Source organism: Ectopseudomonas guguanensis (assembly GCF_900104265.1).
Taxonomy (GTDB): Bacteria; Pseudomonadota; Gammaproteobacteria; order Pseudomonadales; family Pseudomonadaceae; genus Aquipseudomonas; species Aquipseudomonas guguanensis.
Map to the genome: position 1 here is coordinate 56,787 of NZ_FNJJ01000016.1, position 53,632 is coordinate 110,418.

Annotated in this window: 58 protein-coding genes (2 of these 58 only partly in view); 31 read left to right on the top strand and 27 right to left on the bottom strand. The window is 65.4% G+C overall.

The annotated features are described in order from the left end of the window. From glnT to BLS61_RS20865, 9 genes are all read left to right on the top strand, one after another. A protein-coding gene (glnT, locus tag BLS61_RS20825; RefSeq protein WP_090434134.1) for a type III glutamate--ammonia ligase crosses the window boundary here: on the top strand, positions 1-1,004 show its 3' portion. Its footprint begins 331 nt before the window's first position; the window shows 1,004 of its 1,335 coding nt (coding positions 332-1,335); the start codon falls outside the window, past its left edge; it ends in the stop codon at positions 1,002-1,004. Positions 1,005-1,101: 97 nt separating this feature from the next. After that, on the top strand, positions 1,102-2,004 hold the full coding sequence (locus BLS61_RS20830) for a class II glutamine amidotransferase (protein WP_090434136.1): 903 nt from the start codon (positions 1,102-1,104) through the stop codon (positions 2,002-2,004). Between the two features lie 160 nt (positions 2,005-2,164). Beyond that, positions 2,165-2,848, top strand: coding sequence for a GltB/FmdC/FwdC-like GXGXG domain-containing protein (locus tag BLS61_RS20835; protein WP_090434138.1), 684 nt, complete (start codon positions 2,165-2,167; stop codon positions 2,846-2,848). 91 nt (positions 2,849-2,939) lie between these two features. Beyond that, positions 2,940-4,265 (top strand): FMN-binding glutamate synthase family protein, encoded by a 1,326-nt coding sequence (locus tag BLS61_RS20840; protein WP_090434140.1) that lies wholly within the window; start codon positions 2,940-2,942, stop codon positions 4,263-4,265. 496 nt (positions 4,266-4,761) lie between these two features. Then, complete coding sequence (locus BLS61_RS20845; protein WP_090434142.1) at positions 4,762-5,307, top strand: dimethylamine monooxygenase subunit DmmA family protein; 546 nt, start codon at positions 4,762-4,764, stop codon at positions 5,305-5,307. Next, on the top strand, positions 5,304-6,248 hold the full coding sequence (locus tag BLS61_RS20850) for a PDR/VanB family oxidoreductase (protein WP_090434144.1): 945 nt from the start codon (positions 5,304-5,306) through the stop codon (positions 6,246-6,248). Before BLS61_RS20845 ends, BLS61_RS20850 begins: the two co-directional genes overlap by 4 nt. A 64-nt stretch (positions 6,249-6,312) precedes the next feature. Further along, entirely contained in the window at positions 6,313-7,341 is a 1,029-nt protein-coding gene (locus BLS61_RS20855; RefSeq protein WP_090434146.1) for a heme-dependent oxidative N-demethylase family protein, read from the top strand. Between the two features lie 107 nt (positions 7,342-7,448). Further along, on the top strand, positions 7,449-8,579 hold the full coding sequence (locus tag BLS61_RS20860) for an aminomethyl transferase family protein (RefSeq protein ID WP_090434148.1): 1,131 nt from the start codon (positions 7,449-7,451) through the stop codon (positions 8,577-8,579). A 99-nt stretch (positions 8,580-8,678) separates the two neighbouring features. Beyond that, positions 8,679-9,017: a DMT family transporter gene (locus tag BLS61_RS20865; RefSeq protein WP_090434150.1), complete on the top strand. Its 339-nt coding sequence runs from the start codon at positions 8,679-8,681 to the stop codon at positions 9,015-9,017. Between the two features lie 107 nt (positions 9,018-9,124). On the opposite strand, the gene BLS61_RS20870 is transcribed toward BLS61_RS20865, so the two are convergent. The 6 genes from BLS61_RS20870 to BLS61_RS20895 all read right to left on the bottom strand — a co-directional run bounded on the left by BLS61_RS20870 (position 9,125) and on the right by BLS61_RS20895 (position 18,108). Continuing rightward, the gene (locus tag BLS61_RS20870) at positions 9,125-10,777 is read right to left on the bottom strand and encodes a methyl-accepting chemotaxis protein (protein WP_090434153.1); all 1,653 of its coding nucleotides are present in this window, start codon (positions 10,775-10,777) and stop codon (positions 9,125-9,127) included. 443 nt (positions 10,778-11,220) lie between these two features. Next, complete coding sequence (locus BLS61_RS20875; RefSeq protein ID WP_024309124.1) at positions 11,221-11,400, bottom strand: hypothetical protein; 180 nt, start codon at positions 11,398-11,400, stop codon at positions 11,221-11,223. Positions 11,401-11,451: 51 nt separating this feature from the next. Next, entirely contained in the window at positions 11,452-12,822 is a 1,371-nt protein-coding gene (locus tag BLS61_RS20880; protein WP_090434156.1) for an ammonium transporter, read from the bottom strand. A gap of 243 nt (positions 12,823-13,065) precedes the next feature. Continuing rightward, the gene (locus tag BLS61_RS24075; protein ID WP_090434158.1) at positions 13,066-14,052 is read right to left on the bottom strand and encodes a methyl-accepting chemotaxis protein; all 987 of its coding nucleotides are present in this window, start codon (positions 14,050-14,052) and stop codon (positions 13,066-13,068) included. Between the two features lie 229 nt (positions 14,053-14,281). Further along, positions 14,282-16,627 carry a trimethylamine N-oxide demethylase gene (locus tag BLS61_RS20890; protein WP_090434160.1) on the bottom strand — a complete coding sequence of 782 codons (2,346 nt, stop codon included), beginning with the start codon at positions 16,625-16,627 and terminating at the stop codon, positions 14,282-14,284. 110 nt (positions 16,628-16,737) lie between these two features. Further along, positions 16,738-18,108 carry an NAD(P)-binding domain-containing protein gene (locus BLS61_RS20895; protein ID WP_090434162.1) on the bottom strand — a complete coding sequence of 457 codons (1,371 nt, stop codon included), beginning with the start codon at positions 18,106-18,108 and terminating at the stop codon, positions 16,738-16,740. 297 nt (positions 18,109-18,405) lie between these two features. On the opposite strand from BLS61_RS20895, the gene BLS61_RS20900 reads away from it, so the two are divergent. The 5 genes from BLS61_RS20900 (at position 18,406) to BLS61_RS20920 (ending at position 22,042) form a co-directional block, all read left to right on the top strand. Further along, entirely contained in the window at positions 18,406-19,494 is a 1,089-nt protein-coding gene (locus BLS61_RS20900; RefSeq protein ID WP_090434164.1) for an ATP-binding protein, read from the top strand. Further along, entirely contained in the window at positions 19,491-20,150 is a 660-nt protein-coding gene (locus BLS61_RS20905; RefSeq protein ID WP_090434167.1) for a response regulator, read from the top strand. The genes BLS61_RS20900 and BLS61_RS20905 overlap by 4 nt, the downstream gene beginning before the upstream one ends. Then, positions 20,147-20,941 (top strand): PAS domain-containing protein, encoded by a 795-nt coding sequence (locus BLS61_RS20910; RefSeq protein ID WP_090434170.1) that lies wholly within the window; start codon positions 20,147-20,149, stop codon positions 20,939-20,941. Before BLS61_RS20905 ends, BLS61_RS20910 begins: the two co-directional genes overlap by 4 nt. 61 nt (positions 20,942-21,002) lie before the next feature. Then, positions 21,003-21,713 carry an AzlC family ABC transporter permease gene (locus BLS61_RS20915; protein WP_090434174.1) on the top strand — a complete coding sequence of 237 codons (711 nt, stop codon included), beginning with the start codon at positions 21,003-21,005 and terminating at the stop codon, positions 21,711-21,713. After that, a complete protein-coding gene (locus BLS61_RS20920) occupies positions 21,713-22,042 on the top strand; it encodes an AzlD domain-containing protein (RefSeq protein ID WP_090434178.1) in 330 nt (109 codons plus the stop codon). The genes BLS61_RS20915 and BLS61_RS20920 overlap by 1 nt, the downstream gene beginning before the upstream one ends. A 106-nt stretch (positions 22,043-22,148) precedes the next feature. Here BLS61_RS20920 and BLS61_RS20925 read toward each other — a convergent pair whose 3' ends face one another. From BLS61_RS20925 to BLS61_RS20960, 8 genes are all read right to left on the bottom strand, one after another. Further along, on the bottom strand, positions 22,149-22,736 hold the full coding sequence (locus tag BLS61_RS20925) for a putative glycolipid-binding domain-containing protein (protein ID WP_090434181.1): 588 nt from the start codon (positions 22,734-22,736) through the stop codon (positions 22,149-22,151). A gap of 165 nt (positions 22,737-22,901) precedes the next feature. After that, the gene (locus BLS61_RS20930) at positions 22,902-23,243 is read right to left on the bottom strand and encodes a HopJ type III effector protein (RefSeq protein WP_090434184.1); all 342 of its coding nucleotides are present in this window, start codon (positions 23,241-23,243) and stop codon (positions 22,902-22,904) included. Then, positions 23,240-23,533 (bottom strand): DUF1244 domain-containing protein, encoded by a 294-nt coding sequence (locus BLS61_RS20935; RefSeq protein WP_090434188.1) that lies wholly within the window; start codon positions 23,531-23,533, stop codon positions 23,240-23,242. Before BLS61_RS20935 ends, BLS61_RS20930 begins: the two co-directional genes overlap by 4 nt. A gap of 75 nt (positions 23,534-23,608) precedes the next feature. Beyond that, positions 23,609-23,980 (bottom strand): dihydroneopterin triphosphate 2'-epimerase, encoded by a 372-nt coding sequence (gene folX / locus BLS61_RS20940; protein ID WP_037003250.1) that lies wholly within the window; start codon positions 23,978-23,980, stop codon positions 23,609-23,611. Beyond that, complete coding sequence (gene folE, locus BLS61_RS20945; protein ID WP_090434192.1) at positions 23,980-24,540, bottom strand: GTP cyclohydrolase I FolE; 561 nt, start codon at positions 24,538-24,540, stop codon at positions 23,980-23,982. Before folE ends, folX begins: the two co-directional genes overlap by 1 nt. Positions 24,541-24,562: 22 nt before the next feature. Further along, positions 24,563-25,273 carry a dihydromonapterin reductase gene (gene folM / locus BLS61_RS20950; protein WP_090434195.1) on the bottom strand — a complete coding sequence of 237 codons (711 nt, stop codon included), beginning with the start codon at positions 25,271-25,273 and terminating at the stop codon, positions 24,563-24,565. 321 nt (positions 25,274-25,594) lie between these two features. Next, positions 25,595-26,161, bottom strand: a complete 567-nt coding sequence (locus tag BLS61_RS20955; protein ID WP_090434198.1) for an antibiotic biosynthesis monooxygenase — start codon at positions 26,159-26,161, stop codon at positions 25,595-25,597. Between the two features lie 113 nt (positions 26,162-26,274). Next, positions 26,275-26,712, bottom strand: coding sequence for a thiol-disulfide oxidoreductase DCC family protein (locus BLS61_RS20960; protein ID WP_090434201.1), 438 nt, complete (start codon positions 26,710-26,712; stop codon positions 26,275-26,277). Between the two features lie 90 nt (positions 26,713-26,802). Between BLS61_RS20960 and BLS61_RS20965 the strand changes: the two genes are divergently transcribed. Next, positions 26,803-27,756 (top strand): MerR family transcriptional regulator, encoded by a 954-nt coding sequence (locus tag BLS61_RS20965; protein ID WP_244157987.1) that lies wholly within the window; start codon positions 26,803-26,805, stop codon positions 27,754-27,756. An 18-nt stretch (positions 27,757-27,774) separates the two neighbouring features. Here BLS61_RS20965 and BLS61_RS20970 read toward each other — a convergent pair whose 3' ends face one another. Together BLS61_RS20970 and BLS61_RS20975 are read right to left on the bottom strand one after the other, a co-directional pair. After that, positions 27,775-28,383, bottom strand: coding sequence for a PilZ domain-containing protein (locus BLS61_RS20970; RefSeq protein ID WP_090434207.1), 609 nt, complete (start codon positions 28,381-28,383; stop codon positions 27,775-27,777). Between the two features lie 55 nt (positions 28,384-28,438). After that, positions 28,439-28,894: a PAS domain-containing protein gene (locus BLS61_RS20975; RefSeq protein ID WP_090434210.1), complete on the bottom strand. Its 456-nt coding sequence runs from the start codon at positions 28,892-28,894 to the stop codon at positions 28,439-28,441. Positions 28,895-28,996: 102 nt separating this feature from the next. Between BLS61_RS20975 and BLS61_RS20980 the strand changes: the two genes are divergently transcribed. From BLS61_RS20980 to BLS61_RS21020, 9 genes are all read left to right on the top strand, one after another. After that, positions 28,997-29,446, top strand: a complete 450-nt coding sequence (locus BLS61_RS20980) for a flavodoxin (RefSeq protein WP_090434213.1) — start codon at positions 28,997-28,999, stop codon at positions 29,444-29,446. A 194-nt stretch (positions 29,447-29,640) separates the two neighbouring features. After that, complete coding sequence (locus BLS61_RS20985; RefSeq protein WP_090434216.1) at positions 29,641-30,417, top strand: class II aldolase/adducin family protein; 777 nt, start codon at positions 29,641-29,643, stop codon at positions 30,415-30,417. Beyond that, the gene (locus tag BLS61_RS20990) at positions 30,414-31,307 is read left to right on the top strand and encodes an alpha/beta fold hydrolase (RefSeq protein WP_090434220.1); all 894 of its coding nucleotides are present in this window, start codon (positions 30,414-30,416) and stop codon (positions 31,305-31,307) included. Before BLS61_RS20985 ends, BLS61_RS20990 begins: the two co-directional genes overlap by 4 nt. Next, positions 31,300-31,830, top strand: coding sequence for a DUF1569 domain-containing protein (locus BLS61_RS20995; protein ID WP_090434223.1), 531 nt, complete (start codon positions 31,300-31,302; stop codon positions 31,828-31,830). The genes BLS61_RS20990 and BLS61_RS20995 overlap by 8 nt, the downstream gene beginning before the upstream one ends. Positions 31,831-31,923: 93 nt before the next feature. Beyond that, positions 31,924-32,253 carry a hypothetical protein gene (locus tag BLS61_RS21000; RefSeq protein WP_090434226.1) on the top strand — a complete coding sequence of 110 codons (330 nt, stop codon included), beginning with the start codon at positions 31,924-31,926 and terminating at the stop codon, positions 32,251-32,253. A 112-nt stretch (positions 32,254-32,365) separates the two neighbouring features. Then, entirely contained in the window at positions 32,366-33,277 is a 912-nt protein-coding gene (locus BLS61_RS21005; RefSeq protein ID WP_090434229.1) for an SDR family oxidoreductase, read from the top strand. Between the two features lie 135 nt (positions 33,278-33,412). After that, entirely contained in the window at positions 33,413-34,021 is a 609-nt protein-coding gene (locus BLS61_RS21010; protein ID WP_090434232.1) for a DUF2846 domain-containing protein, read from the top strand. Between the two features lie 88 nt (positions 34,022-34,109). After that, positions 34,110-34,691 (top strand): DJ-1/PfpI family protein, encoded by a 582-nt coding sequence (locus BLS61_RS21015; RefSeq protein ID WP_090434234.1) that lies wholly within the window; start codon positions 34,110-34,112, stop codon positions 34,689-34,691. A gap of 152 nt (positions 34,692-34,843) precedes the next feature. Then, the gene (locus tag BLS61_RS21020; RefSeq protein ID WP_013716665.1) at positions 34,844-35,146 is read left to right on the top strand and encodes a ribbon-helix-helix domain-containing protein; all 303 of its coding nucleotides are present in this window, start codon (positions 34,844-34,846) and stop codon (positions 35,144-35,146) included. Positions 35,147-35,346: 200 nt separating this feature from the next. Here BLS61_RS21020 and BLS61_RS21025 read toward each other — a convergent pair whose 3' ends face one another. The 7 genes from BLS61_RS21025 to BLS61_RS21055 are packed head-to-tail and all read right to left on the bottom strand — an operon-like array spanning position 35,347 to position 41,759. Then, positions 35,347-36,843 carry an ATP-binding protein gene (locus BLS61_RS21025; protein WP_090434236.1) on the bottom strand — a complete coding sequence of 499 codons (1,497 nt, stop codon included), beginning with the start codon at positions 36,841-36,843 and terminating at the stop codon, positions 35,347-35,349. Next, the gene (locus BLS61_RS21030) at positions 36,840-37,496 is read right to left on the bottom strand and encodes a response regulator (protein ID WP_024309093.1); all 657 of its coding nucleotides are present in this window, start codon (positions 37,494-37,496) and stop codon (positions 36,840-36,842) included. The genes BLS61_RS21025 and BLS61_RS21030 overlap by 4 nt, the downstream gene beginning before the upstream one ends. 27 nt (positions 37,497-37,523) lie before the next feature. Further along, complete coding sequence (locus BLS61_RS21035; RefSeq protein WP_090434239.1) at positions 37,524-38,174, bottom strand: tetratricopeptide repeat protein; 651 nt, start codon at positions 38,172-38,174, stop codon at positions 37,524-37,526. A gap of 11 nt (positions 38,175-38,185) precedes the next feature. Then, complete coding sequence (locus tag BLS61_RS21040; protein WP_090434242.1) at positions 38,186-38,977, bottom strand: SDR family oxidoreductase; 792 nt, start codon at positions 38,975-38,977, stop codon at positions 38,186-38,188. A gap of 4 nt (positions 38,978-38,981) precedes the next feature. After that, positions 38,982-39,641 (bottom strand): iron-containing redox enzyme family protein, encoded by a 660-nt coding sequence (locus BLS61_RS21045; protein ID WP_090434245.1) that lies wholly within the window; start codon positions 39,639-39,641, stop codon positions 38,982-38,984. Further along, complete coding sequence (locus tag BLS61_RS21050; RefSeq protein ID WP_090434248.1) at positions 39,638-41,086, bottom strand: AMP-binding protein; 1,449 nt, start codon at positions 41,084-41,086, stop codon at positions 39,638-39,640. The genes BLS61_RS21045 and BLS61_RS21050 overlap by 4 nt, the downstream gene beginning before the upstream one ends. Continuing rightward, positions 41,070-41,759, bottom strand: a complete 690-nt coding sequence (locus BLS61_RS21055) for a thermostable hemolysin (RefSeq protein WP_090434251.1) — start codon at positions 41,757-41,759, stop codon at positions 41,070-41,072. The genes BLS61_RS21050 and BLS61_RS21055 overlap by 17 nt, the downstream gene beginning before the upstream one ends. 223 nt (positions 41,760-41,982) lie before the next feature. Between BLS61_RS21055 and BLS61_RS21060 the strand changes: the two genes are divergently transcribed. Continuing rightward, the gene (locus BLS61_RS21060) at positions 41,983-43,029 is read left to right on the top strand and encodes a PDDEXK nuclease domain-containing protein (protein WP_090434254.1); all 1,047 of its coding nucleotides are present in this window, start codon (positions 41,983-41,985) and stop codon (positions 43,027-43,029) included. A 66-nt stretch (positions 43,030-43,095) separates the two neighbouring features. On the opposite strand, the gene BLS61_RS21065 is transcribed toward BLS61_RS21060, so the two are convergent. Next, on the bottom strand, positions 43,096-43,494 hold the full coding sequence (locus BLS61_RS21065; protein ID WP_090434257.1) for a nuclear transport factor 2 family protein: 399 nt from the start codon (positions 43,492-43,494) through the stop codon (positions 43,096-43,098). A 112-nt stretch (positions 43,495-43,606) separates the two neighbouring features. Between BLS61_RS21065 and BLS61_RS21070 the strand changes: the two genes are divergently transcribed. The 3 genes from BLS61_RS21070 to zapE are packed head-to-tail and all read left to right on the top strand — an operon-like array spanning position 43,607 to position 46,190. Next, positions 43,607-44,194 (top strand): GNAT family N-acetyltransferase, encoded by a 588-nt coding sequence (locus BLS61_RS21070; RefSeq protein ID WP_090434260.1) that lies wholly within the window; start codon positions 43,607-43,609, stop codon positions 44,192-44,194. Beyond that, positions 44,194-45,078 carry a carbon-nitrogen hydrolase family protein gene (locus BLS61_RS21075; RefSeq protein ID WP_090434262.1) on the top strand — a complete coding sequence of 295 codons (885 nt, stop codon included), beginning with the start codon at positions 44,194-44,196 and terminating at the stop codon, positions 45,076-45,078. Before BLS61_RS21070 ends, BLS61_RS21075 begins: the two co-directional genes overlap by 1 nt. Beyond that, entirely contained in the window at positions 45,075-46,190 is a 1,116-nt protein-coding gene (gene zapE, locus BLS61_RS21080; RefSeq protein ID WP_090434264.1) for a cell division protein ZapE, read from the top strand. Before BLS61_RS21075 ends, zapE begins: the two co-directional genes overlap by 4 nt. Here zapE and BLS61_RS21085 read toward each other — a convergent pair. Both BLS61_RS21085 and BLS61_RS21090 read right to left on the bottom strand, forming a co-directional pair. Further along, positions 46,185-47,519, bottom strand: coding sequence for a beta-galactosidase (locus BLS61_RS21085; protein WP_090434266.1), 1,335 nt, complete (start codon positions 47,517-47,519; stop codon positions 46,185-46,187). The genes zapE and BLS61_RS21085 overlap by 6 nt on opposite strands. Before the next feature lie 226 nt (positions 47,520-47,745). Beyond that, positions 47,746-48,420 carry a DUF1028 domain-containing protein gene (locus BLS61_RS21090; RefSeq protein WP_090434268.1) on the bottom strand — a complete coding sequence of 225 codons (675 nt, stop codon included), beginning with the start codon at positions 48,418-48,420 and terminating at the stop codon, positions 47,746-47,748. A 141-nt stretch (positions 48,421-48,561) separates the two neighbouring features. On the opposite strand from BLS61_RS21090, the gene dsdA reads away from it, so the two are divergent. Beyond that, entirely contained in the window at positions 48,562-49,920 is a 1,359-nt protein-coding gene (gene dsdA / locus BLS61_RS21095; RefSeq protein WP_090434270.1) for a D-serine ammonia-lyase, read from the top strand. Between the two features lie 174 nt (positions 49,921-50,094). Here the strand turns inward: dsdA and BLS61_RS21100 are convergent, their stop codons facing one another. Further along, a complete protein-coding gene (locus tag BLS61_RS21100; RefSeq protein ID WP_090434273.1) occupies positions 50,095-51,618 on the bottom strand; it encodes a fumarate hydratase in 1,524 nt (507 codons plus the stop codon). A 299-nt stretch (positions 51,619-51,917) separates the two neighbouring features. Between BLS61_RS21100 and BLS61_RS21105 the strand changes: the two genes are divergently transcribed. Further along, positions 51,918-53,045, top strand: a complete 1,128-nt coding sequence (locus BLS61_RS21105) for a GGDEF domain-containing protein (protein ID WP_090434276.1) — start codon at positions 51,918-51,920, stop codon at positions 53,043-53,045. Next, a protein-coding gene (locus tag BLS61_RS21110) for an iron-sulfur-binding ferredoxin reductase (RefSeq protein WP_090434279.1) crosses the window boundary here: on the top strand, positions 53,038-53,632 show its 5' portion. The gene runs 344 nt beyond the window's last position; only the first 595 of its 939 coding nucleotides appear in the window; it begins with the start codon at positions 53,038-53,040; its stop codon lies beyond the right edge, outside the window. The genes BLS61_RS21105 and BLS61_RS21110 overlap by 8 nt, the downstream gene beginning before the upstream one ends.

The window sequence follows — 53,632 nt, forward strand, 5'->3', positions numbered from 1 at the left end:
AACGCCTGACCGATCGTGGCTGGACGCTCAACACCGGGCTGGAGCCGGAGTTCAGCCTGTTCCGCCGCGATGCCGACGGCAAGCTGTGCCCGGTCGATGCCAGCGACAAGCTGGAGAAGCCCTGCTACGACTACAAGGGCCTGTCGCGTTCGCGCGCCTTTCTCGAGAAACTCACCGAGTCGCTGCAGCCGGTCGGTTTCGACATCTACCAGATCGACCACGAGGACGCCTGCGGCCAGTTCGAGATCAACTACACCTACAGCGATGCCATGGAGTCGGCGGATCGCTTCACCTTCTTCCGCATGGCAGCCGGCGAGATCGCCAACGACCTGGGCATGATCTGCTCGTTCATGCCCAAGCCGGACCCGCGCCGCGCCGGCAACGGCATGCACTTCCACCTGTCGATCGCCAGCGCCAGCAACAAGAACCTCTTTCATGACGCCAGCGACCCCAGCGGCATGGGGCTGTCCAAACTGGCCTATCACTTCCTCGCCGGCCTGCTGGCCCATGGCCCGGCGCTGTGCGCCTTCGCCGCGCCGACGGTGAACTCCTACAAGCGCCTGGTCGTCGGCCGCTCGCTGTCCGGCGCAACCTGGGCTCCGGCTTTCATCGCCTACGGCGACAACAACCGTTCGGCGATGCTGCGCATCCCCTACGGACGCATCGAATTTCGCCTGCCGGATGCCGGCTGCAACCCCTACCTGGTCACTGCCGCGATCATCGCCGCCGGCCTCGACGGCATCGACCGCCAGCTCGACCCCGGCAGCGCCTGCAACGAGAACCTCTACACCCTGAGCCTGGAAGCGATCGCCGCACGCGGCATCAGGACCCTGCCGCAATCGCTCAAGGAAGCCTGCGACGCGCTGGAGGCCGACCCGCTGTTCCGCGAGGTGCTGGGTGCGGAAGTGGTCGACGAGTTTCTCAAGCTCAAGCGCATGGAATGGGTCGAGTACAGCCGCCACGTCTCCGACTGGGAGATCGAGCGCTACACCGAATTTTTCTAGAAGCGGCTGCAGGCTCCAGGCGGCAAGCCACAGGCGTTCTTCTGCCTGCGGCCCGAAGCCTGCGGCCTGACGCTCCGAACGCAGTGAGGACATTTTCATGTGTGGAATCGTAGGCCTGTACCTGAAGAACCCGGCGCTGGAGCACCAGCTCGGCGCGCTGTTCGAACCCATGTTGCTGGCCATGACCGACCGTGGCCCGGACAGCGCCGGCTTCGCCATCTACGGTGACGAGGTGAAGGACGGCTGGATCAAGCTGACCCTGCAAAGCACCACCGCCGGCTATGACTTCAAGGCCCTGATGGGCGAGCTGGAAGGCCGCCTGGGCTGCTCGCTGGACTGGTTCCAGAACGCCAGCGCCGCCGTGCTCAAGACCAATGCTGACGAGGCGGCGGTGCGCGCCGTGCTCGCCGAACTGGCACCGACCGTGCGCGTGATGAGCGTCGGCCAGAGCATCGAGATCCTCAAGGGCATGGGCCTGCCCAAGGAAATCGCCGAGCGCTTCTCGCTGGCCAGGATGAAGGGCAGCCACATCATCGGCCACACCCGTATGGCCACCGAGAGCGCGGTGACCATGGAGGGCAGCCATCCGTTTTCCACCGGCCAGGACCTGTGCCTGGTGCACAACGGCTCGCTGTCCAACCACTTCCGTCTGCGCCAGGAACTGCGCCGCCACGGCATCGAGTTCGAAACCGAGAACGACACCGAGGTGGCCGCCGGCTACCTGACCTGGCGCCTGCGCCAGGGCGATTCGCTCAAGGAAGCGCTCGACCATTCGCTGGAAGATCTCGATGGCTTCTTCACCTTCGCCATCGGCACCCGCGACGGCTTCGCGGTGATCCGCGACCCCATCGCCTGCAAGCCGGCGATCCTCGCCGAGACCGACGACTACGTGGCCATGGCCTCGGAATACCAGGCCCTGTCGACCCTGCCGGGCATCGACAAGGCCAGGGTCTGGGAGCCGGAACCGGCCACCATGTACATCTGGGAACGCAGCGCTTGAGTCGCTCCAGGCCTGCTGCGCACACCGATTGCTGCGTCAGATCCTCGCGATCCGCTCGCCGTACTGCTCGTACTGTCTCGCGGCTCGCTGCGGTTCTTCCTTGCCCTCGGCGCGCTCGCGACGGCCTGAATTCGACTCTCTACTCTTTGGAGACACGAACATGAAAACCATCGACCTTTCCAGCGCCACCGTGCGCGAGCTGAACCAGGCGCTGCACGAGCAGGCCAGGGCCCTCACCGAGCGCGAGTGGGTGGTGAGCAATCCGGGCGGCAAGCACAACCTCGCCGTGGGCCTGAACGAAGCCCTGAGCGTGGAGATCGTCGGCCACGCCGGCTATTACTGCGCCGGCATGAACCAGAAGGCCAGCGTCACCATCCACGGCAACGTCGGTGTCGGCGTGGCCGAGAACATGATGAGCGGCATGGTGCGCGTCAAGGGCAGCGCCTCGCAGTCCGCTGGTGCTACCGCCCATGGCGGTTTGCTGGTGATCGAGGGCGATGCCGGCGCGCGCTGCGGCATCTCGATGAAGGGCGTCGACATCGTGGTCGGCGGCAACATCGGCCACATGAGCTGCTTTATGGGCCAGGCGGGCAGGCTCGTCGTCTGCGGCGATGCCGGTGACGCGCTGGGCGATTCGCTCTACGAGACGCGCATCTACGTCAAGGGCAGGGTCAAGTCGCTGGGCTCGGATTGCATCGAGAAGGACATGCGCCCCGAGCATCTGGAGGAGCTGGCAGAACTGCTCAACCGCGCCGGTTTCGACGAAGACCCGGCCAGCTTCAAGCGCTACGGCTCGGCTCGCCAGCTTTACAACTTCAAGGTCGACAACGCTTCGGCGTACTGATCCGCACTGCCCGGTGCGCGCGGCGCACCCTACCGATTACCGAGGCCCGTAGGGTGCGCTATGCGCACCATCGCCCGACGAGGAATGTGCAATGAGCGAGAAAATCACCCCGGTGCTGCGCGAGTCCGCCACCTTCGACCGCCTGTCCATCCAGGAAATCCAGCGTGCCGCCGAGACCGGCATCTACGACATCCGTGGTGGCGGCACCAAGCGCAAGCTGCCGCATTTCGACGACCTGCTGCTGCTCGGCGCCTCCATGTCGCGTTACCCGCTGGAAGGCTACCGCGAGAAATGCGGTACCGACGTGGTACTGGGCAACCGCTTCGCCAAGAAGCCGATCCACCTGAAGATCCCGGTGACCATCGCCGGCATGAGCTTCGGCGCCTTGTCGGCCCAGGCCAAGGAAGCCCTCGGCCGTGGCGCCAGCATCGCCGGCACCAGCACCACCACCGGCGACGGCGGCATGACCCCGGAGGAGCGCGGTCAGTCGCAGCACCTGGTCTACCAGTATCTGCCGTCGCGCTACGGCATGAACCCGGATGACCTGCGCAAGGCCGACGCCATCGAGATCGTCCTCGGCCAGGGCGCCAAGCCGGGCGGCGGCGGCATGCTGCTGGGCATGAAGGTCACCGAACGCGTGGCCGGCATGCGTACCCTGCCGATCGGCGTCGACCAGCGCAGCGCCTGCCGTCACCCGGACTGGACCGGCCCGGACGACCTGGCGATCAAGATCGCCGAGCTGCGCGAGATCACCGATTGGGAAAAACCCATCTACGTGAAGATCGGCGCCAGCCGCCCGTACTACGACGTCAAGCTGGCGGTGAAGGCCGGTGCCGATGTGATCGTGCTCGACGGCATGCAGGGCGGCACCGCGGCGACCCAGGAAGTGTTCATCGAACACGTCGGCATCCCCATTCTCTCGGCCATCCCGCAGGCCGTGCAGGCCCTGCAGGAGATGGACATGCACCGCAAGGTGCAGCTGATCGTCTCCGGCGGCATCCGCACCGGCGCCGACGTGGCCAAGGCCATGGCCATGGGCGCCGACGCGGTGGCCATCGGCACCGCCGCCTTGATCGCTCTCGGTGATAACCACCCGCGCCTGGATGAGGAGCTGAAAGCCATCGGCTCGGCCGCCGGCTATTACGACGACTGGCAGAATGGCCGCGACCCGGCCGGCATCACCACCCAGGACCCGGAGCTGGCCAGGCGCCTCGACCCGGTCGCCGCCGGCCGCCGCCTGGCCAACTACCTGCGCGTGCTGGTGCTGGAAGCGCAGACCATGGCCCGCGCCTGCGGCAAGTCGCACCTGCACAACCTCGACCCCGAGGACCTGGTGGCGCTGACCGTGGAAGCCGCTGCCATGGCCCGTGTGCCATTGGCCGGTACCAACTGGGTGCCGGGGCAATTGCAATACTGAAGCGGCAGGCGCTCATTCATGGATGAGCGCCTACAGGGTGCTTCCCCATCCCAGAGGTCTGCATGCGGCCGGTCGACGCGGATTCATCCGCGATCGGGACTGGCCGCTGCGGCCACGGATACCAACCCAGGCGCCGTTCGCCAGCGCTTGGGTTGGTGCCGGCCGAAGTCACAGGTCTTCGTCGAGAGTGTTGAGGCGCGTTCGGTTGACCTGACTGCGCGCGCACTTCATCCGTGGTCTCTCTTCGTCACCCTGGTTTCACCGCTCAAGAACGCTCTTCAAAAAATGCCCAGGTGCGCCATCGCAGCGCGCTTTGCCCTGCCGCTGTGCAGGTTTTGAGCAGTTTTGGCTGCCTGCGTGTCGTTTCCCCAGTGGCTGCGCGCCGATCAAGAAATGGCATATTTCATGCTTTCTCTGTAAGAACAAAAAGTTCTCCAGGGGAATTTTCTCTGGGGCGAAATCGACCATCGCCTTGCTCTCACCCGGAGGGTTTCCGATGACAGCATCCAGTGCCGAACCCCTGTTCAGTACCCCGCGTTATGCCCTCGAGGCGTCCAGGCATCCAGCCCGTTTTCGTCTCGTGGTCGCCCAGCAGGCGAGCCTGGCTCGCGGGCTGCTCGATGACCCGGCGCCAACCCTGCTGCTGTGCCTGGGCGAGACCCTGCCGGGCAGTGCCGAGCAGGAGAGCCTGCCCAGTGCCGAAGCGCTCTACCTGCGCCTGCAGATGTTGCTGGAGCAGGCCCAGGCCGGCACCCGCCTGTACGTCTGTGGCGATGAAAGCTTTGTCTGGCACGTCCACTGCTTGGCGCGGCAGGCCGGCCTGCTCGGCGATGAAATCGAGCTGTTCAGGCAGGGTGCGCGCCGTCGCCTGTACTGCGTGCACTGTGGGCACTTCCAGGATATCGGTGGGGAAGGGGAGTGCACCTGTGCGAGCTGCCGGGTGAGGCTGTTCGTTCGCGCGCATTTCTCCCAGCGCCTCGGCGCCTACATGGGCGTATGCCTCGATCCGGACCGCCCCTACGTGCAGCAGGTGCCGGCATGAGCGCGCTGATCGAGGTGCAGGTCACCGACGTGCGTCAACTGACCCCGGTGGTGCGTGAGTTCAGCTTCCGCGCGATCGACGGCACGCTGCCGGGCTTTTCCTGCGGCAGTCACGTGCAGGTGATTTTGCCCACCGAGGGGCGCACGCTGCGCAACGCCTATTCGCTGCTGGGCGACCCGCGCGACACTGGTGTGTACCGCATCGCCGTGCGCCTGCAGGAGGCCTCGCGCGGCGGTTCGCGTTACCTGCACGAGCAGGTGCGGGTCGGCGACCGTCTGCACATCGGTGCGCCGAGCAACCTGTTCGCCCTGCATTCGCAGGCCCGTCACCACATTCTGGTGGCCGGTGGCATCGGCATCACACCCTTCATGGCCTATCTGGCTGAGCTCGGTGCGCAAGGTGCTTCGTTCGAACTGCACTACGCCTACCGCAGCGGCCTGACCGACGCCTACGCCGGCGAGCTGCGCGAGCGCCTGGGCGAGCGCTTTCATGGCTACGACGCCGCTGCCGGTCAGCGCCTGGACTGCACCAGCCTGTTCGCCGGCAAGCCGCTTGGCAGTCACCTTTACGTCTGCGGCCCGCAGCGCCTGCTCGATGAACTCAAGACTTTGGCTGGCGCCCACGGCTGGTCGGCCGGGCGCCTGCACTGGGAGGCCTTCGCCGCACCCGAGCCGGGCCAGCCCTTCACCGTCGAGCTGGCGCGCAGTGGCCAGCGTCTGCAGGTGCCGGGCGACCACAGCCTGCTCGAAGCGCTGGAGGCGGCCGGTGTCGAGGTGCCCAACCTGTGCCGGGGCGGGGTATGCGGGCAATGCACCACGCGCTACCTGAGCGGCGAGGTGGAGCACCGCGATCACTACCTGGATGAGCAGCAGCGCGGTGAGGCGCTGATGCCCTGCGTTTCCCGTGGCGGCTGCCGCGGCACGCTGTTGCTCGATTTGTAGGGTGCGCCGTGCGCACCACAACGATTGTGACCGGTGCACTCAGCGCACCCTTCAGGAGAGAGTCATGCCCGTCGTAATGAAACCCGTGGAAACCTATCGCGACGATTTCACCTTCAGCAACAGCCCGCAGGCCATCGCCCGTTTTCCCTTCCCCTTTGCCGAGGACAGCTACATGTACTCGGTCAATATCGAGCCGGCCACGCCACGCGAGCCGGGTTCGGTGTTCGAGCACTGGTTCGATATCGACGAGCACTACCTCTCGGAGATGGCCGAGCGCGCCTGCGTGCTGGAGCGCGACCCGCAGCGCTGCCTGGTGATGCCACACATGGCCCAGGCCGCCTGGGACACCCTGGAAATGCTGATGGAGCACCTGGCTGCCGACTACCCCGAGCACTTCACCCTCGAGCGTGACGGCGACCAGTGGCTGTGGATCAACCGCCCGCTGGGCATCGAGCAGCGCTTCACCTTCGGCGATGCCGGCACGCTGCCGTTCGAGCCGCTGGAGTACATCACGCGCCAGGCGCAGGGCGACTTCGCCGTACTCGATCAGCGCGACGGCGACCTGTTCATGGACGCCGGCATGGTCACCTGCCCGGCGGACTGGTCGATCAAGTTCGACGCCGGCATGAGCTTCAAGCAATGGCACGCCCCGGTGCCGGGCGTGGCGCACCAGCTCGGGGTATTCGACCGTGCGCTGAAGTACCTGCTGAACATCCAGGTCGGCCAGCCGGTGCGCCGCCTGAACTGGACCATGACCATCAACCCGCGCCTGGACACCGCCTCGGAGACCTTCCACGAGTGGGGCCATGAGCGCGGCCTGGTGACGCCGCAGAACGTCGCACGGCTGGTGCATCTGCGCGTCGAGCTGCAGTTCATGCCACGCCTGCCGCGCAGCAATGCGCTGCTGTTCGGCATCCGCACCTATCTGATCAGCCTCGAGGAGCTGGCCACCAATCCGGCCTGGGCCTGCCGCCTGCACCGCGTATTGCGCGACCTGCCGGACGAGATCGCCGACTACAAGGGCCTGACCCGCTATCGCCAGACTGTGGTGGATTGGCTGCGCCAGTTCGACCCGCAGGCCCAGGCCGCCTGAACGCCACCGAGTTCCCGCTCCCCGGCCCCTCTCCCACCAGTGGGAGGGGGGAGACACAACTCCGCCTGCGTGCGCAGGCTCAACGACGGACAACAGGAGACACAGACATGGCCAATTCCTGGCGTATTTCCGCCCTTGCCGAGCGTCACCGTACACTGGGTTCCAAGCTCGAGGACTGGAGCGGCATGGGCACCGCCTGGACCTATGCCGGCGACCTGGCCGACCAGCACGAGGCGATCCGCACCCGCGCCGGCCTGATGGACGTGTCCGGGCTGAAGAAGGTGCACTATGTCGGCCCGCATGCCGAAAGCCTCTTGGAATACGCCACCAGCCGCGACATCTCCAAGGTCTACCCGGGCAAGAGCGTGTACGCCACCATGCTCAACGAGGCCGGCAAGTTCGTCGATGACTGCGTGATCTACCGCACCGGCCCCAACGCCTTCATGGTGGTGCACGGCTCAGGCAACGGCCACGAGATGCTGGTGCGTTCGGCTCAGGGCCGCCAGGTGGCGGTGCTGTTCGATGACGACCTGCATGATCTGTCGCTGCAAGGCCCGCTGGCGGTGGACTTTCTCGCCGAGCACGTGCCGGGTATTCGCGAACTGCCGTACTTCCATCACATGCAGACCAAGCTGTTCGAGCGCCCGGTGATGATCTCGCGCACCGGCTATACCGGCGAGCGCGGCTACGAGATCTTCTGCAAGGCCGCCGACGCCCCGGCCATCTGGGACGGCATCCTGGAGCAGGGCAAGGGCCTGGGCATCATCCCCTGCGCCTTCACCGCGCTGGACTGGCTGCGGGTGGAGAGCTACCTGCTGTTCTTCCCCTACGACAACTCGGAGATGTACCCCTTCGCCGACCAGCCGGCTGGCGACACCCTTTGGGAGCTGGGCCTGGACTTCACCGTGTCGCCGACCAAGGGCGATTTCCGCGGGGGCAACGAGCATCGCCGCCTGCAGGGCAAGGAGCGCTTCAGGATCTTCGGCGTGCTGCTCGAGGGCGACAGGGCCGCCGAGGCCGGCGACACCCTGTGGGCCGACGGCAGGCAGGTGGGCGTGATCACCTGCGCCATGTACTCGCGGCTTTCCGGCAAATCCATGGCCATCGCACGCCTGGACGTGCCCTATGCCGAGCAGGGCGTGCCTCTGCAGGTCAAGGGCAGCCTGGCGGTCAATGCCATCGCCCATACCCTGCCGTTCGACGACCCGGAAAAGAAGAAGCGCACCGCCAAGGGCTGAACGTGTGGTCGTGACCGGGTGCGGTCGCGGCCGGAGAATTGCCGCGGCAGGTGTGGCCACAGGGCAGTGGCCCGACCTGCCGGCAACAAGGAGAAGGCGATGGCCTGGTTGAACGGTTGGGGTTTTCTGCTGCTGGCCGGCATCTGCGAGGTGTTCTACGCCTCGATCATTCCACGTACCGATGGCTTCACTCGGCTGTGGCCGAGCCTGTACTGCGCTTTCTTCCTGGCGCTGAGCATCTACCTGCTGAGCCTGTCGGTGCGCGAATTGCCGCTGGGCCTGGCCTATGCGGTGTGGGTCGGCATCGGCACCCTGGGTACGGTGGCCTATGGCGCGCTGTTTCTCGGCGAGAGCCTGAACCTGCTGCGCAGCCTGTGCCTGGTGATGATCGTCGCCGGCATCGTCGGCCTGAAACTGGCCAGCCACGAAACGGCATGAGAGGAAGGCGAACGGGTGTGCAGGGCCGTGCAGCACCTGCCTTGTCGTCGTATGCACCGCTTGGCTGAGGATGGCGCGGCCCGAACCCGTCGGGCCGCGTCGGGGGCTCAGAGCCGGAAGCGGGCGATGTTCTCGCGCAGCGCCTCGCTGGTGCGCGCCAGGCTCTCGCTTTCCTGCTGCGCATGGTGGAACGCGGAGGCGGACTGCTCCGTGCTGTCGCGCACCGAGACGATGCCCCGGCTGATTTCCTCGGCCACCGCACTCTGCTGCTCGGCAGCCGTGGCGATCTGCTGGTTCATGCCGTTGATGCGCTCGATCATGGCGACGATGCGCGCCACCGCTTCGCCGGCCTCCGACACGCCGGATACCGACTGCGAGCTGGAGCTCTGGCAGCGCTCCATGTAGCGCGAGGTTTCATCGGCGATCTTCTGCAGGCTGGCGATCAGGCCTTCGATCTCGGTGGTGGCCTCCTGGGTGCGTCGGGCCAGGCTGCGCACTTCGTCGGCGACCACGGCGAAGCCGCGCCCGGCCTCACCGGCACGCGCGGCCTCGATGGCGGCATTGAGTGCCAGCAGGTTGGTCTGGTCGGCCACCGACTTGATCACGTCGAGCACGCTGCCGATATTGCCGCTTTCGGTCTTCAGGCGGCCCATGGCTTCGCTGGAATGATCGATCACCTGCGCCAGTTCGCCGATCAGGTTCACCGCCTGACCCGCCTTCTGCTGGCTCTGCAGTGCGGCTTCGTCGGCTTCGCTGGCCGCCTGGGCGGCCGACTCGGCGCTGCGCGCCACGTCCTGCACCGTGGCGGCCATTTCGTGCACGGCGGTGACGATCTGCTCCACCTCGCGCTTGGCCTGCGCCACGCTTTCGGAGTTGCGCAGGCTCGACTCGCTCAGCTCCTGGCTGGAGTGGGCCACGGTACGCGACGAGTTGTCGATGCCCTGGGTGACCTGACGCAGGTTCTGCTGCATGCGCTGCAGGGCTGCCAGCACACTGTTCTGTGCGCTGTCGACGGCCTGCTCCATGGTGCGCAGATCGCCCTCGGCTACCCGTTGCGCGATGCGGTTGAGGTCGCTCGGCTCGGCGCCCAGGGCGCTGAGCAGATAGCGGCTGATCAGGTGTCCCAGCACCGCGGCGAGCGCGAAACTGAGCACGGTGATGAGGATCAGCATGTTGCGCTGCTGCAGGTAGTGCGCCTCGTTGTCGAGTACGCGCTGCTTGGCCACGTCGGTGGTATGGGTCAGGTACTCGTCGATGGTCCGGGTCAGCTCGTCGAGCAGCGGTGTGCACTGCTCCTTGACCATGCGCATGGCCTCGGCGTCGTTGCCGGCGAACAGGTGCTCGGCGATGGTATGGGCGACCGGGCTGTAGCGTGCTTCCACCCGTTCGATGCGCGCGAGCAGTTCCCGACCGGTAGCCGACACGTCACTGTGCGTGGTGATCGCCTGGCGCAACGCGGCCAGGCTGTCGACCACGGCCTGTTCCTGCGCGGCGATCAGGGCGCGCTGTTGCGTCCGCTCCGCGGGGGCGCTGTTGAGCGCCAGGTTGCGCAGCACGATGGCCCGGCTCTTCACCGCGTCGCTGACCTCGCTGGCCATGCGGGCGCGTGCCTCGACGCCGTTGATGTAGCTGGAGAAGTCGCGATCGGAGGTGGCGAGGTTGTACAGGGAGACGCCGGCGATCAGCAGCATCAGCGCCAGGAGGCAGGCATAGCTGGCGTACAGCAGGGCACGAGTGGAGAAACGGGCGGTAGTCGACATGGGTACACCTGCTATGAACGTGGGACGGCATGAACGGAATCGCTCGAGTGCAGACAAGAGCGATGGCCGCGCCTTGGGGTGCATCCTGCATCAGCCGCGGACCCACGACGGGCTGCCGGCTGGCATGAGCTCCTGAGCCGGTGCGCAAGGTGACCGGCTTTGTTCGTCCGCGTGGCTTCGCTGGAAGGAAGTCTTCACGCGTGTGTTCATGGCAATGTGCGAAGAGGCTCGTCACAGGCAGGTTCTCGTCCTGCCTGGGGCCTTGTCGAAAGGTTCCGCTCGAGTGCAGCGGTGGCCGTTGTGAGCGAGTCTAGGACAGATGTCGGCCTGTCGCGCCACTACTTTAGTAGTGGCAAAGTGATATCTGTGAAGGTCAGGCAGGCGCTCGCTCATCGCCAGCCCAAGCCTCCGGGGGCCGGCGGCGAGCGCCGCCGGCCGCGGGCCTACTTGAGTTTGGGCAGCTTGTCGTCCGGCAGGGCGTAGCTGTGCTTCTCGTGGATCATGGTGGCGATCAGGGCGTAGAGGCTGACGCCGGCGACCAGCAGGCTGATGAAGATCAGGATGGCGGGCTTGTCGGCGAAGGTGAACACGGCGCTGGCGCCGTCATAGGTGGTGATGCTCATGGTAGCGCTCCTGTGAGTGGGCCGACCGCAGTGGCGGTCGGCCGGAGGGTGTCAGGCTGACTTGGGTTCGGCGTGGATCAGCGGCGACGGCTCGCTACCGCCAACGCTGCTGCTCTGGCCATACATCGAGCTCCATTCCGGATAGGCCTGGGCCGGCACTTCGGTCAGATCCAGGCCGCGTTCTTCGGCGTGTGCCGGCACCCGCAGCAGGCCGGCCTTGTTCAGCGCGTAGGAGATGACGTAGCCGGGGATGAAGCCCAGCGCGGCCATGACCACGGCGCCGCCCAGCTGGCCGAGGAAGCTGATCGGCGCCATGCCGTTCATGTTCGGGTAGCCGGCGAGGAAGATGCCGCTGATCACCAGGCCGGCGAAGCCGCCGAAGCCGTGCACGGCGAATGCGCCAACCGCGTCATCCAGCTTGAACTTGAGCAGCAGGTTGTTCACCAGCGGTGCGGTAGCGGCGACGCCCATGCCGATCAGGTAGGCCAGGCCGGGGTGGTAGAGATCCAGACCCGGTGCCACCGAGATGATCCCGACCAGGCCGCCGGACATCATCCAGAACGGCTCGCGGGTGGTCAGGTAGGCGCCGATCAGGCCGCCGGCGAAGCCCATCAGGGTGTTGAAGGCGAAGGCCGAGAGGTTGGTCGGCTGGCCGTAGATGTTGATCCACTGCGCCCCCGAGTTGTAGATGATGCAGCCGCCGAGGAAGCCGAAGAAGCCGACGATGATCAGCATCAGGCCGACCACGCTCATCGGCATGCTGTGGCCGACGATGGCGTTGGCGCTGCCGTCTGCGTTGAAACGGCCGATGCGTGCGCCCAGGTTCATGACCACGGCCAGGGCGAAGAAGCCGGCGATCATGTGCACCACGCCTGCGGCGCCGACGTCATGGTAGCCCCACTTGACGGTTAGCCAGCCTTCCGGATGCCAGCCCCAGGCCGCGGCCAGCAGCCAGAGGAAGCCGCCGAGGACGATGGTGAGGATGATGAAGGCGCTCATGCGCGCCCGCTCGATGATCGCCCCGGACATGATCGAGCCGGTGGTGGCGGCGAACATGGCGAAGGCGGCCCAGAAGATGCCGGTGGCGTTGTCCTGGATGTTCGGCCCCATGGCATCGCTCCACGGCATGCCGGCGAGGAAGGCGTCCATGCGCGGTACCAGACCGTCCGGGAAGGCGTTGTACACGGCCCAGCCGAGCAGGAACACGCTGGGCACGATGAAGCCGAAGGCAAGGATGTTCTTCACCCCGGCAGCCAGGGCGTTCTTCAGTCGCGATGCACCGATTTCGTAGGAGAGGAAGCCTGCATGAATGCAGATCATCAGGGCGATGCACCACCAGTAGAATATTTCCATATTCAGGGTGTTGGTCATCTCTATCAGAGCCTGCAGCTCTTCCAGAGTGGGTGTCTTTTGCTCTTCCATCAATCAATCCTCGATGCTGTTCTTGGAAGGTTCGTCGGTATTGGCAGTGGAACTGAAGCGGTCGCGCCCTAGGCTGGAATTTATCTGTAGTTATAAAAAGTTCTTTCAATGAATAAGCAATGGCTGTGCCACAAGTCGCCTGCGTGGCGTGCCCGCGGTCTGCGGCGCCGCTGAAGCCGCTGCTCGAAAAATGCCCCGTTTGTGCTCGTTTCGCCGGTTGCACGCCAGAAAATGGGTCGTCTGTCAGCCGTTCTTCTGCAACATGCCCTGGATCTGCTGCACCGACTCCTGGGTGCGCCTGGCCAGGTTGCGCACCTCGTCGGCGACCACCGCAAAACCACGGCCCTGCTCCCCGGCACGGGCGGCTTCGATGGCGGCGTTCAGGGCCAGCAGGTTGGTCTGTTCGGCGATGCCCTTGATCACCCCGGCGACCTGGGCGATCTGCCCGTAGGTGGCCTGGATGCTCGCCTGCTCGCGCTCCTGCAGGCTGGCGGCGGCCTTCTCGTCGCTGATTTCGCGTACCGCGCCGGTGACGTAGAGCAGCTTGCCCTGGGCGTCGCGCAGGCAGCGGCCGCGCTCGCGATACCAGACTTCGCCGCGGGTCTTGTGGCGCATGCGGTATTCCACGGCGTAGAAACCGTCGCCGCTCCTGTCCACCATCGAGGCGTTGAAGGCCTGCATCACCGCCTTCAGGTCGTCCGCGTTGACCACCTGGAAGTAGCTGTCCCAGCCATCGGGAAACTCGGCGCGGCTGTAGCCGATCAGCTCGCGGAACTGCTCGGACCAGCGGATCAGGTTCTGCGGATGGTCGGGGTCGCCGTCCACCACGTTCATCGCCCAGCAACCTTCGGTCAGGGTGCGCTTGGTCAATTCCCAGACCTGGCGCTCTTCCTCCCAGCGCGCCCGTTCGGTGGCGATGTCCTGGTTCTGCGCCTGGCTGGTGCGCAGCTCGTCGTCGAGCCGGGCACATTGCTGCTCGGCCTGCGTCAGACGCTGCTGCAGGGCGGCGTACTCTTCTGCAGTGCAGGGCGCGGGTGGTTGTTGCTCGCTTTGCCGGCGAATGCGCTGCAGCTCTTCCCAGTCGTGCTGCAGGCGTTGCAGGCTGCCGAGTAGCTGCGGCTGGCGCTGCAGGTACGGGCGCTCGCCGGCCGGCGGGTGCTGGCTGAGCAGGTGTTCGAGCCACTGGTTGAGTTCATTGGCCAGGTTTCGAGTCGTATTGCTGAACCACATCGGCCGATCCTCCTTGGACATTGGCGGGGCACTCGCTGCTTGCCTAGCAATTAGCTGTCCAAGTCCGCTCGGGCGTGCACAGCGAACCCTGTCGCGCCGAAGCGTTCGTGGTGCGCGCAGCGCACCCTACGGGCTTGTTCCATTCCGCCTGGGCACCCTTCACGCGTAGGGTGCGCTGTGCGCACCGAACGTCGTTGCAGTGAAGCGTCCGTGGTATGCAACTGGGGCATCAGGCCCTGACCCGGCTCTTGTCCGGGTCATAGGCCACGGTGCTGGCGGCGACCGTGGCACCTATGCGTTTCTGCTGGCCGTCGAGCTTGCCGATCTCCACGCGGGTGCCGGGCGCGCAGTAGTCCACCGCCAGACGGCACAGGGCGATGTTCTTGCCCAGCACCGGCGAGCGCGTGGCGCTGGTGATCACGCCAACCCGGGCGCGGCCGACATGCACGCAGTCGCCATGGGCGGCCGGCTCGTTGCCGTCCAGCTGCAGGCCGACCAACTGCTGCATCGGATGCTCCTTACGCCGCAGCAGGGCGTCGCGACCGATGAAGTCGTCCTGCTTGCTCTTGAGCGGCACGCAGAAACCGATGCCGGCTTCGAACGGATCGGTCTGGTCGCTGAACTCGTAGCCGGCGAAGATCAGCCCGGCCTCGATGCGCAGCATGTCCAGCGCGTGCAGACCGAGCGGCGCCAGGCCGAGCGGTTCGCCAAGCTGCCAGAGGCGCTGCCAGAGCTGCATTGCATCGTTCGGGTGGCACCAGATTTCATAGCCCAGCTCGCCGGTGTAGCCGGTGCGCGAGACCATCAGCGGCGCGCCGTCGTAGTCGTCGAGGCGGCCGATGAGAAAACGGAACCAGCCCAGTTCCTCCAGCTTCGGTTGCGTGCCCGGCGTCCAGATCATCTGCTTGAGCAGCTCACGGGCGAGCGGGCCCTGCACGGCAATGTTGTGAATCTGCTCCGAGGCGGACTTGATCCATACCTTCATGCCCAGCTTCTCGGCCTGCTGGCGCAGCCAGTCGCCGCCGAAGTCCTCGCCGCCGATCCAGCGGAAGGCATCCGGCCCCAGGCGCAGCAGCGTGCCGTCGTCGAGCATGCCGCCGTGCTCATGGCACATGGCGCTGTACACCACCTGGCCAACGCTGAGCTTGCGCACGTCGCGGGTCAGGCAATGGTTGAGCAGGGCCTCGGCGTCCGGGCCGAGCACCTCGAACTTGCGCAGCGCGGACAGATCCATCACCGCCACCTTCTCGCGGCAGGCGTGGTATTCGGCCAGCGTGCCGTAGCCGTCGAACTGGGTGGGCGTCCACCAGCCGCGATAATTGACGAACTGGCGGGTGAGGGCGGATGTACCGGGGTGAAAGCCGCTTTCGCGGGTCAGCACCGGGTCGGCGTCGGGCGTCTTGCGGTTGGCCATGGCGATACTGAAGCGCTCCTTGTCGGCATACACGCGGATATGGATGTCGGTCGGCTGCCAGCCGTTGGCCGGGTCGATGTCGTCCGGGCAGGAACTGCTGGCGCAGACCAGCTCGCGCATGGCGCGTAGCAGCACGTAGTCGCCGGGGCGCGACCAGGGTTCATCCAGCGTCAGTTGCTGATGGGCATCGACCCCGGTGTTGAAGAAGAAGTTGATCGCCGGCCAGCCGCGGCGGCCCTGCACGCCATGGGCGGCGAGGGCACGGCTGATGTTGTCGCTGCAGTTGGCGTGGCCGAAGTAACCCTGCGCCTCGTAGTAGCGCGCGGTGCAGGCCAGGGCGAAGGTGTCGTGGCGGCCGACGGTGTCGCGCACTACCTCCAGCATCGGTTGCAGGTCGCGGTCGAAGAAGCGGCTGAACAGGCCTGGGCCGGGATAGGCGTTGCCATTGAGGGTGCGGGTGACGGTGGGGTCGAGGTCGATCTCGCGGCCGGCATCCAGGCCGCGGCGGTCGAAGGCAACGAAGTCCGAGCACTGCCGACCGGCGACGTCGATCACCTGGATGTACTGGCCAGGCGCGACGATGTAGTCGCGCGCCGTGCCGGGGGCGATGGTGAATTCGTCGACCAGCTCGCCGAGGGGCGCGGGCAGCGCCGGAACCAGCAGGCTCGACGGGTTGGCGCGCTGAATGATCAGGCGCAGTTCGCTGGTGCGCTGCTGGCTGTCCACCGCCACCTGGCCACCGGGCGCCGCGGCTATCACCAGCAGATTCGCGCTGGCGGTGAGGCTGCGGCTGAAACCGGCGGGCGTGCCGGCTGGCCAGAGGCGCGCAGCCGTAGGCAGGTGGCGAGCGTCGATATGGCGTTTGCGCAGACCGTTGGCGACGTGCTGCGATTCGCGGCTGCCGTCGTTCAACAGAAGCCCGATGAAGTTGGCGCCGGGGCTGGACAGCAGGCCGAGGGCTGCGAGCGCCTCGCGGCCCGTTTCGTCGAACGCCAGCAGCTCGGCGCGCTGGTCGCCTTCGAGGTCGATCACTTCGAGACGGTCGCCCGGCTCAAGGGCAATCACCGTCAGGCCGCCCGGAGCGACGCGGTGGCGCTCCAGGCCGGGGGCGCGGGCGAACAGCGCCGGCTCTAGCGGCCGGGATATCACGGGCAGGTTCATGTCATGGCTCCACGCAAGGATTCGTTCCGTAGGGTGCGCCGTGCGCACCGACAGCCGTGGCATTCGAGGGCCATCCAGTGGTGCGCGCAGCGCACCCTACGGGTACGGTTTCAGCCCACGGCCTTGATGGCCGGTTGCGGCGTGTCGGCCAGGTAGGCTTCCAGCGAGTCGTCCAGCGCCTCCAGCCAGGGTGTGTGGTGCGGCGTGGCCAGGGTGCCGGTCATCAGCGAGCGGTGGCACTTGTTGCGGTAGCCCATGATGTCCTCGTACTTGTCGTGCTTCCAGTCGAGGAAGGTCTGGTTCACTGCGGCGATGTCGAAGCTGGGGTAGTCGGTGGCGTCGATCAGGGTCTGGATGTACCTGCCCTGGAACTCGAACATTTCCTGCGCGTTCTTCAGGGTCAGTTCTTCCTCGCGCCAGGCCAGGTCTTCGGCGTGCATGGCGGCGTGGTCGGGCAGGGCGATGCGCCCGAGGACCACGTCGCGGGCATACCAGGCCTGGGCATCGAACATGTTGAAGCTGTACCACTGATCCTGCATGCCGAGGTAGATCAGTTTCGGGTTGTCCTCCCAGAACACGCCCTTGTACAGGTTCAGCGGCCACAGGCGGTTGTCGGTCTTCAGCCGCAGGTTCTCGGCAAGGAAGGGGAAGTGGTGCTTGTAGCCGGTGCACAGGACGATGGCATCGATGTGCTTGCTGGTGCCGTCGGCGAAGAACGCGGTGCTGCCCTTGACGTGGCTCAACAGCGGTTTCTCCTCCCAGTTCTCCGGCCACTTGTAGCCCATCGGCGCGGTTCGGTAGCAACTGGTGATCGAGCGTGCGCCGTATTTGTAGCACTGCGAGCCGATGTCCTCGGCCGAGTAGCTGGAGCCGACGATGAGCACGTCCTTGCCCTTGAATTCCAGTGCATCGCGGAAGTCGTGGGCATGCAGCACGCGGCCGGCGAAGCTCTCGAAACCCTCGAAGTAGGGGACGTTGGGCGTGGAGAAGTGGCCGCTGGCGACCACCACGTAGTCGAAGCGCTCGGTGCGGGTGAGGTCATGCTCGTAGCTGTGCACGGTGACCTCGAACCGGCCGCTGGTTTCGTCGAAGGTCACCCCGCGCACGGCGGTGTTGAACTGGATGTACTGGCGCACGCCGGCCTTCTCGACGCGGCCCTTGATGTAGTCCCACAGCACTTCGCGCGGCGGGTAGGAGCCCATCGGCCGGCCGAAGTGCTCGTCGAAGGTGTAGTCGGCGAACTCCAGACATTCCTTCGGCCCGTTCGACCACAGGTAGCGATACATGCTGCCGTGCACCGGCTCGCCGTGTTCGTCGAGGCCGGTGCGCCAGGTGTAGTTCCACATGCCACCCCAGTCGCTCTGCTTTTCGAAGCAGACCAGTTCGGGGATCTCCGCGCCCTTGGCGGCGGCGGACTGGAAGGCGCGAAGCTGGGCCAGGCCACAGGGGCCGGCACCGATGATGGCGATGCGAGTGGTCATGGACGGTCTCCCAGGCGGAAATTGATAACTGTCAGGAATTGAAATTTCCTCTTGGGAATTACCATACGGGCTACAAAGCACGGCGCAATTCACTCGTTGGGGATACCTCCTTGGGAGTAGCTGGCCGCCGCGGCATGCCCTCGAGCGGGGCATCCTGGCTTTGCGCTGGTGCGTGAGCAGCTCCGATGATTATTTCCTTTAAAGAAATTTTCTTTCTTATCAGTGTGTTCCACGGTGACGTTGGCGGGGCATGGAACTTGCTGAAGCGAGCAGCAGTGAGCCGTACCCGGAGGGCGGATGATCCCGTTGCTGCTACGCACCCTGCTGGCCCCGCGACAGCCCCGTCAGGCTGCGCCACCGGCCTATCGGCAGGCCTTGCTGGAGTTGCCGCTGCGGCTGTTGCAACAGGGGGGTGATGCGCCCTTGCTGGCCGTGTTGGCGCAACTGGGGCTGGCGCTGGAGGCCGAGCAGGCCTGCCTGCTGCTGCCGAAAGGCTCTGCCGCGGGCTGGCGCCGGCTGGGCGGTGGCGCGGCCGATGCGCCATGCGTCGAGCATGCAGCGCTGCCGGCGGCGGGGCAGGTGCAGCTCTGCCGTGATTGCCTGGCGCGTGGGCGCTTCCACGTGCTGTGCGGGCTGCAGCATGCCGAGGGACGCAAGGCGCTGTTGCTGGTCAGCTTCGCCAGCCGTCCCGCCACCTGGCAGCGCAACCAGCTGCGCGATATCACCCGGCGCCTGGGCGAGGTGCTGCAGGCCTTCGCCGAAGATCGTCGCCTCAGGCGCCGCGAGCTCAGCGCCGAGCGCGGCCTGCTGGCCCGCGAGCTGCACGATTCGGTGGCGCAACAGCTCGGCTACCTGCAGATTCGCACCGCGCGACTGCACGGCGTGCTTGGCGACGCCCGCCAGGCCGAGCTGATGCTCGAAGACCTGCGTCACACCCTGCACGGCCTGCACCGCCAGGTTCGCGAGTTGATCAGCGGCGCGCGTCTGACCATGGACGGCCGCACCCTGCGCCAGGCCCTGGAGGCTTCCGTGGCCGAGTTCGCCCGCAACAGCAGTTGCGTGTTCAGCCTGGACAACAGGTTGCCCGACGACGGCCTGCCTGCGCAGAGCGAACTGCAGGTGCTGCAGATCGTGCGTGAGGCGCTGGCCAACGTGGTGCGCCATTCCCACGCCAGGCAGGTGCAGATTCGCCTGTGGCCGACCGGCAACGGCTTCGAGGTCGAAGTGCGCGACGATGGCGTCGGCCTGCCGGCGGATCTGCCCGACAGCGGGCATTTCGGCCTGAGCATCATGCGTGAGCGCGCCGCTGCCATCGGCGCCGAGCTGCTCATCGCATCGAAGGATGGCGGCGGTACGCGGGTGCAGTTGCGCTGGAGGCGACCATGAGCGCGCCTTTCGACCTGCTGCTGATCGATGACCATCCCCTGCTGCGCCGCGGCCTGGCGGAACTTTTCGAGGCCAGTGGATCGTTCCGCGTGGTCGGTAGCGTCTCCAGCGGTGCGGCCGGTATCGAGCTGGCGCGCGAGTTGAGCCCGCATCTGGTGATACTGGATCTGCACATGCCGGGCATCGACGGGTTGGCCACGCTGGAGTGGTTCAAGCGTGACCTGCCGGCGGTGAACGTGGTGGTGCTGACCGCTTCTGCTGCGCGCGAGGATGTGCGCGCGGCACTGCGCGCAGGTGCCGACGGCTACCTGCTCAAGGACAGCGAGCCGGAGGCGCTGCTGGCTGCGGTGAGCGCCTGTGCCCATGGCCGCGCGCGCCTCGATCCGGCGCTTGCGCTGCTGCTGGCCGGCAGCCCGCGCGAGCGGGGCGCGGGCTGTGCGCGTGTGGGCCTGACCGAGCGCGAACGGCAGACCCTGGCGCTGATCGCCGAGGGCTTCAGCAACAAGCTGATCGCGCGTCAGCTGGGCATCAGCGACGGGACGGTGAAGGTCTACGTCAAGCACCTGCTGAGCAAGCTCAAGCTGCGCTCGCGCCTGGAACTGGCGGCCTGGGCGCATCGCAGTGGCCCATCCGCGGGTGACGGAGGGTGGCGATGAGGCTGTGGCGAGCGTTGCGCGAGGTGTTGAGTGGCAGGCGTCGGTCGCCGGATTTCGATGCGCTGCCGATTGCGCTGGTCCATCTGGACGCCACCGGAGCGCTGCGCCAGGCCAATCAGGGCTGGGAGCAGCTCAGCGGCCATCGGCTGCGCGACTGCCTTCACCTCGACCACGGCGAGTTCCTTCATATCGAGGATCGTCCCGTCTGGCAGCAGGCGCTGCACGGCCTGGGCGAGGGCAGGGCAACCTGGGTCGGCAACCTGCGTTATCTGCATCGCCGGACGGAGCTGCGCTGGGTCGAGGTGCGTCTGGTAAGGCACGGCGATGGCCTGCTCGCCAGCCTCGCCGACATCACCGCACAGGTGCCCGAGCATCAGCAGTTGCAGGCACGCCACCGCAGCCTGAGCAACCTGCTCGACGGCCTGCCACTGATGGTCTATCGCTGCCGCAACAACCGGAGCTGGAGCATGGAGTACGTCAGCGCAGGCTGCCGCGAGCTGACGGGCTATTCGGCGCAGCGTCTGGTCGACAGCCACAGCCTGACGTTCAACGCCCTGATTCATCCTGCGGATCGCGAGCGGGTCTGGCATGCCGTCCAGCAAGCGTTGCGCGAGTCGCGCCCGTTCGCCTTCGACTATCGCCTGTTGTGCGCCGACGGCAGCGAGAAGTGGGTCCGCGAGCGCGGCCGGGGCATTTACTCGGATCTCGGCGAGCTGCTGGGGCTGGAAGGCGTGGTGATGGAGCGAGGAGGCGAGCCGACCAGGCTCGAGGAGGTGGCGGCGGGATTCTGAGCAAGAACGTTCAAGACCTGCTGCGGCCGCCCGGTTATGCTCGGCGGCCCAAGGAGGTTCCATGTCCCGTCATCACGAATTCACCCAGGGCGCCCGCGATATGCTGCCGATGCTGCTCGGCGCCATTCCCTTCGGCATCATCTTCGGCAGTCTGGCAGGCGCCGCCGGGCTCGATCCCTGGCAGACGCTGGGCATGTCCGCGCTGGTGTTCGCCGGTTCGGCGCAGTTCATCGCCATCAGCCTGCTGGCCGGCGGCGCCGGCATCGCCGTGGTGCTGCTGACCACCTTCGTGGTCAATCTGCGTCACGCCCTGTACAGCGCCAGCATGCAGCCCCATGTGCGCCACCTGCCCAAGCGCTGGCGCGTGCCGCTGGCCTTCGGGCTGACCGACGAGGCCTATGCGGTGGTGGTGCAGCGCTATGCGCGTGACGACCATAGCGCCTTGCGCCATTGGTACTTTCTCGGTGCGGCCCTGGCCATGTACTGCAACTGGCAACTGTGCACCCTGGTCGGTGTGCTGTTCGGTCAGGCGGTGCCGAACATCGGCGAGTGGGGGCTGGACTTCGCCATGCTGGCGACCTTCATCGGCATCGTCGTGCCCATGCTGCGCAACCAGCCGCAGGTGGCCGCCGCACTGGTCGCCGGTGCCGTGGCGCTGGCGTGCCATGCCTTGCCATACAAGCTCGGCCTGATGGCTGCGGCCGCCAGCGGCATTGTCGTCGGGGTGTGGCTGGAGCGGCGCAAGCCCGCCCTGCAGGAGGAGTGGGTCTGATGGATACCTGGTTGCTGATTCTGGGCATGCTGGCGATCACCTTCGCCACGCGCTATAGCCTGTTCGCCTTTCCCGATCTGCGTTTCCCGCCTCTGGTCAGGCAAGGCCTGCATTACGTGCCCACCGCGGTGCTGACGGCCATCGTGGTGCCGGGCATGCTGCTGCCGGACGGGCAGCACTGGGCGCTGGCCTGGGACAACGCCTACCTGCTGGCGGGCGTCGCCGCCATCGCCATCGCCGCGTTCACGCGGCACCTGCTGGCGACCATCGGTGGCGGCTTGCTGGTGTTCTTCCTGTTGCGCTGGGCGTTCGGCCAACTGCCGATCTGAGTGAAGCGGCCTTGCCTGCGCAGGATGCGCCGTGCGCACCGGGAATATCGCAGGGCTGGCCTGGTGCGCACGGCGCACCCTACCAAGACGGACCGGTGGAAACCCTCTATACCAGCGTGCTGACCGTCAGCTCGCGCTGGCTCAGGCGCAGGAACCGTTCGTTGGCCTTCAGCAGCAGCGCCTGGTCATCCATGCTCAGTTCTTCGCTGGCATGATCTTCGACCTGGCTGCGGTAGAGGCTTTCCCCGGGGCGCTGGCGCAGGCACTGGTAGCGCTGCCGGCGTGGTTCCACCTTGAGCTCGAGCAGGTCGACGTAGGCGACCTGCATCTCGTCGCTCTGCCCGGTTTCCAGGGCGCTGCGCTGCAGCACAGGGGTGTGGGTGAAGGGCGAGGCCGAGAGCATGACGTGCTGGCATTGCTGCAGTTCGGGGCGCAGCTCGCCATTGAGCACCCAGTTGCCACGCAGGTCACGCTGCAGGCAAAGGCTGCGCTGACCATGGTTGTCGACCTTGAGCCAGAGGCGGCGAAAGCGCCAGCGCGCATCGCAATCGATCAGGTAGTTGGCAACGATGCTGTTGCCCTTGATGACCTGCATGAGGTGGCTGGTGGCGTGAATGCCACTGGCATCCTGGCTCAGGCGCAGGGTTTCCACGCCGGGGGTGTACCGCGGTTTCCATACCAGGGTCTGCTGCATCGAACGACTCCGTGTCGAGCGCGAAACAGGAGGGAAGGGCGGCATCTGCGCGCAGAACACGGTCCCTCGTGTTCCATCAGTTGTTATGGCGCGCAGGATAAGGTGATTGCAATGTGATGTCTGTCAGCTTTTGCCGACAGTTGCGCAGGTTTTTGCGCTACAGCTTCAGGCCTTGGGCGTAAGCGCCTGCCGCTCGAACTTCACGCCTTCCAGGCCATGGGCCATCAGCGCGCGGATATTGCCGTGGTCGCTGCCCTGCGGGGTGGCCAGTACGCTGCGGTAGTGTTCGCCGAAGGCACGCAGCGCCTCGTCCCTGCTCAAGCCTTCCAGCAGTGCCAGAGCCAGGGTCTTGCAGGAACCCTCGTTCTGCCCGGCGGCGTTTTCCACGTCGCCGTTACGAAAGGCGCTGGGCTGATAGTGGTAATGCTCGGCGACGAAGGCCAGGGTTTCACTGAAGGCGTAGTCGTCCTGCTGCAGGCGACTACGCAGTTCGTTCAGAGCGGTCATTCGGGCTTTCCTTTGGCGAATGCGGCTTTCTGCTCGGCCGAGGCTTCCTTCTGGTACTTGGCCTTCCAGTCGGCATAGGGCATGCCGTACACGGTTTCGCGTGCCTGGTCGGCGCTGACGTCGACGCCGAGATCATCGGCGGCGGCCTTGTACCATTTCGACAGGCAGTTGCGGCAGAAGCCGGCCAGGTTCATCAGGTCGATGTTCTGCACGTCGGGGCGAGTGCGCAGGTGCTGCACCAGGGCGCGAAAGGCTGCAGCTTCCAGTTCGAGACGTTCTTGCTCGGTCATGGTGGGCTCTCCGGGGATGGTGGCGGCGATGATAAGAGCCTCGCCGGAGAGCGACAAGCTGTCAGGCGCTAGTCGTCAGCGATGACCGGCGAGGGTGATGGATACCGACTCGGCGAAACGCAGGGCATGCGGCTTGTCCACTTCGACTTCGGCGTAACGCACGGCCTGGTGCGTCATGACCAGGTCGAGAATCTCCTGGGTCAGACGTTCGAGCAGGGCGAAGCGGTTGCCTTCGACGTGGGCGATGATCGCCTTGGTGATGGTGCGGTAGTTGAGGGCGTGCTCGATGTCGTTGACCTGCACGGCGTCGACGGCCGGGTAGAGGATGGTCAGGTTGATCAGCACGTCCTGCTTGTTGTTGATCTCCTCTTCCTTGATGCCGATGTAGGTGCGCAGGCGCAGGTCCTTGACGCGGATGCGCGCCATCCCGGGTTCCAGTCGCGGCATTAGTTGGTCCGTCCGATCAGTTGCAGGAATTCATGGCGAGTGTTGCAGGACTCGCGGAACGCGCCAAGCATCACCGAGCTGCTCATCACCGAGTTCTGCTTCTCCACACCGCGCATCATCATGCACATGTGCTTGGCCTCGATCACCACGGCGACGCCAGCGGCGTTGGTGACTCGCTGAATCGCATCGGCGATCTGCTTGGTGAGGTTTTCCTGGATCTGCAGACGACGCGCGTACATGTCGACGATGCGCGCCACCTTGGACAGCCCGAGCACCTTGCCGGTGGGGATGTAGGCCACGTGCGCCTTGCCGATGAAGGGCAGCAGGTGGTGCTCGCACAGCGAGTACAGCTCGATGTCCTTGACGATCACCATCTCGTCGTTGTCGGACTCGAACAGCGCGCCGTTGACGATCTCTTCCAGCGATTGCTGGTAACCATGGCAGAGGTACTGCATGGCCTTGGCCGCACGCTTGGGCGTGTCGAGCAGGCCCTCGCGCTCGGGGTTTTCACCGAGGCCGACAAGAATCTCGCGGTATTGCTGGGAAAGAGGATGGCTCATGGCAGTGTCCTGGGCAGCCGCCTCACTTGAGGTGGCGGCCGCCGTTGAGGGTAAGGGTGGTTCCGGTTACGTAGGGGTTGTCCAGCAGGTAGCGCAAACTCTGGTAGAAGGCCTGCGGCCCGGGTTCGATGCCCAGCGCCGACTTGGCCAGGGTCCTGCTCCTGTAAGCGGCGTCGTCGTCCGCGTTGAACATCAGCAGTGCCGGCGCGATGCCATTGACCTTGATACGCGGTGCCAGGCGGGCGGCGAAGGAAAGCGTCAGGCTTTCCAGCCCGGCCTTGCTGGCGCAGTAGGCCGGACGATTGGCGCTGCCCTTGCGCACCACGTCGTCGCTGACGTGGACGATGTCCGCCTGCTCCGACTGCAGCAGCAGGTCGCTGCAATGCAGGTTGATCAGGTAGGGCGCGAGCATGTGCACGTTGAATAGCTGGCGGAAGGCTTCGGCCTCTTCGCCCGGGGTTTCGGCCAGCCACTGCGAGGCGTTGTGCACGATCGCGCGCAGGCCGCTGCAGTGCGCCTTGAGCCGGTCGATGAAGGCCAGGATGCCGGCCTCGTCGCTGAAGTCTGCCTGCAAGGCGATGGCGCCGCGTTCACGCAGTCGCACGATGCTGTCGCGCTCCTGGCGATAGCTGACGATCACCGACTGGCCTTCGTCGAGCAGGCGCTCGGCGCAGTACAGGCCGACTCTCTGGCCGGCACCGGTGATCAGGATGGGAAAGCTGGCAGCGCTCATGTGCGACTCGTGCGAAGGAAATGAAGGCCTGGCTCATACCGCCTCGGGATACCTGACCAGTGGCAGGCGGTACTCACCAGACCGAGGATAAAGCTATACCAGAGTGGCAGGTTGTACAACCCTGTGCATCATATGGTTTTGCTATCAGGTCGCTCAAATTTGCCTATTTTACTGACTTGTAAGGGTTTTTCGGCTATTTGGGATGGCGGTATTTTTTGTACTTTTCCTGTACGTATGGCTATTTTTGTACAGGTTGAGGCTCGTGCAACGAAAACGGCCAGCGTGAGGCTGGCCGATGCTTGGGACGGGAGGAGGCGGCTTTCAGGATTTGCCGATGCCAGCGGCTCGTCTGCCCAGACGCTGCGGGTAATGACCCTGCAGCCAGGGTTCGAGCAGGCGGGTCGACAAGGGAATGAACAGGTAGGTCATCAGCGGCGTCAGGGCGAGCGTGGACAGCAGCACGCGGGTGATCAGCGACAGGTCGGCCAGCCAGGGACCCAGCAGCAGGTTGAAGGCCAGGGAAACGGGAAAGAACGCCAGCCAGATCGCCACGCTCTGCTTCCAGCGCGGTGGCTGACGGTGGGCGCTGCCGAACCAGGCGTCGAGTCCCACTGCGCGCTTTTCCTGGGGTTGGGCGAAGAGTCCTGCGCCGCGCTGCAGCCAGGCCTGGCGTGAAGCGGAATGCTCCCAGGAGGCCATGGTCTGCTCGTCGCTGAAACGGAACACGATCTGGAACTCGTCGTCGCCGGCAGGCGGGGCCAGGACGCCTGAGCCGAGATAGCCAGGGAAGTCGGTAGCCAGGTGTTCGCCTTCACGCAGCCAGGCGATGAAGTCGTGATAACGGCCATCGGCGACGCGGCGCGCCACCATCAGGGTAACGGGGGACATTGTGTATCTCCTCGAAAGTTGCCGTCAGCCGGGGTGTGGCCAATGGCGCGATCGAACACGGGGTGCCGTGTTCGATGAAGAAGGCAGCAAGGATTATTCCCGTTTTGCGAAATTTAGCCAGCCCCGCCTGATGGCGGGCGCTGGCTCGAGCAACTGGCGCCGTTGCGGCAGCGCGCCGCACCGTCGGGGTGCGGAAGATGTGCCAAATGAGGGCGCAGGCGGCAGAACAGCCGATAGCCCCATTCCAGCAACGGACGCAGCGGCCGCCAGCGCAGTGGCGCGACCCAGCGCCCGAGACCTGCGGCCTGCCAGCTCCAGAGGCTGGCATCGAGGCCCAGTAGCCATTCGCCGTTGGCCCAGCGTGCGTGCAGACGAGCCTGCATCTCGACCAGGGACAGCCCCAGCGGTGCCGGGTCGAAGTCCTCGGCGGAGATATCGACGAACAGCAGGCGCTGCGGCGTTGCGTGACGGCGCAGCAGGCGTATTTCGCGGGCGCAGAGTGGGCAGTCGCCATCGAAATAGAGGGTCAGTGGCCAGGAATAGTTGTGCATCAGCTTGCCTTGTATAGTTTTTGCACAATGTAAGCTTGCCAATGCTGGGTTACAATGCCTCCTAAATTCGTTGCCGTGATGCCCGCCGCCATGCCCGAACTCGCCTCCGTCACATCGCTCGCGTCCAGCGCCCTGAAGCAGGAAGAGCTGTTCCCCATCCGCGAGGTTTCCCGTCTTACCGGTGTCAACCCGGTGACCCTGCGTGCCTGGGAGCGGCGTTACGGCCTGATCCAGCCAACACGAACCGACAGTGGTCACCGTCTCTATTCGCAGGCCGACATCGATGCGGTACGCAGTATCCTGGCCTGGATCGAGCGTGGCGTGGCGGTGAGCAAGGTCGGCTCGATTCTGGCCAAGAGCACCAGCAGCCGTAGTGTCGCCGCGCCGGCCTATGACGAGGTCAGCACCGATGACTGGAGTCAGTGGCAGGATCAGGTGCGCAACGCGCTGCAGAACTTCGACGAGCCGCGCCTGGAGCGTCTCTACGGGCAGATATTTTCCTGCTACCCGTTGCCCGTGGTGTTTCAGGACATCTTCATGCCGGTCTGGCAGGAGCTGCTGTTGCGTCAGGACGAAGTGGGCCAGCGTGGCCAGTGGCTGATGCTCGACGGCTTTTTGCGTGGGCGCTGCCGCCAGCGCTTGCAGGTGAGGCGCGGCGAGACGTGCGACCGCGTGCTGGTGGTGGCGCTGCCGAGCCACTGCCGGGAGCTCGAATTGCTGGCTGGCGCACTGCTGCTGCATAACCAGGACATCGATATCACGGTGATGGGGCCGGGTGTGCCAATCGGCGATCTGGCCCTGATCTGCGAGCGCATGCGTCCGCAGGCGCTGATCGTCTTCAGCAATCAGCCGCCGGGCGCGGAGTTCCCGCAGCAACTGGTGCGTCTGGCGCTTGGCCTGGAATGCCCGGTGGCGTTGGCCGGTGATAGTGCCGATCTGGCGGAGGAGAGCCTGGCGGGTTCAGCCATCGCCTGTCTGGGTAACGAGGGGCGTCTGATGCAGCGGCGCCTGAAGCAGTTCCTGGCCGGCCACCTCGATACCTGAGGCAGCCTGTACGCAGGCTCAGCCGACGCTTGCGGTCTGCAGCTGCTGCTCGCTGTGCTGTTCGAACAGATACTGGCGCAGGGTTTGCTCGTCTTCGGCATGCAGCGTTCGCAGGCTGTAGGCATAACGCGTCTTGCTGACGCGCCTGACCAGTTGCGCGCGCAGCTGCACGCGGCGCTCCCGCGGCAGGAGCAGTTGCAGCAGCTGGTCCTTGGCCGGCATGCCGGTCTCGGCATATTCCACCAGCATCCCGTTGTTGGACAGCTCCAGTGCCAGCAGGCCGCTCGGGCGTTCGCCGCTGTCCAGCAGCGTCAGCGCGGCAGGCAGGACAAGCCGCCACGGCCGTTCGTTGACCCCCTGCTCGAAGATCAATGGTGCGCCCAGCTCCAGGCGTGACTGGCTCTGCTCGTCCTGAATCAGCTGCAGGGGGAAGCTCAGGTGCTGGTTGTCGCTGTGAGTGTCCAGGCTCAGCTGTTCTTCCTCGCCCAGTCGGCTCAACAGCTCACTGAGCCTTTCGCCCAGGGTCAGTTGCGGCGCGGCGCTCGGGCGCCGCGTCTGCGGGGGTTTGGAAATGATCTTCTGGATGAAGTCCAGCTCGTCCTGAGTCAGCAGCGGGTCGCTTTGCATGGGCTTGATACTGCATGGGGTCAAACCCTTCTGACTGCGCAGCCCGAAGATAGTTTTATCCGTTCGTCTGCTTCAGACGCGCCAGTTCCGCCTTCAGCTCGGCGACTTCGATCTCCAGTTCACGGACGCGCTGCTTGGCTTCGACCTGTTCGGTCACGTCCTTCTGAATGCCGATGTAGTAGGTCAACTGATCGCTCTCGTTGAGCACCGGCGTGATCGACAGCTCGTTCCAGAAGGCGCTGCCATCCTTGCGGTAGTTGCGGATGATCTGCCGGCAGGGCTTGTTGGCCTTGACCGCATCGCGAATGGCCTGCAGACCGATCTGCGCACGGTCACCTGCCTGCAGGAAGCGGCAGTCCTGATAGAGGATGTCGTCACAGGGGTAGCCGGTCAGGCGCTCGAATGCCGCGTTGGCGTAGATCAGGATGTTGTCTTCGCCCTCCTGCTCGGCCACCACGATTCCGTCGTTGGAGGCGTCGACTACCAGTTGCAGCAGCTTGGCATTGATCATGGATGCGATTCCGCGAGAGTTGTGGGCTGCATTCTAAAACATCGGGTCGGGCTGTCCACTTGCGGCATAATGTGCGGCGTTTTTCCTGTATCCGGAGTTGTCATGAAAGTCGCCATTGTCTCGGGGTCGGTCTACGGTACGGCCGAAGAAGTCGCACGTCACGCCGAGCGTCAGCTCAAGGTCGCCGGGCTGGAGGCCTGGTACAAGGCGCACGTCAGTCTCGATGAGTTGCTGGCTTTCGCGCCGGACGCCTTGCTCGCCGTGACCGCGACCACCGGCATGGGCGAGCTGCCGGACAATCTGCTGCCGCTGTACAGCGAACTCCGTGACCGCCTGCCGGCCTGGAGCGGCAAGCCGGCCGCAGTGCTGGCGCTGGGCGACTCCAGTTACGACAGCTTCTGCGGTGGCGGCAAGCTGATCCGCGAGCTCTATGCTGAACTGGGCCTGCGCGAGGTGATGGAGATGCTGCGCCTGGACTCCAGCGAAACCGTCACCCCCGAAACCGACGCCGAGCCCTGGCTTGAGGCCTTCGCCGCGGCGCTGAAGGGCTGACCTGCGCGGTCGCGACTGCCTGGCGTCTGTGTCGAATGGTGGATAAGGGCGGCGTATAGGCCCTTGTCGCACCCTGGCGCAGCCGCGGCGTGACCCGCAAAGCCATCAAGATGGCTGCCAGGGCAACTACCACCACGCAGGCGCATGGCTAGACTGCGGACACCACCGATCAACAAGAACATTGAGGTGTCGCCGTGAATGCTCCGCTGCAACTTCCTGCCGTGAAAAATCAAGTGTCCGAAGCCGAATGGCGCACGCGCGTCGATCTCGCCGCCTGCTATCGCCTGATCGCACTCTACGGTTGGGACGACCTGATCTTCACCCATATTTCCGCCAAGGTGCCGGGGACCGAAGATTTCCTCATCAACCCCTATGGCCTGATGTTCCACGAAATCACGGCGTCCAGCCTGGTCAAGGTCGATCTGGCCGGCAGCAAGCTGATGGACAGCCCGTTCGACATCAACCCGGCCGGCTACACCATCCACAGCGCGGTGCACGAGGTGCGCCCCGACGTCGGTTGCGTGCTGCACATCCACACCCCGGCCGGCATCGCCGTGTCGGCGCAGAAGCAGGGGCTGCTGCCGCTGTCGCAACAGTCGCTGTTCGTCCTTGCCAGCCTGGCCTACCACGGCTACGAAGGGGTGGCGCTGAACCATGACGAGAAGGCGCGGCTGCAGGCGGACCTGGGCGACAAGAACTTCATGATCCTGCCCAACCACGGCCTGCTCACGGCGTTCGGCAGTATCGCCGACGCTTTTCTCGGCATGTTCATCCTGCAGCGTGCCTGCGAGATTCAGGTCATGGCGCAGAGTGGCGGCGGCGAACTGATCCATATTCCGCAGCAGATTCTCGACGGCGCTCGGGCCATGGTCGCCGGGGTGATGAAGACGCCGCAGGGCATGGGCGGCTCGCTGCCCTGGCCGGCGCTGCTGCGCAAGCTGGACCAGCAGATGCCGGGTTACGACCAGTGAGCGAGTTGCCGGGTATCGCCCTGGAGCAATGGCGCGAGCAAGGCCAGACCCTGGACTTTCGTGGCCACGCCATCCGCTACTGGGTTGCCGGTGACGCCGGGGCCGAGCCGCTGCTGCTGATTCATGGCTTTCCCAGTGCCAGCTGGGACTGGCACCGCCTGTGGGCACCGCTGGCTGCGCGTTATCGGTTGATCGCCTGCGACATGCTCGGTTTCGGTTATTCGGCCAAGCCACGTGGCCATGCCTACAGCCTGCTGGAACAGGCCGATCTGCAGCAGGCGCTGCTGGCGCATATCGGCGAACGGCGGCCACTACACCTGCTGGCCCACGACTACGGCGACAGCGTGGCCCAGGAGCTGATCGCGCGGCATCAGGACGGGCAACTGCAACTGGCCAGCTGCGTGTTCCTCAATGGCGGTCTGTTCCCCGAAACCCATCATCCGGTACGCGTGCAGAAACTGCTGCTCGGCCCGCTTGGCCCTCTGATCGGCCGATTGTTCTCGCGACGCAAGCTGGCGCAGAGTTTCGCCCGTATCTTCGGCCCGCAGACGCAGGCCAGCGACGCCGAGCTGGATGCGCTGTGGCAACTGGTGGCCTACAACAACGGCCCAGCCGTCATGCATCGCCTGATCCGCTACATGCCCGAGCGGCGCCAGCAACGGCAGCGCTGGGTCACGGCGATGCAGGCCACCGCCGTGCCGATGCGGGTGATCGATGGCGCCTTTGACCCGATCTCGGGGACGCATATGGTGGCGCGCTACCGGGAGCTGATCGCTGACGCCGACACCGTGCTGCTCGAGGGTATCGGCCACTATCCACAGCTCGAAGCCCCGGCTGCGGTGCTCGAGCATTACCTGCAGTTTCGCCACGCAAGGAGTTCGCATGCGTAGACGTACCCTGCTCAAAGGCGCGGCAGTGAGCGGCGCCGCCGTGCTCGGCGCCGGTTACTGGGCATTGCCCGCCGGCCCGCGGCCGGCCGCGGTCAGCCTGGATGGCGCTCGCCAGGTACTGGCGGATCTGCAGGGTAGGGCGCTGCGAAGCGTCAGCGGCTGGAGCCCGAGTGAGGTGTTCAATCACTGCGCGCAGAGCATCGATTACTCCATCGATGGCTATCCCGAGCTGAAGCCCGCCTGGTTTCGCCATACGCTGGGGCCTGCCGCGTTCGCCGTGTTCAGCTCGCGTGGCGCCATGCGACACCCTCTGGACGAAGCCATTCCCGGCGCCGCCGCATTGACCGAACCGAGCAGTCAGGCGCTGGCCCTGCAGCGGCTGCAGGCAGCCTTCGAACGTTTCGCCGAGTATCGGGGGGGGCTACAGCCGCACTTCGCCTACGGCGTCCTGGATCATGCTGAATACGCCGAGGCGCACGTGTTGCACCTTTACAACCACCTGAGTCTGATTCGACCGGCCTGATACGCGAGCGGTACTGGGATAAATTTTTGTCGAACCTCCTGCGCAGGCAGTGACTCACTAACTGTGTCACTCACAGAAAAGTCGAGGTCACTCATGAACAACATGAACAAGAAGTTATCTGCACTGCTGTTGAGCGGGATTCTGGGCGCGATGGCGCTGCCTGCCATGGCCGAAACCGAGTCCAATGGCACCAGCTCTCCGGGGCCGACCATGCCGTCCGCACCGGGCGAGGCTCCGATGAATCCGGGCGATGAAGGCAACGGCATCCCGCCGGTGCAGGGTCCTAACACCGACGGTAACCCCGGTGGTGATCGCGGGGGTTCCGGTGGCAATGGCACTGACGGCACTGGCACTGGTGGCACTGGCACCGGCGGCAGCGGTACTGGCGGTACCGGCGGCGCTGGTTCCGGCTCCGGTAGCTGAGGCACATAAGGTCGCATTATCGGCCGTCATTCAGGGGCCCCGCGCGCCTTGTGAAGCACGCGGGGCTGCCTGACACTCGGGAGCCTTCACAACCTGCCCGAGGAAGCTTTCGATGAGCGAAGCCATCCGTTTCGAAGATCAAGTGGTCATAGTCACCGGTGCTGGCGGTGGCCTGGGCCGCGCCCATGCGCTGCTGTTCGCCCGTCACGGCGCCAAGGTGGTGGTCAACGATCTCGGTGGCAGCACCCACGGTGAAGGGGCCAACGCCTCGGCGGCCGACAAGGTGGTGGAAGAGATTCGCGCCTTTGGCGGTACCGCAGTGGCCAACCACGACTCGGTCACCGATGGCCACAGGATCGTGCAGACCGCGCTGGATCATTTCGGCCGTATCGACGTGCTGGTCAACAATGCCGGCATCCTGCGCGACAAGAGCTTTCACAAGATGGAAGACGCCGACTGGGACCTGGTCTACAAGGTTCACGTCGAAGGCGCCTACAAGACCACTCACGCCGCTTGGCCTCACTTGCGCGAACAGAACTTCGGCCGCGTGATCTTCACTTCGTCGACCTCCGGTATCTACGGCAATTTCGGCCAGAGCAACTACGGCATGGCCAAGCTCGGCCTCTATGGCCTGACCCGCACCCTGGCCATCGAAGGGCGCAAGAACAACATCCTGGTCAATGCCATCGCCCCGACCGGCGCCACGCGTATGACCGAAGGCCTGATCCCGCCGCAGGTGTTCGAGCAGCTCAAGCCCGAGCTGGTCAGCCCGCTGGTGGTGTACCTCGCTAGCGCGGCTTGCCAGGACACCGGCGGCCTGTTCGAAGTCGGCGGCGGCTGGGTCGGCAAGGTGCGCTGGGAGCGCAGCCTGGGCGCCGGTTTCGACCCCAGGGCCGGTTTCAGCCCCGAGGACGTCGCCGCGCAGTGGTCGCGTATCTGCGATTTCGACGGCGCTGCGCACCCGGCGGACAACGTCGAAGCGCTCAGGGAAATGATGGCGAACCTGCAGAAATATGCGCTCTGAGCGATAGCTGGTTGAAAAGGGGCCGACAGCGATGTCGGCCTTTTTGCGTTGCGGGCTGCGAGCCCCACTTTCGTCGGGTGATGCCGGCGCGCAGCGCGGCTAAGCTGGGCGCATAACCATAAAAGGGAATGTTCGATGCGCCGTCTGCTGCAGTTGCTGCCCATCGTCCTGCTTGCCGCCTGTTCCACCCCGGGCGCCTTCTTCGGCACCGTCAAGGGCGACGCCTTCGCGCCGCATGTCCTCAGTGACGAAAATCATGCCCTGGTCTATCTGTACCGCCTGCGCAGCGACTGGGCCGATCAGGAGCTGGAGGCGCCCGGGCTGTTTCTCGACAACCAGCTGATCGGCAGCCTGCCGAGCAACGGCTACCTGGTGCTGGAGTTCGACGCCGCCAGCTACAAACTGGAGATGCGCCGCCCGCTGGCCGGCAGTTTCTGGACGCTGCTGGCCGACGGGCCATTCGATTTCACCCTGATCGCCAGCTTCACCCTCGACGCCGCGGTCGGCGCCACCTATTACCTGCGTTACGACGAGGATGGCCCGCCGCCTATGGGCGGGGCGCTGGAAGGTGGCGGTGATGGGCCCTTGCAACTGGTAACTGCGGAACTGGCGCAGGCCGAGCTGGGCGCGACCCGCCAGGTGCAGCCGATGGCGCGCATCGCGGCCAGTAAGCAGGAACCGGAGCGCCCGCAACGCGGTTTCTGGCGCGCGATCGGCGAGGCGCTGGACAAGGTCGGCATCTGAGCGCTCGGGAGTAGTACCCGGCTGTTACCTGTCGGAATGAACAGGGGCGAATAATGGCGTTCGTTCCACCTACCTTCAGGAGACGATCATGGCTGCCAAGAAGATTCTCATGCTGGTCGGCGACTACGCCGAGGATTACGAAACCATGGTGCCGTTCCAGGCACTGCAGATGGTCGGTCACACCGTGCATGCGGTCTGCCCGGACAAGGTCACCGGACAGACGGTACGCACCGCCATCCATGATTTCGAGGGCGACCAGACCTACAGCGAGAAGCCGGGGCACAATTTTGCGCTGAACTTCGATTTCGCCAAGGTGCGCGCAGAGGATTACGACGCCCTGGTCATTCCCGGTGGCCGCGCGCCGGAATATCTGCGCCTCAATGACGAGGTCGTGACACTGGTGAAGGCGTTCGCCGCCGCTGACAAACCCATCGCCGCCGTTTGCCACGGGGCCCAGTTGCTGGCGGCCGCAGGTGTGCTGGAAGGGCGCGAATGCAGCGCCTATCCTGCCTGTGCGCCGGAAGTGACATTGGCCGGTGGCAAGTACGTGGACATTGCAGTGGATCAGGCGCATGTGCAGGGCAAGCTGGTCACTGCGCCGGCCTGGCCAGCGCACTCGGCCTGGCTGGCGGCGTTTCTCAAGGTGCTCGGCACGGAAATCCGTCTGTAACCAACGTAGCCCGGATGCAATCCGGGGCCGCACCCCTGTCGGCATCCCCTGATTGCATCCGGGTTACGACGCGAGCAAGACGTAGGGCGGGTGCAACCCGCCAGTCCATATGTGGCGGGTTGCACCCGCCCTACCTTTCAGGAGCACGACCGATGTGCGAACTCTATGTAAAGGCCGACCCCATCCTCTACGAGTCGCGCTCACGCTCGCTGCGCATCCGCGGCGTGGTCACCACCCTGCGCCTGGAGAACCAGTTCTGGGACATCCTGCGCGAGATCGCCGAAGTCGATGGCATGACCACCAACCAGCTGATCGCCAAGCTGTACGAGGAGGTCATGGACTTTCGTGGCGAAGTGGTCAACTTCGCCTCGTTCCTGCGCGTCAGCTGCACCCGCTACCTGGCGCAGAAGGCCGGGCGTCAGGTGCCGCTGCGGGTGGTCGGCGCGGCGGGTTGAATCACTGGTACATCCAGAAGTTCGGGTGTTCCTGCACGCTTGGTGTAGTCACCTGTTGGGCGGGTTGGGCGGGCTGGAAGAGGCGCTTGATCAGGCTCATGCGAGATGACTCCGTTAATGGCTGTTGAACAGGCGTGCATGATCGGAGTAGCGCTTCGATTGATAAAACGGATTGTCTCTATGCTGGCAATTGCATATGTCTATGTTCTGGCCTCACCGCCAACCGCATGCCGAGGCAGTCTGACGCTGACACGCAATCCGCCGAGCGGTGATTCATCGAGGGCGATGCTGCCCTGATGCAGCTCCACCACGCGGCGCACGATGGACAGGCCAAGCCCGGCGCCCTGGCCGTCGCCGATGCGATAGAAGCGCTCGAACAGGCGCTCGCGCAGCTCCACCGGCACGCCTGGGCCGTTGTCGAGCACCTGCAGCAGCAGTTCCTGCGGCGTGGCCTGCAACTGCACCTGTATGCAGCCGCCCTCCGGGGTGTATTGCACGGCGTTGCTCACCAGGTTCTGCAGCAGGATACCCAGGCTCGGCGCATCGGCTGGCAGGCGATAGTCGGCGGGTTCCTGGGCTTCGAGTATCAGCTCCTGCCGGCGATTGAGCGCCAGCGGTGTCAGCTCGGCCAGTTCGCTGCGCAGGAAGGCCAGCAGGTCGAGATCGCTCATGTTCAGGCGAATGCCGTTGGGGTCCAGGCGCGCCAGGGTCAGTAATTGCGCGACCACCCGTGTGGCCCGGTCGACACCGCCGCCCAACTGTCGCAGGGCCTCCTCGCGATCAACGGAATCCGGCGCTTCCAGCGCGTTCTGCGCGTGGATACGCAACACCGCCAGCGGCGTGCGCAGCTCGTGGGCGGCATCGGCGATAAAGCGTTTTTCCTGCTCCAGCAACTGGTTGACCTGCATCAGCAGGCGGTTGAGCGCGGCGGCCATCGGCTCCAGTTCATTGGGTAAGGGCGGAAACACCAGCGGCGCCAGGTTGTCCGGCGCGCGGCCGCGAATGGCGTCGGCCATGCGCTTGAGCGGATACAGCCCCCAGCCGACGGTCAGCCACAGCAGCAGGCCGACGATGGGCAGGCCGATCAACAGCGGCTGCAGCGAGCGCCGGGCGATCTTGTCGATCAGTTCGCCACGCACGTCCTCGCGTTCACCCGCCAGCACCCAGTGGTAGTCGCGGCTGTCATGCAGCACGAAGACTCGCCAGCGATGCTCGCCGATGTTCAGTGTGTGATAGCCGATCAGGTAGCGGGCCAGCTGCGCCAGGCGCTGCTGCATCGGCTGGTCGTTGTCTGGCAGGACCAGGCCGAGCTGCTCGATCATGTCGTTGAGCAGGCCGGGCGGGGCACTGGCGGACTGGAACAGCAGCTCGCCATCGTCGTCGAGCATCTGGAAGGCCAGCTTGCCTTCGTATTCGTGGCCGAGCAGGTTGTCCGGGTTGCGCGCGCTGTGCAGCAACAGCGCCTCGTCGAGCACGGTCTGCATTTCGCGGCGCTCGCTCTCGCTCAGGTCATGGCGTACCAGGCCCATGAGCAGCCGCGCGGTCTGAGCCAGTTGGGCATCGAACAGCTCGCGCACCTCATGCACCGAGTCGTTGTAGATCTTGTGGCTGATCAGCCCGAAGCTACCCGCCACCAGCAGCAGGAGCAGGACCAGCAGACGGGTGCGGATGGAGCCGAAGGTTTTCAGCAGCCTCATTTGTCCACCAGATAACCGACGCCGCGCACGGTGCGGATCAGCTCCGGGAAGAATTTCTTGCGCAGGTGGTGCACGTGCACTTCCAGGGCGTTGCTTTCCACTTCCTCGTCCCAGCCATAGAGCGCCTGTTGCAGCTTGTCGCGGGTCAGCACGCGACCAGGCTGGATCAGCAACTCGTGCAGCAGAAGGAATTCCTTGCGCGGCAGGTTGATGGCCTGGCCCTGGTACTCGACCATCTGGCTCGCCGGGTCGAGGCGGATACCGCGGTACTCCAGCGCCGGTTGCGGACGCTGGAAGCTGCGCCGCAGCAGGGCGCGCAGGCGCGCCTTGAGTTCGGCGACATCGAAGGGTTTGATCAGGTAGTCATCGGCACCGGCATCGAGGCCGGCGATGCGGTCGCTGGTGGCATCGCGTGCGGTGAGCACCAGCACGGGCACCGGGTTGGCCGCGGCGCGCAGGTGCTTGAGCACCTGCAGGCCGTCCATGCGCGGCAGACCGAGGTCGAGAATGGCCAGCTCGAAGCTCTCGTGGCTCAGCGCATGCAGCGCGCTGGCGCCGTCCTGCAGCCAGTCCACGGTGTAGCCTTCTGGTTTCAGCGCGGTGCGAATGCCTTCGCCCAATGCCTGGTCGTCTTCGACGAGAAGAATGCGCATGGCCACTCCTGTAGGGATGCGTCCGAATTATCGGAGTTTACCCTCGACCTGCTGCAAAAGCGCCGTGGCTTCTGCACGGCGCCCCTTGTCGGCTAATTCACGGCCAGGACGGTCCTTGGCGGCCAGAGCTTTCTCCAGCGCGGCGCGGGCCTCCTCGTAGCGTTTCTGTCGTTGCAGGAAGTCGCCATAGAAGTAGTTGGGGTCGATGCCGTCGGGATTGATCGTCAGGGCTTGCTTGAGCATCTTCTCGGCCTGTTCGTCGTCGCCGAAACCGATGGGCCAGCCGGGCACCTGATAGTACAGGCTGCCCAGGCTGGTATAGGCCGAGCCGGCCAGGGCCTGCGGGTCGATGGCCAGGGCCTGCTCCAGGCTGGCCTTGGCCTGCTTGACCAGGCTCAGGGCGCCAAGACCGCCCTTGGCGCCGGCCTGGGTGCCGAGGATGATGCCGCGCCAGATCAGCAGCTCGGGCGCCTTGGGCTCGCTGGCCAGCGCGGCATCGGCCTCGGTGACCAGCTTGGCGAAGGCCGCCTCCCGCTGTTTCTCCGGCGTCCGGTAGTTGATCTCGGCCCAGCGCGTCTGCAACTGCTGCAACTGCGCTTCACCGTTTTCACTCAGGGCGAAGGCGGGCAGGACGCTGAGGCCGAGCGTGGCGATGATCAGCAGGCGAAGTGCTTTCATGGTGAATGTCCTCAGTGTTTGTGACGGGCGAAGCGTTGGATGATCGGCAACTGCTTGCGCAGGGCCTGGTCGACCACGCGTGGCAGCAGACCGTTGAGGCGTACGAACAGGCGTTCCGGCCAGCCCAGGTAACGCTCTTCCTGCTCGTGGTGGATGGCCTGCAGCAGCTCGGCGGCGACCACTTGCGGGTCGTCCATGGCCACGCCCAGTTCGTCGTTCATCGCCACCACGCTGGGGGCGTTCATCGCCGTGCGGGTAGCGCGCGGAGCGAAGTAGAGGACGCGCACGTTGGTGTCGGCCAATTCGCGGCGCAGCGCTTCGGAGAAGCCGCGCAGGGCGAACTTGCTGGCGCAGTAGGCGGCGAAGCCGGGATAGCCGATGGCGCCGAAGGTGGAGCCGAGGTTGATCACCAACGCCCTCCGTTGTGCGCGCAGCAGCGGCAGCAGGCGTTGGGTGAGTTGCAGCGTGGCGGTGACGTTGAGGCCGATCAGCTCGGCGATCTGCTGTTCGTCCTGCTGGTCGAGCAGGCCGAAACGGTTGACCCCGGCCGCATTGATCAGGCAGTTCAGCCCGCCGAAGTTCTGCGCGGCGGCCACCAGTGCATCGCGCCCGCTGCGGGTGGCGATATCGGCCTGCACCAGCTGAATCTGTTGCGGATAACGCTTGAGGAGCGCTTGCAGTGGCTCCAGGCGACGGCCCGCCAGCAGCAGGTGAGCGCCTTCATCGGCCAGGCGCTCGGCCAGGGTCTGGCCGATACCGCCACTGGCGCCGGTAAGCAGGGCGCGGCAATCCGTCGGTTGCATGGCCTTACTCCTCGCCTGAAAGCGGCAGGCTGCGGAACATGTCGCCATAGAGTCTGTAAACCACCTTGGCGGTGTGCACCACGGCGGCCTTGTCGTCGTCGTTGTCCAGGCGGTTCATCAGTTTCTTGAAGAACTCGATATGTTCCAGATCCAGGCTGCCGTGGGAGTTGAGGTAGCTGAAGGCCTGGCTCGGCAGCTGCAGCCTGTCCTGGATGATGCCGGCGGCCTGGGTGGCCAGGGCGATGCTGGTGCCTTCGAGCACGTTGACCATGCCGAAGAAGCTCACCGGGTTGTGCCGGGCGATGCGGTCATAGACGTAGGCCACCATCAGTTCGGTGGGCAGGCGCGGCGTGCCGTTGCGTACGGCTTCCTTGTCCGCACCACAGGCGGCGATGTCATTGAGCACCCACTCCTGGTGGCCGTACTCCTCCTCGATGTATTCGGCGATGGCCTCGCGCAGCCATTCCAGGCGTTCAGGCAGGCGCGCGCCACAGGCCATCAGCAGCGGCACGGTGTGCTTGACGTGGTGGTAGGCCTCGGTGAGGAAGGCGATGTAGCTGTGCAGGGCGACCTGGCCGCTCATGGCCTGTTGGATGATCGGCGCGCCGAGCAGGTACTCGCGCTCGGCCTGGGTCTGGGTCAGCAGGGATTGGTAGAAACTCATGCAGGTACTCCTTCTGCCATCAGTTCATCGATGGCGCGTTGGTAATGGTCGAGCAGGGCGACGCGGCGCAGGCGACCATTGGCCGTGGCCAGGTCGTTGTTCGTAGTGAAAGGTGCGTCGGCGCGCAGCCAGTGGTGCACGCGGGCGTAGTCCGGCAGGCCGCGATTGACCGTATCCACGGCTTCTTGCAACTGCGCGTCGGAGGTGTTGGAAAAGCGCGCTACCAGCACTGCGACGTTGGCCGGCAGCGCTTCGCCGTGCAGCCAGGCCTGCGCGACGGGCAACTGCTGCACCAGCTCGGACTCGACCCATTCCGGGTTGACGTTGCGTCCATAGGCGGTGATGAACTGGTGCTTCTTGCGCCCGTGCAGAACCAGAAAGCCTTGCTCGAAATGACCGAGGTCGCCGGTGGCCAGCCATTCGCCTTGCGGCGCCGGCTCACCGAGATAGCCGAGCATCCGTGCGCCCTTGACCAGCACTTCACCGTCGGCCGCCAGCGTCACCTGCAGGTGGCCAAGCGGCTGGCCGGTACTGCCGATACGGTGCCGCTCGGGCGTGTTCAGGCACACCACCGAAGCGCACTCGGACAGCCCATAACCTTCGAAGATCGGTAACTCGAGCGCGTCGGCGCGCTCCAGCAACTGCGGGGAAACTCGCCCGCCACCGACTGCCACGAAGCGCAGCGAGTCCGGCACCGGCAGCTTGCGTTCGGCAGCGCTGACCAGGGCCAGCAGCAACTGCGGCAGCAGAATCAGGCTGTGAGGCTGCGCAGCCTGTAATGCCTGAAGAAAGCGCATCAGGTCAAAGCCGCTGGCTCCGCTCAGACCGACCTGCGCCATGGGCATCAGCTCGACCCGAGCACCGGCCAGCAGCGGTGCATAGATGCCGGCAATGTTCTCCAGCAGGGTCGCCAGCGGCAGGATGCATAGATGACGTTCGACGTTGCGGCTGGCGCTGGCCGCAACCAGGCTGCGCGCCACCGCCAGTTGCGTGTCCAGGTCCAGGCATACGCCTTTGGGCTGGCCAGTGGTGCCGGAGGTGAAGGTGATCTTGCAGGTGCCCGGGTGCAGCTCGGCAGGCTGCACCACCGTGCGGCGATAGATGTCGTTCTCGACGCAGGCGAAGCCGGGGGCAGCGGCGCCGATCAGGCAATCGATGCCGGCGCTGTCGAGCACGTGACGCTGCTGCTCGGCAGAGAAGAAGCTCGGCAGCGGTACGCAGACCAGGCCGGCATGCAGCGCCGCCAGATCCCAGAGCACCCAGTCGATGCCATTGTCCAGGGCCAGCGCCACACGGTGGGCGCCAAGTGCTCGCAGGTGTCTACCTCGCGCCGCGACGGCAGCGAGCAATTCGGCGTAGGTCAGCCTGCGCTCGCCTTCAGCCAGCGCGACCTGCGGGCCGGACTCGGCCAGGCACTCGAAGAAGGCTTCAGCTGCAGACCACATCGGGCATGTCCTCCAGCGCATAGAGCGGTTGATGGCCGAGGCGCGGGTAGGCGCCAAGCTGCAACAGGCGCTGGTGGCCGCCATGGATATCGCCGGCCATGACCAGTGGACGGTTGTCGTAGTAGCTACCCCAGTCGGCCAACTCCTCGCCAATGCGCGCCGGATCGGCTTCGCCGAGGGCGATGGGCGTCAGGCCCAGGCGCTGGAAGCTGTTGAGCAGGGGTGGCGTTCCGGTAAAAGTGACCCAGCGAAAGCCCAGCGCCACCAGCAGATCGGTCAGCGCGACGATCAGCAGGCGCGCCGCGCCGGGGCTGTCGGCGGCCAGGTTGCCAACTTCCACCAGCTCGTCACGGCTGGGTTCGGTATGACCCAGGCGCGCACCGATGGCCGCCTGGATCGGCTCGTCCAGGTAACGCTCGAGAAACAGCGGCCCGCTGTTGCCGCTACGCACGCCTACAGCGCCGAGCAGCTGTCCGGCCGGATTTCCCAGGCCGAACAGGCAGGGCATGAAATGGCGGATGCGCGCGCCGTGTTGCAGCTCGAAGCGCTGACGGATAAAGCCTTCCAGAGCAGCGCGACGTGCACTGCCGGGAGCGGCCAGATGAAGTTCATAGGTGTCGCCACGGCCGATACGGGCCACGGGACGATCATGCTGCGCCCAGGGTAGTTCCATGCTCGGAACCTCGGTAATGAACCTGGGGCGATTGTGCGAAGGGCTGGCTTAACGCTGTATTAAGGCTTTGCAGAATGTTTCGGGCGTTGCGCTATCGCTGATAAGTCCGCTGCAGGGGCTTGAGCATTGGCTCACGGATGAGGGAGCGGCTAAGGTTCGTGGTGAGCAGGCCATCGCTGGCAGGATCGGTAGTTGAATTCGTTTCGGCATTCAGGGAGGAAAGATGAAACCAGACAACGCTCACCCCAGGCTACAACCCTTGCTCGCCGAACTGGCCGAGCTCATCCGCCTGGCGCGGCACCAGGCAGTGCGGGCTGTGGATGCGATTCAGGTGCAAACCTGCTGGGAAATCGGGCGGCATATCGTCGAGTTCGAACAGGGTGGTCAGACGCGTGCCGCCTACGGCAAGCAGTTGCTACCGGCCCTGGCCAAAGAGCTGGCGGCTGAGTTCGGCAGGGGCTTCGACGCAACCAATCTGCGCCATATGCGGGCGTTCTTTTTGGCTTTTCCAATTCGCGACGCACTGCGTCGCGAATTGAGCTGGACGCACTATCGCACCCTTCTCAAGGTGGACAGCGAAAGCGCGCGGCAGTGGTACATGGACGAAGCCGCCGCGCAGAACTGGAGCACCCGAGCACTTGAGCGGCAGATCGGTACGCTGTATTACGAGCGTCTGCTGGCCAGCCAGGATCGCGCGGCGGTCGAGCAGGAGGCGGCGAGCAAGCTACAGGCCTTGGGTAAGAGTCCGCGTGAGTTCGTGCGCGATCCGGTGCTATTGGAGTTCCTCGGTCTGCCCAATGCCGGCACCATGCTGGAGGGTGAGCTGGAGCAGGCGCTGATCGACCAGTTACAGAGCTTTCTGCTGGAGTTAGGCAAGGGCTTCGCCTTCGTCGGCCGGCAGCAGCGCATCAGCACCGAGAGCAAGGATTTCTACATCGACCTGGTGTTCTACAACTACCTGCTCAAGTGCTTTGTCATTTTCGATCTCAAGCGCGGCGAGTTGACCCATCAGGACATCGGCCAGATGGACATGTACGTGCGCATGTTCGATGACCTCAGGCGTGGCCCGGAAGACGGCCCGACCGTGGGCATCATCCTCTGTGCACAGAAGGATGCGTCCGTGGTGCGTTACTCGGTGCTGCAGGGCAGCGAGCAACTGTTCGCCAGCAAATACAAGCTGGTGCTGCCCAGCGAAGAAGAGCTACGGGCCGAGCTGGATCGGGAGCGAGCGCGGCTGGCCGAGCAACGTGGACTGTATTGGGTTAACTGAGCCGGGAGGCATCTTGTGCGTCAAGGAACCGAGCGGCTGAAAGGCTCGGTCCCTGTCTGAGTAGGTTCAGCCCACCTGCGCAACCCAGTCATTAAGGTTGTAGTAGTTGCTGATGCGCGCGACCTTGCCGTTCCTGATCTCGAAGAAGGCGCCGGCCGGCAGTACATAGGTCTGGCCGTTGGCTGGTGGCAGGCCTTCGTCGTCGGCCAGGTATTCGCCGTGCACCACGAACTCGGCGGCGGCGCGGCTGCCTTCGGCGTTCTGCATCACCACGATGTCGGTCAGGCGCTCGCGGTAGCAGCGGTTCATCTTGTCCATGAAGGCGGCGAAGGTGGCCTTGCCGATTTGGCGTTCACCCTGGTTGATGTCGTGCACCACGTCCTCGGTCAGCAGGTCGAGGAAGGCGGGCATGTCGCCGGCGTTGAAGGCGGCGTAGTAGGCCTGAACCAGTTCGGTGGCGGTCATGGCTAAGTTCCTTTCGTAGCGTGGTTAGTGGTGGGTTGGCACGCATGATAAGTTCGCGCTTTTGTGCCGGCATAGCCGCCGGCGTCACCCTGCTGCTGGCGAACGACTCCAGATGGACATCGAATTGCTCCAGGGGCCGCAGATAGCGCCCCATATCGAAGACCTGGCGCATTTGCGGATCACCGTCTTCCGTGAATTCCCCTACCTCTACGACGGCAGCCTCGATTACGAAGCCGAGTACTTAGGCACCTACGTGCGCAGCGCCGATAGCCTGTGCGTGCTGGTGCGTGACGAGGGTCGCGTGGTCGGCGCGTCCACGGCGCTGCCGTTGGCTGACGAAACCGTGGAATTCCAGCAGCCGTTCCTCTCGGCAGGCTGGGATCCCGCGCGCATCTTCTACTGCGCCGAGTCGGTGGTGTTGCCGGCCTGGCGCGGACGTGGCCTGGGCGTGCGCTTCTTCGCCGAGCGCGAAGCACATGCGCGTAAATTGGGCCGCTTCGACTGGTGCGCCTTCTGCGCCGTGCAGCGCCCGGCCGACCATCCGCGGCGGCCCGCCGATTATCAGCCGCTGGATGCCTTCTGGGCGCGCCGCGGCTATCGCCATCATCCCGAATTGCACACCCAGTACCACTGGCGCGATCTGGACGAGACCGAGGAATCTGCCAAGCCCATGTCGTTCTGGCTCAAGGAACTCACCTGATGATCAAGCTTGCCGCCTGCCAATATCACATCGACCTGCTGACGAGCTGGGACGCCTACGCCGAACATCTGACCACGTTGTGCGAGGAGGCAGCCGGGCAGGGCGCCGAGTTGCTGCTGTTGCCGGAATACGCCGGTCTGGTGCTGACCGGTCAATTGCCGGAGGCCGAGCGCAGCGACCTGCACGGCTCCATCGCCGGCATCCAGCCACTGCTGCCGCGCTGGCTGGAACTGTGCGAAAGCCTGGCGCGCCTGCTCAAGGTCCATCTGCAGCCCGGCTCGGTAGCCATGCTGGATGATGACGGCGTCTACCGCAACCGCGCCTGGCTGTTCGGCCCGGAGGGCTGCCTGGGCAGCCAGGACAAGCTGATGATGACCCGCTTCGAGCTGGAGCAGTGGCGGATCGCCGCTGGCAGCGGGCTCAAGGTGTTCGACACGCCGCTGGGCAAGCTGGGCATTCTGATCTGCTACGACAACGAGTTCCCGCTCCTGGCGCGCACCCTGGCCGAGGCTGGCGTCGATCTGATCCTGGCGCCTAGTTGCACGGATACCGAAGCGGGCTTCCATCGCGTGCGCATCGGTGCCCAGGCCCGTGCCCTGGAAAACCAGATTGCCGTGCTGCAGTCGCCCACGGTCGGCCTGGCACCCTGGTCGCCAGCGCTGGACGAGAACATCGGCCGCGCCGCGCTGTACGTGCCGTCGGACTATGGCATGCCGGCCAATGGGGTGATCGCCGAGAGCGCGCAGCTGTGCCCCACACGCAGCCACTGGCTGATCGCCGAGCTGGATCTGGCCGAGGTACGCCGCGTGCGCGAGCAGGGCCAGGTATTCACCCGCCGCGACTGGCCGCGGCAGTTCGAAGGCGGTCGGCTGGTGCTGCGGTGAACGCCCCGCAGTCACCGGACTCACCGCTGGCCGCCTACCAACGTGCGCTGGCGGGCGGTTTCGTCGCCGATGCCGCGCAGCGCCGTGCCGTGGAGGCGCTGCAGCACTGCCATGAGGCCGTGCATCGTGGTGAGCGCCCACTCGGCGTCTACCTCTGGGGGCCGGTCGGGCGCGGCAAGACCTGGCTGATGGACAGCTTCTACAACGGCCTGCGCGTACCGGCGCGGCGGCAGCATTTCCATCACTTCATGCAGTGGGTGCATCGCCGCCAGTTTCAGCTCACCGGCAATGCCGATCCGCTGCGCCTGCTGGCCGAGGAGCTGGGGCGCGAGGTGCGCGTGCTGTGTTTCGACGAGCTGTTCGTCAGCGATATTGGCGATGCCATGCTGCTCGGTCGCCTGCTCAGCCTGGTGGTGGAGCAGGGCGTGGTACTGGTGGCCACCTCCAACCAGCCGCCGGCTCAGCTCTATGCCGATGGCTACAATCGCGAGCGTTTCCTGCCGGCCATCGCTGCACTTGAGGCGCACATGCAGGTGGTGACCGTGGACGGCGAGCAGGATCATCGTCTGCATCCCGGTACCGAGGTGCAGCGCTACTGGGTGCAGCAGCCGCAGGCGCTGGGTGAGCTTTTCGCTCGTCTGAGCGAGGGGCAAACAATTAGCTGCGAGCCGGTAGAAATCAACCATCGCCGTATCGAAAACCTCGGCCATGGCCCAGCGGCGCTCTGGTGCTGCTTCCGGGATCTGTGCGAGCAGCCGCTGGCCGCACCGGATTTCATCGAGCTGTGCGAGCGTTTCCCGGCGATCCTGCTTGGCGAGGTGCCGTGCCTGGGTGGCGAGCAACGCGAGGGGCGTATCGCCCGTGGCACCGAGGACGGTGCCGAGCGGGTCGATGCCGGGGATCGGCAACTGCCGGCGCTGTCGCGCAACGACGATGCGGTACGCCGTTTCATCGCCCTGGTCGACGAGTGCTACGACCGCCGCGTGCCGCTGTATATCGAAGCCGAGGTGGCGCTGGATGAGTTGTACACCCAGGGCTACCTCGACTTTGCCTTTCGCCGCACGCTGAGCCGTTTGCGCGAGATGCAGCTGGAGCGCTTCGGCCGCTCATAGGATCAGCATCTGCAGCTCGCGGCCGACCGTGACGTTGATGCTGCCGCCGCTCGAGCGCACGCTCTGGCTGGTGCCGCGCAGCGGGTTGTAGAGGGTGCCGCTGCCACTGCGTTGCAGGCGCACGGTGCCGTTCTCCTGCGCCCAGAACATCCACAGCCAGCGCCCATCGGCGCGCTGCCAGGCGATGCTGAACATGCCGGCCGGCGCACTGGCGAAGGCCGGCGCATCCATTGGCGTGAGGCTGGGGCCGCTGATCTGCAGGAAACGCTTGAGTGCCTGGTAGGCGGGTTTCTCGCTGCCGTTCAGGCGCAGGAGGCCATAGAACTGGTCGCGTGGCGTGGCGCGCGCATCCAGATCGCTGAGGGTGAAGAGAAATATGCGGTCGAAATCCATCGCGCTCATCAGCGCCAGGCGCCGCAGCATGTAGTCGGCCTGGCCCTGTTCGCCGATGATCGGTTGCAGTTCCACCGGCCCGGCATAGCTCGACCAGCCGAACTCCGTGGCCCAGATTGGCCCGCTGCCGGAATGGCGCAGATACTGGTTGACCGTATTGGCGTGGGCGATGAAATCGCCAGCACCGGGCACGTCGCCCTCCGGCTCATGACTGTAGGGGTGATAAGCCGTCACTCGATCCGGCCTAACGCTGCCGAGCTGGGTCATGGCCTGCAGCATCAGGCCGCCACGCACGGGCATCTGGCTGTAGTAGGCGTGGCCACCGATCACCTGGGTGGCGTCCGGGCGCGCGGCGCTCAGTGTGCCGAGGCTGCTTTCCAGCAACTGCCGGTACTGGAGCGGATCTTCGGCCGGCTGCCAGAAGGGCGGAATGTTCTGCTCGTTCCAGACCTGCCAGGCGTCGACATGGGGATAGCGGCTGGCCAGTGTGGCGAAGCTGTTGGCGAACAGTTGCGGGTTGGTTGGCGGGTACTGGTCGGGGTTGCTCACGCCGGCCGGTGCGGACGTGGCGAAGGGGGCCGAACCGACCAGGTACACCAGGGGCTTGAGTTGTTCCTGCTCGATCACCTGCATCAGGCGATCAAGGTCCGTCCATTGCCATTGTCCCGGGGCGGGCTCCAGGCGCTCCCAGTGCAGGCCCAGGCGAATCCACCGCAGATCGAGCGCCTTCAACTTGGCGATCTGCTGTCGATAGGTCTGCTCGGGAAACCACTGCAGTTGTACGTTGAGGCCCAGGAAGTCCGACCAGACCACCGGGCGCGGCGCCTTCAGCGAGTTCGAGGGGGCGGCCTGGGCGCTCAGACCGAGGCCCAGTGACAGAGACAACAGGCCCGCGCCCAGGGCGCGACGCAGGCGGAAGGAGGAGATACTGAACATGGCTGCTCTCCCTTGCGAGAGTGACTCGGAATAGCAGCTTAAGACCGGCCCATCGGCTGCAAACCTGGCTGTACCAGGCTTGGTGATGGAGGGCAGCAATAAGGCGACTGACGGTTTAGTGGCGTTTTGCTAGGCCAAAAGATTGACGTTGCGAGTTGCCACTTGGCGGTGCCAGGCCGTCGAACGACGGGTTTGGCAGCGTATCGGTCGCGACGGCGGCGTTGCCTTAGACGGCGTCTTCCGCTGCCTTGCCTGCCGGATTGTCACGGGTCGGCATGGCGAGAATCTCGGGCAGCACTTCGCGGGCGAATACGTCGTGCAGACGGCGCAGCTCGGCCACCGGATCGAGGTGGTGGTCGACGCGGATGTCCCACAGCGGGTACTGCTCCCGGTCGACCACATAGATCACCGCCGAGGACTCGCCATGACGGTCGCCGCCGCACTGGTCACCGGCCGCCAGCGCTTCGATCAGGCGCTCGATCAGCGGGCGTTCTTGCACCTGGCGAAAGGCGTCGGCCACAGCTTCCAGCACCTGCGGGCCGACCAGGCGGTTACCCTGTACGGAGAACTGCTCGCCGGTCAGCGAGCCGGCCCAGGGAATGCATTTTTCCCCGGTCCAGCAGACCGTATCGCCCTGGGCGTCGATCAGCGCGCACTGGCGCAACTCCATGCAGGGATCGATGCCTTTGAGTCGCTGCAGCGCCTGTTGCGCCGAAAGCCCCTGGCGCAGCAGCGCCAGGCCATCCAGGCCCAGGTAGGGATTGACTTGGGCCTGGGTCGCCACCGCGCCGACGCCGGCCGCCGCGTGGCTGAGCAGTTTGCCGACAGCGGGCATGGCGGTGGCGGCAGCGACACCGAACTGACCGCTGCGCGGGCAGCGGGCGATGATGGAGAAGGTCATGGCGACTCCTGGGCGATTTTCAGGTTAGGCCATGGGTGGGCAAGTATCGTTCCGCTTGGTGGTGGACGGTGCGGCCTTTGCCACAGAGCTGCAGGCTTCGTCTAATGCGCGCTGTTCAGTGTCCGCTATGAGGAACGCCGCATGATTCTTGGCCAGCCGCTTGCCCAATGGCGCGCGCGATATCCGCTGCTCGACGAACTGATCGCCCTGCGCGAAACCAGCTGGTTCAACCCGGCCGTGGCGCCTGCTGCCGAAGCATTGGCCGATGTCGGTTTGAGCGCAGCGGACGTGGCCGATGCCCGTGCGCGTCTCGAGCGCTTCGCCCCCTACCTGGCCCGCGTGTTCCCGCAGACGGCCGCCAGCGGCGGCATCATCGAGTCGGACGTAGTGCCGCTGCCGCAGATGCAGGCACGGCTGCGTGAAGAGGCCGATGGCGAGATCGGCGCGCTGTGGCTCAAGCGCGACAGCCATCTGCCCATCTCCGGTTCGATCAAGGCCCGCGGCGGTATCTACGAGGTGCTCAAGCATGCCGAGGACCTGGCGCTGGCGGCCGGCCTGCTCGGTCGCGACGACGATTACGCCCGCCTCGACAGCGATGCGATGCGCGCCTTCTTCGGCGGCTATCAGGTGGCTGTCGGCTCCACCGGCAATCTCGGCCTGTCCATCGGCATCATCAGTGCACGTCTGGGCTTTCAGGCCACGGTGCATATGTCCGCCGATGCGCGCCAGTGGAAGAAGGACAAGCTGCGCGCCCATGGCGTGACCGTGGTCGAGTACGCCAGCGACTACAGCGTTGCCGTGGAGCAGGGGCGCCGCCAGGCCGAGGCCGATCCGCGTTGCCACTTCGTCGACGACGAGAACTCCAGGAACCTGTTTCTCGGTTACGCGGTGGCCGGTGAACGCCTCAGGCAGCAATTGGCGGCAGCCGGTGTCGTGGTGGACGCCGAGCATCCGCTGTTCGTCTATCTGCCCTGTGGCGTCGGTGGCGGGCCGGGTGGCGTGGCTTTCGGGCTGAAACTGGCGTTCGGCGATGCGGTGCACTGCCTGTTCGCCGAGCCCACGCATTCGCCGTGCATGCTGCTCGGCGTGCATACCGGCCGGCACGATGAGCTGGCGGTGCAGGATTTCGGCATCGACAACCGCACCGCGGCCGATGGCCTGGCGGTCGGGCGACCATCGGGTTTCGTCGGCCGCGCCATGCAGCGGCTGATCGACGGCTATTACACGGTCAGCGATGAACAGTTGTTCCGCTACCTGGCGTTGCTGGCACAGACCGAGGGCCAGCGTCTGGAAACTTCGGCCCTGGCCGGGATGCCGGGCGTGTTGCGCGTGCTGGGCGAGCAGCAGGGCTATCGCCAGCGCATGGGCCTGACGCCGCAGCGCATGGCGCGGGCGACCCATCTGGTCTGGGCGACTGGCGGCAGCATGGTGCCGCAGGCGGAGATGGACAGTTACCTCGCGCGTGGCCGGCAACTGTTGCAGGGTTCGGGTGAGGATTGACGCCAGCCTGTGGGAGCCTCGCCCCGGGGCGAAGCTTCTCTGTCGTATGCGCGGGCCAATTCGCCGCGGGCACGGCTCCTACGCAGGCGCGATACGCGTCGCGCCTGAAAACGCAGAAGCCCGGCACTTGGCCGGGCTTCTGCTTTGCAGCGAAGCTAGTCGCTTGCCGCTGCCTTACTTCACTTCCACCGCCAGGCTTTCGGCGATCTTCTTGTTCCAGATCGCAGGGCCGGTGATGTGCACCGACTCGCCCTTGGTATCGACCGCGACGGTCACCGGCATGTCCTTGACCTCGAACTCGTAGATGGCTTCCATCCCCAGCTCGGGGAAGGCCAGCACCTTGGACTTCTTGATCGCCTGAGCCACCAGGTAGGCGGCGCCGCCGACGGCCATCAGGTACACGGCCTTGTTGTCCCTGATCGCGTCGATGGCGATCGGGCCGCGCTCGGACTTGCCGATCATGCCCAGCAGACCGGTCTGCTCGAGGATCTGACGGGTGAACTTGTCCATGCGGGTGGCGGTAGTCGGGCCGGCCGGGCCGACCACTTCGTCACCGACCGGATCGACCGGGCCGACGTAATAGATGAAGCGGCCCTTGAGATCGACGGGCAGTTGCTCGCCCTTGTTCAGCATGTCGACCATGCGCTTGTGCGCGGCGTCGCGGCCGGTGAGCATCTTGCCGTTGAGCAGGATGGTCTCGCCCGGTTTCCAGCTCTGCACCTCTTCCGGGGTGATGGTGTCCAGATTCACGCGGCGCGCGCTCGGGCCGGCTTCCCAGACGATTTCCGGGTAGGCGTCCAGATCCGGCGCTTCCAGAACGGCCGGGCCGGAGCCGTCGAGCACGAAGTGGGCGTGGCGGGTGGCGGCGCAGTTGGGGATCATGCACACCGGCAGGCTTGCTGCATGGGTCGGGTAATCCATGATCTTCACGTCGAGCACGGTGGTCAGGCCACCCAGGCCCTGGGCGCCGATGCCCAGCTGGTTGACCTTCTCGAACAGCTCCAGGCGCAGCTCCTCGATACGGTTCTGCGGGCCGCGGGCCTGCAGCTCGTGGATGTCGATGTGCTCCATCAGCACTTCCTTGGCCATCACCGCGGCCTTCTCGGCAGTGCCGCCGATGCCGATGCCGAGCATGCCCGGCGGGCACCAGCCGGCGCCCATGGTCGGCACGGTCTTGAGTACCCAGTCGACGATGGAGTCGGACGGGTTGAGCATGGCCATCTTCGACTTGTTCTCGGAGCCGCCGCCCTTGGCCGCGACATCCACTTCCACCTTGTCACCGGGGACGATGGAGTAGTGGATCACTGCCGGGGTGTTGTCCTTGGTGTTCTTGCGGGCACCTGCCGGGTCGGCGAGGATCGAGGCGCGCAGGACGTTCTCGGGCAGGTTGTAGGCGCGGCGCACGCCCTCGTTGATCATGTCGTCGACGCTCATGGTGGCGCCGTCCCAGCGCACGTCCATGCCGACCTTGATGAACACGGTAACGATGCCGGTGTCCTGACAGATCGGGCGGTGGCCGGTGGCGCACATGCGCGAGTTGATCAGGATCTGCGCCATGGAATCCTTGGCCGCCGGAGACTCTTCCTTCAGGTAGGCCTCGTGCATGGCCTGGATGAAGTCGACGGGGTGGTAATAAGAGATGAACTGCAGGGCGTCGGCGACGCTCTGAATCAGGTCGTCCTGCTTGATCACGGTCATTGGGGCGCTCCTCTATCAGGGAACATCTACAAGGAAGCGCCGGACAACGACCCGGCGCAACGGCGAAAAACAGTCGGGCACGATTTCACGTCGCCCCCACGTCGCTGCGCGACGGCCTTTCAGGTCGCCGCGGTGAAGGCAGGCAACAAAAAAAGGCGCGGCAGTATAGCGCGCCGGTCGCACAGGGCACAGCCGCCTAAGGTCGATGATGTTGGCTGCATGCGCAGTTATCGGCTCGCTAGGCAATCTGTGATCACAGGGGTAGAGTAACGGCCAGATGCCAGTATGGGATGGAGCCCATGAGCTCAATGACTCGCCGGGGCACGCAGCGTAGCCTGCAAAGCCTCCTGCTCAAACGCTTCGCCATGGCCTGCGCCACCTACGCGATGATGGCGCTCGTTTGCTGGTTCGCCGTGTTCAACGGCCTGTTCCTCGGTCCCGTCAGTGTTGCCGCCTGGCTTACGCTGGGCGTGTTCGGCAGCCAACTGGTATTTCTCTGGATCTTCCTCACCGGGCGCAATCTGCGCTTCGACGATCCCAGCCTCACCGAGGCTCAGGTGCTGGTCGCCCTGGCCTGGCAGCCGCCGGTGCTGGCCTTCTTCGACACCGCCCGTGGCAGCATGATGGTGTTTTACGTGCTGATCCTGTTGTTCGGCGTGTTCCAGCTGGCGCCACGGGTGTTCGTGCGTTGCGCCGCGTTCGCCTTCTTCGGTTTCGCTGCGATGGTGCTGATAGAGGCCTATCGCATGCAACTGGTGGACCCGAGCATGGCCTGGCTGCAGGTGTGGGTGCTGTTCATCCTGCTGGTCTGGCTGTGCCTGTTTTCCAGTTACGTGCAGGCCATGCGCAAGCGCATGCGCCAGCGCCGTTTTGCCCTGCAGGCGCACCAGGACACCCTGCGCGGGATGATGCGCCAGCTCGAGGATCTGGTGGCCACCGACGAACTGACCGGGCTTTTCAATCGCCGTCATTTCCTGCGCCTGGCCAGTCGCGAGCTGGAACACCTCGGTCATGGACATCAGCACGGCCTGGCATTAATCGACCTGGATCATTTCAAGCGGATCAACGATGCTCACGGTCACGCCGCTGGTGACCGGGTGCTGCAGACCTTCGCCGCGGTGGCTCGAGCCTGTCTGCGTGACGGCGACATCATTGCCCGCTACGGCGGCGAGGAATTCGTGCTGCTGCTGCCCAATACCGATGCCGATCAGTTCACCACCTGCTGCGAGCGGCTGCGCGAGGCGTTCGCCAAGGCCGAGCCGGTGGGGGTGAAGGTCGAGAACCTCAGTCTCTCGGCCGGCATGACGATGCTGCACGCCGGCGATGACCTCGACGAAGCCCTGCAGCGGGCCGATCAGGCGCTCTATCAGGCCAAGCGCGGCGGGCGCAATCGCTGCGATGCCAGCTGGGAGCGCGCCGGTGCCTGAGTTGCGCGTGGGCGCCCAACAGCTGCAGGTGGCCCTGCAGACCAACTTGCTCGATGCGCTGCTCGCCGGCGGTGTGGCGGTGCCCTACAGCTGCCGGGCCGGCAGTTGCCATGCCTGTCTGGTGCGCTGCGTGGAAGGCGAGCCGCAGGACCTGCAGCCCGAGGCGCTGGCGGCCGACAAGCGTGCCGAGGGCTGGCGCCTGGCCTGCCAGTGCCGGGTGCTCGGCGACCTGCAGGTCGAACCCTTCGATCCGCAGCGCGATGGCCTGGCAGCGCGAGTGGTCGACCTGGATTGGCCCAGCCCGCAGGTCTTGCGCCTGCGCCTGCAGCCGGCGCGGCCGCTGCGCTATCGCCCCGGCCAGCATCTGCTGCTGTGGAGCGAGCAGGGAGTAGCCCGGCCCTATTCACTGGCCAGCGTGCCGGGCGAAGACGACTGGCTGGAGTTTCATATCGATTGCCGCCTGCCTGGTGCCTTCTGCGATGCCGCGCGGCGCCTGCAGGTGGGCGATGGGCTGCGCCTGGGTGAGTTGCGTGGTGGCGCCTTGCATTACGATGCCGACTGGCAGACGCGGCCGCTCTGGCTGCTGG

What these genes read in the sequence shown, in the direction of transcription:
- BLS61_RS20830 (WP_090434136.1), top strand. Translation starts at nt 1,102, where the DNA reads ATGTGTGGAATCGTAGGCCTGTACCTGAAGAACCCGGCGCTGGAGCAC.
- BLS61_RS20835 (WP_090434138.1), top strand. Translation starts at nt 2,165, where the DNA reads ATGAAAACCATCGACCTTTCCAGCGCCACCGTGCGCGAGCTGAACCAG.
- BLS61_RS20840 (WP_090434140.1), top strand. Translation starts at nt 2,940, where the DNA reads ATGAGCGAGAAAATCACCCCGGTGCTGCGCGAGTCCGCCACCTTCGAC.
- BLS61_RS20845 (WP_090434142.1), top strand. Translation starts at nt 4,762, where the DNA reads ATGACAGCATCCAGTGCCGAACCCCTGTTCAGTACCCCGCGTTATGCC.
- BLS61_RS20850 (WP_090434144.1), top strand. Translation starts at nt 5,304, where the DNA reads ATGAGCGCGCTGATCGAGGTGCAGGTCACCGACGTGCGTCAACTGACC.
- BLS61_RS20855 (WP_090434146.1), top strand. Translation starts at nt 6,313, where the DNA reads ATGCCCGTCGTAATGAAACCCGTGGAAACCTATCGCGACGATTTCACC.
- BLS61_RS20860 (WP_090434148.1), top strand. Translation starts at nt 7,449, where the DNA reads ATGGCCAATTCCTGGCGTATTTCCGCCCTTGCCGAGCGTCACCGTACA.
- BLS61_RS20865 (WP_090434150.1), top strand. Translation starts at nt 8,679, where the DNA reads ATGGCCTGGTTGAACGGTTGGGGTTTTCTGCTGCTGGCCGGCATCTGC.
- BLS61_RS20870 (WP_090434153.1), bottom strand. Translation starts at nt 10,777, where the DNA reads ATGTCGACTACCGCCCGTTTCTCCACTCGTGCCCTGCTGTACGCCAGC.
- BLS61_RS20875 (WP_024309124.1), bottom strand. Translation starts at nt 11,400, where the DNA reads ATGAGCATCACCACCTATGACGGCGCCAGCGCCGTGTTCACCTTCGCC.
- BLS61_RS20880 (WP_090434156.1), bottom strand. Translation starts at nt 12,822, where the DNA reads ATGGAAGAGCAAAAGACACCCACTCTGGAAGAGCTGCAGGCTCTGATA.
- BLS61_RS24075 (WP_090434158.1), bottom strand. Translation starts at nt 14,052, where the DNA reads ATGTGGTTCAGCAATACGACTCGAAACCTGGCCAATGAACTCAACCAG.
- BLS61_RS20890 (WP_090434160.1), bottom strand. Translation starts at nt 16,627, where the DNA reads ATGAACCTGCCCGTGATATCCCGGCCGCTAGAGCCGGCGCTGTTCGCC.
- BLS61_RS20895 (WP_090434162.1), bottom strand. Translation starts at nt 18,108, where the DNA reads ATGACCACTCGCATCGCCATCATCGGTGCCGGCCCCTGTGGCCTGGCC.
- BLS61_RS20900 (WP_090434164.1), top strand. Translation starts at nt 18,406, where the DNA reads ATGATCCCGTTGCTGCTACGCACCCTGCTGGCCCCGCGACAGCCCCGT.
- BLS61_RS20905 (WP_090434167.1), top strand. Translation starts at nt 19,491, where the DNA reads ATGAGCGCGCCTTTCGACCTGCTGCTGATCGATGACCATCCCCTGCTG.
- BLS61_RS20910 (WP_090434170.1), top strand. Translation starts at nt 20,147, where the DNA reads ATGAGGCTGTGGCGAGCGTTGCGCGAGGTGTTGAGTGGCAGGCGTCGG.
- BLS61_RS20915 (WP_090434174.1), top strand. Translation starts at nt 21,003, where the DNA reads ATGTCCCGTCATCACGAATTCACCCAGGGCGCCCGCGATATGCTGCCG.
- BLS61_RS20920 (WP_090434178.1), top strand. Translation starts at nt 21,713, where the DNA reads ATGGATACCTGGTTGCTGATTCTGGGCATGCTGGCGATCACCTTCGCC.
- BLS61_RS20925 (WP_090434181.1), bottom strand. Translation starts at nt 22,736, where the DNA reads ATGCAGCAGACCCTGGTATGGAAACCGCGGTACACCCCCGGCGTGGAA.
- BLS61_RS20930 (WP_090434184.1), bottom strand. Translation starts at nt 23,243, where the DNA reads ATGACCGCTCTGAACGAACTGCGTAGTCGCCTGCAGCAGGACGACTAC.
- BLS61_RS20935 (WP_090434188.1), bottom strand. Translation starts at nt 23,533, where the DNA reads ATGACCGAGCAAGAACGTCTCGAACTGGAAGCTGCAGCCTTTCGCGCC.
- folX (WP_037003250.1), bottom strand. Translation starts at nt 23,980, where the DNA reads ATGCCGCGACTGGAACCCGGGATGGCGCGCATCCGCGTCAAGGACCTG.
- folE (WP_090434192.1), bottom strand. Translation starts at nt 24,540, where the DNA reads ATGAGCCATCCTCTTTCCCAGCAATACCGCGAGATTCTTGTCGGCCTC.
- folM (WP_090434195.1), bottom strand. Translation starts at nt 25,273, where the DNA reads ATGAGCGCTGCCAGCTTTCCCATCCTGATCACCGGTGCCGGCCAGAGA.
- BLS61_RS20955 (WP_090434198.1), bottom strand. Translation starts at nt 26,161, where the DNA reads ATGTCCCCCGTTACCCTGATGGTGGCGCGCCGCGTCGCCGATGGCCGT.
- BLS61_RS20960 (WP_090434201.1), bottom strand. Translation starts at nt 26,712, where the DNA reads ATGCACAACTATTCCTGGCCACTGACCCTCTATTTCGATGGCGACTGC.
- BLS61_RS20965 (WP_244157987.1), top strand. Translation starts at nt 26,803, where the DNA reads ATGCCCGAACTCGCCTCCGTCACATCGCTCGCGTCCAGCGCCCTGAAG.
- BLS61_RS20970 (WP_090434207.1), bottom strand. Translation starts at nt 28,383, where the DNA reads ATGCAAAGCGACCCGCTGCTGACTCAGGACGAGCTGGACTTCATCCAG.
- BLS61_RS20975 (WP_090434210.1), bottom strand. Translation starts at nt 28,894, where the DNA reads ATGATCAATGCCAAGCTGCTGCAACTGGTAGTCGACGCCTCCAACGAC.
- BLS61_RS20980 (WP_090434213.1), top strand. Translation starts at nt 28,997, where the DNA reads ATGAAAGTCGCCATTGTCTCGGGGTCGGTCTACGGTACGGCCGAAGAA.
- BLS61_RS20995 (WP_090434223.1), top strand. Translation starts at nt 31,300, where the DNA reads ATGCGTAGACGTACCCTGCTCAAAGGCGCGGCAGTGAGCGGCGCCGCC.
- BLS61_RS21000 (WP_090434226.1), top strand. Translation starts at nt 31,924, where the DNA reads ATGAACAACATGAACAAGAAGTTATCTGCACTGCTGTTGAGCGGGATT.
- BLS61_RS21005 (WP_090434229.1), top strand. Translation starts at nt 32,366, where the DNA reads ATGAGCGAAGCCATCCGTTTCGAAGATCAAGTGGTCATAGTCACCGGT.
- BLS61_RS21010 (WP_090434232.1), top strand. Translation starts at nt 33,413, where the DNA reads ATGCGCCGTCTGCTGCAGTTGCTGCCCATCGTCCTGCTTGCCGCCTGT.
- BLS61_RS21015 (WP_090434234.1), top strand. Translation starts at nt 34,110, where the DNA reads ATGGCTGCCAAGAAGATTCTCATGCTGGTCGGCGACTACGCCGAGGAT.
- BLS61_RS21020 (WP_013716665.1), top strand. Translation starts at nt 34,844, where the DNA reads ATGTGCGAACTCTATGTAAAGGCCGACCCCATCCTCTACGAGTCGCGC.
- BLS61_RS21025 (WP_090434236.1), bottom strand. Translation starts at nt 36,843, where the DNA reads ATGAGGCTGCTGAAAACCTTCGGCTCCATCCGCACCCGTCTGCTGGTC.
- BLS61_RS21030 (WP_024309093.1), bottom strand. Translation starts at nt 37,496, where the DNA reads ATGCGCATTCTTCTCGTCGAAGACGACCAGGCATTGGGCGAAGGCATT.
- BLS61_RS21035 (WP_090434239.1), bottom strand. Translation starts at nt 38,174, where the DNA reads ATGAAAGCACTTCGCCTGCTGATCATCGCCACGCTCGGCCTCAGCGTC.
- BLS61_RS21040 (WP_090434242.1), bottom strand. Translation starts at nt 38,977, where the DNA reads ATGCAACCGACGGATTGCCGCGCCCTGCTTACCGGCGCCAGTGGCGGT.
- BLS61_RS21045 (WP_090434245.1), bottom strand. Translation starts at nt 39,641, where the DNA reads ATGAGTTTCTACCAATCCCTGCTGACCCAGACCCAGGCCGAGCGCGAG.
- BLS61_RS21050 (WP_090434248.1), bottom strand. Translation starts at nt 41,086, where the DNA reads ATGTGGTCTGCAGCTGAAGCCTTCTTCGAGTGCCTGGCCGAGTCCGGC.
- BLS61_RS21055 (WP_090434251.1), bottom strand. Translation starts at nt 41,759, where the DNA reads ATGGAACTACCCTGGGCGCAGCATGATCGTCCCGTGGCCCGTATCGGC.
- BLS61_RS21060 (WP_090434254.1), top strand. Translation starts at nt 41,983, where the DNA reads ATGAAACCAGACAACGCTCACCCCAGGCTACAACCCTTGCTCGCCGAA.
- BLS61_RS21065 (WP_090434257.1), bottom strand. Translation starts at nt 43,494, where the DNA reads ATGACCGCCACCGAACTGGTTCAGGCCTACTACGCCGCCTTCAACGCC.
- BLS61_RS21070 (WP_090434260.1), top strand. Translation starts at nt 43,607, where the DNA reads ATGGACATCGAATTGCTCCAGGGGCCGCAGATAGCGCCCCATATCGAA.
- BLS61_RS21075 (WP_090434262.1), top strand. Translation starts at nt 44,194, where the DNA reads ATGATCAAGCTTGCCGCCTGCCAATATCACATCGACCTGCTGACGAGC.
- BLS61_RS21085 (WP_090434266.1), bottom strand. Translation starts at nt 47,519, where the DNA reads ATGTTCAGTATCTCCTCCTTCCGCCTGCGTCGCGCCCTGGGCGCGGGC.
- BLS61_RS21090 (WP_090434268.1), bottom strand. Translation starts at nt 48,420, where the DNA reads ATGACCTTCTCCATCATCGCCCGCTGCCCGCGCAGCGGTCAGTTCGGT.
- dsdA (WP_090434270.1), top strand. Translation starts at nt 48,562, where the DNA reads ATGATTCTTGGCCAGCCGCTTGCCCAATGGCGCGCGCGATATCCGCTG.
- BLS61_RS21100 (WP_090434273.1), bottom strand. Translation starts at nt 51,618, where the DNA reads ATGACCGTGATCAAGCAGGACGACCTGATTCAGAGCGTCGCCGACGCC.
- BLS61_RS21105 (WP_090434276.1), top strand. Translation starts at nt 51,918, where the DNA reads ATGAGCTCAATGACTCGCCGGGGCACGCAGCGTAGCCTGCAAAGCCTC.